The 57,671-nt window shown below is 65.1% G+C and carries 46 protein-coding genes (2 of these 46 only partly in view); 20 read left to right on the top strand and 26 right to left on the bottom strand.

Annotation, left to right across the window (positions count from 1 at the left end):
• Together ACZY1I_RS20355 and ACZY1I_RS20350 are read left to right on the top strand one after the other, a co-directional pair.
• Positions 1-252: the 3' end of a uracil-DNA glycosylase gene (locus ACZY1I_RS20355; RefSeq protein ID WP_463756269.1), read on the top strand. It extends 432 nt beyond the left edge of the window; the window shows 252 of its 684 coding nt (coding positions 433-684); its start codon lies beyond the left edge, outside the window; its stop codon occupies positions 250-252.
• Between the two features lie 59 nt (positions 253-311).
• Complete coding sequence (locus ACZY1I_RS20350) at positions 312-962, top strand: nitroreductase (protein ID WP_463756268.1); 651 nt, start codon at positions 312-314, stop codon at positions 960-962.
• Positions 963-968: 6 nt separating this feature from the next.
• Here the strand turns inward: ACZY1I_RS20350 and ACZY1I_RS20345 are convergent, their stop codons facing one another.
• Genes ACZY1I_RS20345 through ACZY1I_RS20330 form a run of 4 tightly spaced genes read right to left on the bottom strand, consistent with a single transcriptional unit; the run spans position 969 to position 4,692 of the window.
• Positions 969-1,799, bottom strand: a complete 831-nt coding sequence (locus ACZY1I_RS20345; protein WP_463756267.1) for an oxidoreductase — start codon at positions 1,797-1,799, stop codon at positions 969-971.
• A gap of 1 nt (position 1,800) precedes the next feature.
• Entirely contained in the window at positions 1,801-3,045 is a 1,245-nt protein-coding gene (locus ACZY1I_RS20340; protein WP_463756266.1) for a hypothetical protein, read from the bottom strand.
• Positions 3,038-4,237: a sulfotransferase family protein gene (locus ACZY1I_RS20335; RefSeq protein ID WP_463756264.1), complete on the bottom strand. Its 1,200-nt coding sequence runs from the start codon at positions 4,235-4,237 to the stop codon at positions 3,038-3,040. The genes ACZY1I_RS20340 and ACZY1I_RS20335 overlap by 8 nt, the downstream gene beginning before the upstream one ends.
• Before the next feature lie 11 nt (positions 4,238-4,248).
• Positions 4,249-4,692 carry a nuclear transport factor 2 family protein gene (locus tag ACZY1I_RS20330; RefSeq protein WP_463756263.1) on the bottom strand — a complete coding sequence of 148 codons (444 nt, stop codon included), beginning with the start codon at positions 4,690-4,692 and terminating at the stop codon, positions 4,249-4,251.
• Positions 4,693-4,791: 99 nt separating this feature from the next.
• On the opposite strand from ACZY1I_RS20330, the gene ACZY1I_RS20325 reads away from it, so the two are divergent.
• Both ACZY1I_RS20325 and ACZY1I_RS20320 read left to right on the top strand, forming a co-directional pair.
• Entirely contained in the window at positions 4,792-5,691 is a 900-nt protein-coding gene (locus ACZY1I_RS20325; RefSeq protein ID WP_463756262.1) for an SDR family NAD(P)-dependent oxidoreductase, read from the top strand.
• Positions 5,684-6,505: a mycofactocin-coupled SDR family oxidoreductase gene (locus ACZY1I_RS20320; RefSeq protein WP_463756261.1), complete on the top strand. Its 822-nt coding sequence runs from the start codon at positions 5,684-5,686 to the stop codon at positions 6,503-6,505. The genes ACZY1I_RS20325 and ACZY1I_RS20320 overlap by 8 nt, the downstream gene beginning before the upstream one ends.
• Positions 6,506-6,515: 10 nt before the next feature.
• On the opposite strand, the gene ACZY1I_RS20315 is transcribed toward ACZY1I_RS20320, so the two are convergent.
• Together ACZY1I_RS20315 and ACZY1I_RS20310 are read right to left on the bottom strand one after the other, a co-directional pair.
• Positions 6,516-7,172, bottom strand: a complete 657-nt coding sequence (locus ACZY1I_RS20315) for a response regulator (RefSeq protein WP_463756260.1) — start codon at positions 7,170-7,172, stop codon at positions 6,516-6,518.
• Positions 7,169-8,401 (bottom strand): sensor histidine kinase, encoded by a 1,233-nt coding sequence (locus ACZY1I_RS20310; protein ID WP_463756259.1) that lies wholly within the window; start codon positions 8,399-8,401, stop codon positions 7,169-7,171. The genes ACZY1I_RS20315 and ACZY1I_RS20310 overlap by 4 nt, the downstream gene beginning before the upstream one ends.
• Before the next feature lie 133 nt (positions 8,402-8,534).
• On the opposite strand from ACZY1I_RS20310, the gene ACZY1I_RS20305 reads away from it, so the two are divergent.
• Genes ACZY1I_RS20305 through ACZY1I_RS20295 form a run of 3 tightly spaced genes read left to right on the top strand, consistent with a single transcriptional unit; the run spans position 8,535 to position 12,272 of the window.
• Positions 8,535-8,921, top strand: coding sequence for a hypothetical protein (locus ACZY1I_RS20305; RefSeq protein WP_463756258.1), 387 nt, complete (start codon positions 8,535-8,537; stop codon positions 8,919-8,921).
• A gap of 25 nt (positions 8,922-8,946) precedes the next feature.
• Positions 8,947-11,796 (top strand): MMPL/RND family transporter, encoded by a 2,850-nt coding sequence (locus ACZY1I_RS20300; protein WP_463756316.1) that lies wholly within the window; start codon positions 8,947-8,949, stop codon positions 11,794-11,796.
• Positions 11,797-11,813: 17 nt separating this feature from the next.
• A complete protein-coding gene (locus ACZY1I_RS20295) occupies positions 11,814-12,272 on the top strand; it encodes an SRPBCC family protein (protein WP_463756257.1) in 459 nt (152 codons plus the stop codon).
• A gap of 17 nt (positions 12,273-12,289) precedes the next feature.
• Here ACZY1I_RS20295 and ACZY1I_RS20290 read toward each other — a convergent pair whose 3' ends face one another.
• The 6 genes from ACZY1I_RS20290 to rpmB form a co-directional block, all read right to left on the bottom strand.
• On the bottom strand, positions 12,290-15,166 hold the full coding sequence (locus ACZY1I_RS20290) for an MMPL/RND family transporter (RefSeq protein ID WP_463756256.1): 2,877 nt from the start codon (positions 15,164-15,166) through the stop codon (positions 12,290-12,292).
• Positions 15,163-15,597, bottom strand: a complete 435-nt coding sequence (locus tag ACZY1I_RS20285) for an MmpS family transport accessory protein (RefSeq protein ID WP_463756255.1) — start codon at positions 15,595-15,597, stop codon at positions 15,163-15,165. The genes ACZY1I_RS20290 and ACZY1I_RS20285 overlap by 4 nt, the downstream gene beginning before the upstream one ends.
• 26 nt (positions 15,598-15,623) lie before the next feature.
• Positions 15,624-16,247, bottom strand: coding sequence for a TetR/AcrR family transcriptional regulator (locus ACZY1I_RS20280; RefSeq protein ID WP_463756254.1), 624 nt, complete (start codon positions 16,245-16,247; stop codon positions 15,624-15,626).
• 351 nt (positions 16,248-16,598) lie between these two features.
• Positions 16,599-17,426, bottom strand: coding sequence for an alpha/beta hydrolase (locus ACZY1I_RS20275; RefSeq protein WP_463756252.1), 828 nt, complete (start codon positions 17,424-17,426; stop codon positions 16,599-16,601).
• A gap of 107 nt (positions 17,427-17,533) precedes the next feature.
• Positions 17,534-20,230, bottom strand: a complete 2,697-nt coding sequence (locus tag ACZY1I_RS20270; protein WP_463756251.1) for an AAA family ATPase — start codon at positions 20,228-20,230, stop codon at positions 17,534-17,536.
• A gap of 17 nt (positions 20,231-20,247) precedes the next feature.
• Positions 20,248-20,442, bottom strand: a complete 195-nt coding sequence (gene rpmB / locus ACZY1I_RS20265) for a 50S ribosomal protein L28 (protein ID WP_463756250.1) — start codon at positions 20,440-20,442, stop codon at positions 20,248-20,250.
• Positions 20,443-20,699: 257 nt separating this feature from the next.
• Between rpmB and ACZY1I_RS20260 the strand changes: the two genes are divergently transcribed.
• Genes ACZY1I_RS20260 through ACZY1I_RS20250 form a run of 3 tightly spaced genes read left to right on the top strand, consistent with a single transcriptional unit; the run spans position 20,700 to position 25,320 of the window.
• Positions 20,700-22,385 carry a DAK2 domain-containing protein gene (locus ACZY1I_RS20260; RefSeq protein ID WP_463756249.1) on the top strand — a complete coding sequence of 562 codons (1,686 nt, stop codon included), beginning with the start codon at positions 20,700-20,702 and terminating at the stop codon, positions 22,383-22,385.
• A complete protein-coding gene (recG, locus tag ACZY1I_RS20255) occupies positions 22,385-24,610 on the top strand; it encodes an ATP-dependent DNA helicase RecG (protein ID WP_463756248.1) in 2,226 nt (741 codons plus the stop codon). The genes ACZY1I_RS20260 and recG overlap by 1 nt, the downstream gene beginning before the upstream one ends.
• The gene (locus ACZY1I_RS20250; RefSeq protein WP_463756247.1) at positions 24,607-25,320 is read left to right on the top strand and encodes an HNH endonuclease family protein; all 714 of its coding nucleotides are present in this window, start codon (positions 24,607-24,609) and stop codon (positions 25,318-25,320) included. Before recG ends, ACZY1I_RS20250 begins: the two co-directional genes overlap by 4 nt.
• Positions 25,321-25,329: 9 nt before the next feature.
• On the opposite strand, the gene ACZY1I_RS20245 is transcribed toward ACZY1I_RS20250, so the two are convergent.
• The gene (locus ACZY1I_RS20245) at positions 25,330-26,184 is read right to left on the bottom strand and encodes an aldo/keto reductase (protein WP_463756246.1); all 855 of its coding nucleotides are present in this window, start codon (positions 26,182-26,184) and stop codon (positions 25,330-25,332) included.
• Positions 26,185-26,547: 363 nt separating this feature from the next.
• Between ACZY1I_RS20245 and ACZY1I_RS20240 the strand changes: the two genes are divergently transcribed.
• From ACZY1I_RS20240 to coaD, 6 genes are all read left to right on the top strand, one after another.
• The gene (locus tag ACZY1I_RS20240; protein ID WP_463756245.1) at positions 26,548-27,666 is read left to right on the top strand and encodes an alpha/beta hydrolase; all 1,119 of its coding nucleotides are present in this window, start codon (positions 26,548-26,550) and stop codon (positions 27,664-27,666) included.
• A gap of 71 nt (positions 27,667-27,737) precedes the next feature.
• Positions 27,738-28,493: a DsbA family protein gene (locus ACZY1I_RS20235; protein ID WP_463756244.1), complete on the top strand. Its 756-nt coding sequence runs from the start codon at positions 27,738-27,740 to the stop codon at positions 28,491-28,493.
• A 4-nt stretch (positions 28,494-28,497) separates the two neighbouring features.
• Positions 28,498-29,127, top strand: a complete 630-nt coding sequence (locus ACZY1I_RS20230) for a vitamin K epoxide reductase family protein (protein WP_463756243.1) — start codon at positions 28,498-28,500, stop codon at positions 29,125-29,127.
• 15 nt (positions 29,128-29,142) lie between these two features.
• The gene (locus ACZY1I_RS20225) at positions 29,143-32,526 is read left to right on the top strand and encodes a pyruvate carboxylase (RefSeq protein WP_463756242.1); all 3,384 of its coding nucleotides are present in this window, start codon (positions 29,143-29,145) and stop codon (positions 32,524-32,526) included.
• On the top strand, positions 32,523-33,077 hold the full coding sequence (gene rsmD / locus ACZY1I_RS20220; RefSeq protein WP_463756315.1) for a 16S rRNA (guanine(966)-N(2))-methyltransferase RsmD: 555 nt from the start codon (positions 32,523-32,525) through the stop codon (positions 33,075-33,077). Before ACZY1I_RS20225 ends, rsmD begins: the two co-directional genes overlap by 4 nt.
• Before the next feature lie 24 nt (positions 33,078-33,101).
• Positions 33,102-33,584, top strand: a complete 483-nt coding sequence (gene coaD, locus ACZY1I_RS20215) for a pantetheine-phosphate adenylyltransferase (RefSeq protein WP_463756241.1) — start codon at positions 33,102-33,104, stop codon at positions 33,582-33,584.
• On the opposite strand, the gene ACZY1I_RS20210 is transcribed toward coaD, so the two are convergent.
• Together ACZY1I_RS20210 and ACZY1I_RS20205 are read right to left on the bottom strand one after the other, a co-directional pair.
• Complete coding sequence (locus tag ACZY1I_RS20210; protein ID WP_463756240.1) at positions 33,581-34,549, bottom strand: metallophosphoesterase; 969 nt, start codon at positions 34,547-34,549, stop codon at positions 33,581-33,583. The two genes, coaD and ACZY1I_RS20210, sit on opposite strands and share 4 nt — an antisense overlap.
• Positions 34,550-34,695: 146 nt before the next feature.
• Complete coding sequence (locus tag ACZY1I_RS20205) at positions 34,696-34,881, bottom strand: hypothetical protein (protein WP_463756239.1); 186 nt, start codon at positions 34,879-34,881, stop codon at positions 34,696-34,698.
• 108 nt (positions 34,882-34,989) lie between these two features.
• Here ACZY1I_RS20205 and ACZY1I_RS20200 point away from each other — a divergent pair, with 108 nt between their 5' ends.
• Positions 34,990-35,391: a nuclear transport factor 2 family protein gene (locus tag ACZY1I_RS20200; RefSeq protein WP_463756238.1), complete on the top strand. Its 402-nt coding sequence runs from the start codon at positions 34,990-34,992 to the stop codon at positions 35,389-35,391.
• Positions 35,392-35,455: 64 nt separating this feature from the next.
• The gene (locus ACZY1I_RS20195) at positions 35,456-36,514 is read left to right on the top strand and encodes an NAD-dependent epimerase/dehydratase family protein (RefSeq protein ID WP_463756237.1); all 1,059 of its coding nucleotides are present in this window, start codon (positions 35,456-35,458) and stop codon (positions 36,512-36,514) included.
• Positions 36,515-36,517: 3 nt separating this feature from the next.
• On the opposite strand, the gene purU is transcribed toward ACZY1I_RS20195, so the two are convergent.
• From purU to ACZY1I_RS20180, 3 genes are all read right to left on the bottom strand, one after another.
• Positions 36,518-37,453, bottom strand: coding sequence for a formyltetrahydrofolate deformylase (purU, locus tag ACZY1I_RS20190; protein WP_463756314.1), 936 nt, complete (start codon positions 37,451-37,453; stop codon positions 36,518-36,520).
• Between the two features lie 41 nt (positions 37,454-37,494).
• The gene (locus ACZY1I_RS20185) at positions 37,495-38,832 is read right to left on the bottom strand and encodes an HNH endonuclease signature motif containing protein (RefSeq protein WP_463756236.1); all 1,338 of its coding nucleotides are present in this window, start codon (positions 38,830-38,832) and stop codon (positions 37,495-37,497) included.
• Positions 38,833-39,081: 249 nt separating this feature from the next.
• Positions 39,082-40,344, bottom strand: a complete 1,263-nt coding sequence (locus ACZY1I_RS20180) for a permease (protein WP_463756235.1) — start codon at positions 40,342-40,344, stop codon at positions 39,082-39,084.
• A gap of 202 nt (positions 40,345-40,546) precedes the next feature.
• Between ACZY1I_RS20180 and ACZY1I_RS20175 the strand changes: the two genes are divergently transcribed.
• Positions 40,547-41,230: an LppX_LprAFG lipoprotein gene (locus tag ACZY1I_RS20175; protein ID WP_463756234.1), complete on the top strand. Its 684-nt coding sequence runs from the start codon at positions 40,547-40,549 to the stop codon at positions 41,228-41,230.
• On the opposite strand, the gene ACZY1I_RS20170 is transcribed toward ACZY1I_RS20175, so the two are convergent.
• Both ACZY1I_RS20170 and ACZY1I_RS20165 read right to left on the bottom strand, forming a co-directional pair.
• Positions 41,138-43,738 carry an MMPL family transporter gene (locus tag ACZY1I_RS20170; protein ID WP_463756233.1) on the bottom strand — a complete coding sequence of 867 codons (2,601 nt, stop codon included), beginning with the start codon at positions 43,736-43,738 and terminating at the stop codon, positions 41,138-41,140. The genes ACZY1I_RS20175 and ACZY1I_RS20170 overlap by 93 nt on opposite strands.
• A 73-nt stretch (positions 43,739-43,811) precedes the next feature.
• The gene (locus ACZY1I_RS20165) at positions 43,812-45,545 is read right to left on the bottom strand and encodes an AMP-binding protein (RefSeq protein WP_463756232.1); all 1,734 of its coding nucleotides are present in this window, start codon (positions 45,543-45,545) and stop codon (positions 43,812-43,814) included.
• 394 nt (positions 45,546-45,939) lie between these two features.
• Between ACZY1I_RS20165 and pks2 the strand changes: the two genes are divergently transcribed.
• Positions 45,940-52,233, top strand: a complete 6,294-nt coding sequence (gene pks2 / locus ACZY1I_RS20160; protein WP_463756231.1) for a sulfolipid-1 biosynthesis phthioceranic/hydroxyphthioceranic acid synthase — start codon at positions 45,940-45,942, stop codon at positions 52,231-52,233.
• A gap of 14 nt (positions 52,234-52,247) precedes the next feature.
• Here the strand turns inward: pks2 and ACZY1I_RS20155 are convergent, their stop codons facing one another.
• From ACZY1I_RS20155 to ACZY1I_RS20130, 6 genes are all read right to left on the bottom strand, one after another.
• Positions 52,248-52,706 (bottom strand): hypothetical protein, encoded by a 459-nt coding sequence (locus tag ACZY1I_RS20155; protein WP_463756230.1) that lies wholly within the window; start codon positions 52,704-52,706, stop codon positions 52,248-52,250.
• An 83-nt stretch (positions 52,707-52,789) separates the two neighbouring features.
• Entirely contained in the window at positions 52,790-54,043 is a 1,254-nt protein-coding gene (locus ACZY1I_RS20150; RefSeq protein ID WP_463756229.1) for a phthiocerol/phthiodiolone dimycocerosyl transferase, read from the bottom strand.
• A gap of 48 nt (positions 54,044-54,091) precedes the next feature.
• A complete protein-coding gene (locus tag ACZY1I_RS20145) occupies positions 54,092-54,925 on the bottom strand; it encodes an ABC transporter permease (RefSeq protein ID WP_463756228.1) in 834 nt (277 codons plus the stop codon).
• A complete protein-coding gene (locus ACZY1I_RS20140; protein WP_463756227.1) occupies positions 54,922-55,770 on the bottom strand; it encodes an ABC transporter permease in 849 nt (282 codons plus the stop codon). Before ACZY1I_RS20140 ends, ACZY1I_RS20145 begins: the two co-directional genes overlap by 4 nt.
• The gene (locus tag ACZY1I_RS20135) at positions 55,767-56,819 is read right to left on the bottom strand and encodes an ATP-binding cassette domain-containing protein (RefSeq protein WP_463756226.1); all 1,053 of its coding nucleotides are present in this window, start codon (positions 56,817-56,819) and stop codon (positions 55,767-55,769) included. The genes ACZY1I_RS20140 and ACZY1I_RS20135 overlap by 4 nt, the downstream gene beginning before the upstream one ends.
• An 11-nt stretch (positions 56,820-56,830) precedes the next feature.
• A protein-coding gene (locus tag ACZY1I_RS20130; protein ID WP_463756225.1) for a type I polyketide synthase crosses the window boundary here: on the bottom strand, positions 56,831-57,671 show its end. Its footprint extends 3,656 nt past the window's final position; the window shows 841 of its 4,497 coding nt (coding positions 3,657-4,497); its start codon lies off the right edge, out of view; its stop codon occupies positions 56,831-56,833.

Below are 57,671 nucleotides of genomic sequence, written 5' to 3'. Positions count from 1 at the left end.
TGGGAAGCCGTCACCGAGTGCGCGATTCGGGCATTGGTCGCACGTGAGCAGCCGATGGTCGCAATCCTGTGGGGACGCGACGCGTCGACCCTCAAGCCGATGCTGGCCGAAGGTAGCTGTGCCACTATCGAATCGCCACACCCGTCGCCACTGTCGGCGTCGCGCGGGTTCTTCGGATCTCGGCCGTTCAGTCGCGCCAACGAATTGCTCACCGGGTTGGGCGCCGATCCGATCGATTGGCAGTTACCCTAACGGCAAATGCAGTCAAATGACTGAAGCGAACAATTCGCACTCGATGACAGCATCTAGGTATGTATGACCTCGACGAAACCATCCGGCAGCGGCGATCGAGCCGCATGTTCCTGCCCGACCCGGTGCCGCGCCACCTGATCGAGGAGGCACTTGAGCTTGCCGTGCGCGCGCCGTCGAACTCGAATGTGCAGCCATGGCATATCGCGTTCACTTCTGGGGCCGCGCGGGACCGCTTGGTTGCGGCCCTGTTGGAAAAGGCGAATTCGAAGCCGCCGAAGGTCCCGGAATTACCGGCCGCGTTCGCGCACATGCGACGAGACTTGGGCGGGCAGGTCTACGGCTCGATGGGCATCGCCCGCAACGACAGTGAGGCGCGCCGCATCGCCGTGCTACGGAACTGGGAATTCTTCCGGGCGCCGGTTGGGGCTGTGGTGTTCATGCACCAGGACCTGGGTCTGGTCGACAGCATGGGTGTCGGCATGTTCCTGCAGACGTTGCTACTGGCATTGACCGCCCGCGGGCTCGGCACCTGCGTCCAGGTGTCGATCGCCGGATATCCCGAAATCATCCGAGAACAACTCGACATAGCCGCCGAGATGAACGTCCTCTGTGGCCTGGCGATCGGCTATCCCGATCCCGACTTTCCCGGCAACAACCTGCGCACCCGGCGCGATGCCATCGAAGACCACGCGGTGTTCATCGACGAGTGAATGCCGTTACGAGCCTGGGAAATTCACGTCCTTGGTGACGGCCTTCCACTCCTCGATCGAGGCCGACGTGGCGGTGATCTTGTTACGCATCGCATTGAGCACGTCGCGGCCCAGGAGTAACCGCAGTGGCGGTTCGTCGAGTTCGGTGACCATCAGCACCGCCTCGGCAACCTTTCGCGGGTCACCGGGCAGGTGGTCGGCGAACTGCTTGATCAGATCCTTACGCGCAGCCACGTCGGCGTAATCGGCTATCGGGCTTGCTGTTTCCTTCATGGACCGGGAAGCCCAGTCGGTGCGGAAGGCGCCCGGTTCGATGGCGGTCACCTTGATTCCCAGCGGCTTCACCTCGGTGGCGAGCGCTTCGGTGACCGCTTCCAGCGCGAATTTGGTCGACGAGTAATACGCATTGGGTGGGTTGGCGACCAGGCCGGTCATCGAGGAGATGTTGATGATGTGGCCCGAATGCCGGGCGCGCATCGCGGGCAGCACCGCCTTGATCATGTCGACCGCACCGAAATAGTTGACGTCGAACAACTTTCGGACTTCGGCGTCTTCGCCCTCTTCGACCGCGGACAGGTAGCCGTGGCCGGCGTTGTTGACCAGGACGTCGATGCCGCCGAACGCGTCATCGGCCGCCGCCACCGCGGCCGCGATCTGGGTCGTGTCGGTGACATCGAGGGCGACGGCCAGGGCCCGAACGCCGAACTCGTCGACGAAGCCCCGCACCGCCTCCGCCCGTCGTGCCGTCACCACCACGCTGTGGCCGGCTTCCAGTGCGGCGCCGGCGATTTCGCGACCGAAGCCGGTGGAGCAGCCCGTGATCAGCCAGCGTGCCATGTCAGGCCGTACCTTCCGGCAGGCGCCGCAGATACGCCGCTCGGCGGTCGGACAGTTGGGTTTCTCGGGCCTGCTCGGTCACCCGAGGCAAGTACGGGACTTCGGCATCAAGGAGGTCCAACTGGATCACCCGTCCGCGAGCCCCGAGGTCTTCACGCGGACCGTTTTCGCCGAATTCGGCCATGCGCAAGGTGAGGATTCCCTCGCTGAGCCCGTTGGAGTCAATCCAATTCGCCACGCCAGGATCCTGCGGCGCGATCACATAGGTGTAGCTGCCGTCGTCATTGGCCAACGACTGCGCCTTATTGAGACTTCCGGTGTGGTCGATGATGTCGAGCGTGGTGCCCCAGATATTGCTCAGCGGCACCGTGAAGTACTCGGCGCCACCATCGTTGAGGTCGACGACAAAGGCCTCGTCGGGTGCGAGATCGAAACGGCCCATCACGTAGACCTGATTTCGCATGGCGCCGACCTTGTCGGCCGACCACGCCAGGTTGAAGTGGTTAGCCGGCATTTTATAGATGCCGTGACTGAGCTTGCCGGTGAAGTTGGCGAAGTACGCCATCATGGCCGCGGTCGCTTCGGCTTGCTCATCCCGGGTGCGCGCCGCCGCCGCTGGTGAGCCGCCGAGTCGCTCGACCTCGAAATAGTTCGGATCGTCGCGTTCCCAGTCCAGCAGCACATCCCGGATGTAGAACTCGTGTGCCGCGGGGGAGGTCTGCACATGGTTGGGCCGCCCGTTGGCAGGGTCGGCGTCGACGGTGATGGTGAAGCTGCCGTCGGAGTCGACCTGCATGGTGCGGCCGTTGAGCACGTCGATGGTGCCCATATTGGCGTCCCACAGGGTGAAATAGTTCTCGGTCATGCGGTGTTCACCGACCCGGCCACGGATCTCGTAGCGTTCGTCGCCCGAAATGGGAATCACCCGGTACACGCTGTCGGGATTATCGATGCCCCAACGGGATCCGGGAATTCGGCGGCCGTCCACTGGATGGCCCAGCCGGGTGATGCAACTGACCTTGGGCCGCAACTTGTCCTGGTTCGACGACCACACCGCCGCCGAGAACATCACCTCGGCGTAGGCGTCGTCGAACAGCTCACGCATCGCATCCGACGCCTTGGCCCGGCCCAGCCAGGTCTGCGCCACCGCTTCGTAGGCCGCCTTCACGGTCGGGTGCTCGGTCAGCTCGAGGGCGGCCAACTCCTGTTCGCGCTGGGACGCGGTGGAAACCGGATTGTCAAACATCAGCTGCTCTTCCTATGTATTCGCGAAAATGTTTGCTGTACAACATGAATCGTTCATCAACCTGCTCAGGCGTCAGTCCGTAGGTCTCCAGTCCATACGGCGGGCGCGCCCCCTCGCGGGGGCGCTCGAGAAGCCAGCGCCGCATTGCATCCTGCGCCTCGGCGGTCAACGGCAGCCCGACAGCGTCATAGACGCGGGCGACCTGCCCAATCGGATCCGCCACCGCGTCGTCGAAGCCGATGTCAGTGACCGGGGCCGAGTCGCCCCAGCCGGCCCGGATCGCCATCGCCCGATCATTGGTCCAGCCCATCCGTTGCAACCACTGCGCACCCACCCGGGCCACATCCACGTTGTCGGCATGCATGGCGTGCAGAGTCGCGTTGAGGCTGGCCCCGGACGCGATCGTGGTGCGCGGGTCACGATGCATGTGCACGATGTGCACATCCCCGAACTGCGCTTGAAGCAGATCCAGATAGCCGAGGTGCGCCGGTGACTTGAGCACCCAGCGCTGTGCTTTCTCGCACCCGACTTGGCGCTTCTGCCATTGCAGGAACTGCAGCATCCGGTGCAGGTATTCGTATGCCGCAGTGAAGTCCTGCTCGTCGAGCCAGGATCGGTAGGCCGGCAAGTGAGCACCGGATTCGGGAACATGCGACAGGAACGCGTCGGCCAGAAAGACGATCTCCTCCTCGGCTTCTTGCGCATACATGGGATGAATGGCGAACAGTTCCGGCGCCAGTTCACGCGACTTCGCTTCGCGCGCTTCGCTGATTGCGATCCGCGGATCGCCCGCACCCGGGGAGCCGAACTGGTAGTCGAGTCGGGGAGCGACCTCGACAACTTCCCAGCCGTAAGCGCAATTGAACCGAGGGTCGGCAGCCAGCAGGCGCTGCAAAAGCGTTGTGCCGCTGCGCATCATCCCGACGACGACGATAGGCGCCGCGACCTGCTCGTCGAGAATCTCGGGGTGACGCCTTATCCACTCCTGGGTACGCAGTCGCATCCGCAGGCTGTGCACGATGCCCGACCGCAGGATATGGACACCGATCGCGTTGAGGTCGGCCCGCGCATAGTCGGCCAGCAGCACCCGCAACGGGCGCTCGAACTCGCCCGGGCCCCAATCGCTCAGGGACTCTTTTCGCTGCGCATCGCCCAGCACAGTGGCCGGGTCGAAGGCGCTCGAGGGCTCCACCTAACGCCCGGTCAGAACTTCAGGTGGTGGCTGAGGTCGCCGACCTGGTCGATGAACATAGTGCGGCTCTCGAACCACCAGACTCCGTCGAGCCGCTGGAAAATGTCCTTATAGTGCCCGGTCACGATCACCTGCAACGGCAGATCGGGCGTGGCCTGCGTGACGCAGTAGTAGGACGTACTGCGTGCGGTTCCCGCGGCATCGTCGATGTCGAGTTGCACATTGGTGGTGTTGTGATGGGTCTTCGGGGTGCCGTCCTCATAGAGGCGAGTGCTCATCTCATACATCGCCCGTACCCCGGCAGCGCCGTTGAAGACGGTCTCCGGAGGACCGTTCTCCACGCCACAGATGCGGCCCCGGGCGAACAGTGCGGCGACCCCGTCCAGGTCGCCGCCGTCCAGGAGTTGCGCATAGGTATAGATCAGATTGGTGATTGCTATCGCGCTACCGGTCATATCGCATCACCTCGTCCATCCGCCGCTCCGCTGCGCCGCCAGACAATCTTGGCAGAACTGACTTAACGTGCGTTCAGTCGGCCCGTTAATCTGGTTGCCGTGACGTCATCGTGGACGCCGAGTCGACTCGGAGATCTGACTGGCAAGCGAGTCATCGTGACCGGCGCAACGAACGGCGTAGGTCTGGGCACGCTGCGCGGACTCGTGAAGGCCGGCGCCCAGGTGATTCTCGCCGTGCGCAATACCGAGCTCGGCGAGCAGCGAGCAGCGCAGGTGGGTGGCTCGACCAGCGTTGTGAAGGTCGACATGGCCGACTTGTCCTCGGTGCGAGCGTTTCCTGAACTGTTCGACGGTGACGTCGACATCCTGATCAACAACGCCGGGACGCTGACCGAGCGGCGGTCCGATACCGTCGACGGCTTCGAGGCGACGCTCGGCACCAATCTGCTTGGCCCGTTCGCACTGACCAACCTGCTGCTGCACCGGGTGCGTTCGCAGATCATCATCGTCGGCTCCGAAGCGCACAAGTCGGCGAAACTGCGACTCGACGACATGCATCTGCGGCAACACAAGTGGAACCGACTCGGCGCCTACGCAAGCTCGAAGCTCGCGGTCATGCTGTGGGGGCTGGAACTGGACCGTAGATTGCGGGCCGCCGGTTCGCCGATCGTCAGTCAGCTGACGCACCCCGGCTGGGCGGCCTCGAATCTTTCGCAGATCGGCGACTCGAAGTTGATGTCGTTGGGGCACAAGGCGGCTCAAGGTCTGGCGAATCGGCTGGGCAACGACATCGACCAGGGTGCAGCCCCGACCCTCTACTGCATCAGCGAACCGGTGCCACCGGGCAGCTACATCGGTGTCAGCGGAAAGCTCGGCCTCAGTGGTAGCCCCGTCTTCATCGGGCGCTCCGCACTGGCCGGTGACTACGACGTGGCAGCCCGACTCGTCGCTTTCGCCGAACAAGAGACGGGCACCACGTTGACTGTGCGCCATGGGTGAACTTGACGGCACCGTCGCCGTTATCACCGGTGCGGCACGGGGGCAGGGCCGCAGTCATGCCGTCGGACTCGCCAAAGCGGGCGCCGACATCATCGCCGTCGACATCTGCGCCGACATCGACGGAATCCCTTACTCGTTGGGCACCAAGGCCAATCTGGACAAAACCGCGCGACTCGTTGAGGCGGCCGGTCGCAAGGTGACGCCCGTGGTTGCCGACGTCCGCGACCTCGCGCAACTGGAAGCCGGAGTGCAGGCCGGCATCGACGAACTCGGTGATATCGACATCGTCGTCGCCAACGCCGGCGTCGTCGCGATCGGCGATGCGCAGATCCACTCCGAACCGGTGTTCAACGCAATTCTGGACACCAATCTCAAGGGTGTGTGGCACACCATGCTGGCCACGGTGCCGTCGATCATCCGTAAAGGGCGCGGCGGTTCGGTGGTGCTGATCAGTTCGGCGCAGGGCCTGACCGGCCGCGGCGGCGACGGCAGCGCCGGCATGTTCGCCTACGCCGGTGCCAAGCACGGCGTGGTGGGGCTGATGCGATCGGCCGCGAATGCCTACGGGCAGCACAAGATTCGAGTGAACTCACTGCACCCGAGCGGCGTTGCGACGCCGATGATCATCAATGACTTCGTCATCAACCAGATGATGGCGAACCCCCACCCGGCCGTCACCCAGACGTTGTTGCCCGACGTGCCACTGGTCGAGGCGCAGGACGTCACCGAGGCCGTGCTGTGGTTGGTGAGCCCGCGTGCGCGCTACGTCACCGGGGTGTCCATTCCTGTCGACGCCGGCCACGCCGTGATGTGAGGACGCCTCCTCAACGCGGCGCGACGAGTCCGTTGTCGTAGGCGTAGACGATGGCTGCGGCCCGATCGCGCAGGCCCAGCTTTGCGAAGATCCGCCCGATGTGGCTCTTGACCGTGACGCCTGAGATGTAGAGTTCTCCGGCGATCTCGTTGTTGGACAGGCCTTTCCCGATTAAGGTGAGTACGTCGAGTTCGCGGGCGGTCAGTTCGGCGATGTCGTTGCCGCGCGGACCGGACGCGGCCTTGCGGTAGGTATTGAGCACGCGCGATGTGACCGCGGGGTCGAGGTAGCTGTCGCCCCTCGCGACCGCTTGGACAGCGCGGATCAACTCCTCCGCCGAGGAGTCCTTCAGGACGAAACCGGCAGCGCCGGCGCGCAGCGCCCCGGAAAGCAGTTCGTCCTCGTTGAACGTTGTCAGCGCCAGCACCGGCGGCGTGCCACCCAGTCTGCGGGTGGCCTCGATGCCGTCGACCCGGCGCATCCGCAAGTCCATCACCACCACATCGGGTCGGTGCTCGGCGACCGCTGCCGGCACCTCGTCGCCGTCCGCGCATTCGGCGACGATCACGAAACCGTCCTTTCGGCGCAGGATTCGGCGCAACCCGGACCGCACCAGATCCTGGTCGTCGACGAGTAGCACAGCGATCCCGGGTTGGTCGTCGGTCATTGCAGCGGGCACCACCACGGCCGCCATCCGGTGTCGCCGTCGCGCAACGGGATCTCGGCGTTGACTTCCCACCCGTCCTCGGTCGGGCCGGCATCGATTGCCCCGCCGAGCAATTCGACACGCTGCCGCATCCCGCGTAGGCCTCGGCCTTCCGATGGCCTCGTCACGGACCCGACGGCAGCGACGGACGCCGGCAGTTGATCTCTGACCGCGAGTCGTGCCGAACGTGTGGAAATGCGCAGCGATACAGTCGATTTGGAGTTGGGTGCATGCTTGGCGATGTTGGCCAGCGACTCCTGGGTGATGCGATAGAGCGCCAGGCCGACGGCTGGCGATACATCCCGGGCAAGGCCGTCGATACACAGCTCAACGCCCAGTCCGGCCCGCTCGAAATCGTTGACGAGGGTGCTGATGTCGTCGAGTCCGGGCTCCGGAGTCCGCTGCGTGGCCCGTACCGGTGAGCTGTCCAGAAGTCCGACGGTACGGCGGATATCGGCCATCGCCTGGCGACCGAGCTGTTCGGCCTGTTCGAGCGCCTCCACCGCGTCGTCCACGTCGCGATCCTGTTGCAGCGCCCGGCGTGCCCCAGTGACGTGCAAGAGAGTGATCGACAGCGAGTGGGCGATGACGTCGTGCACTTCACGCGCGATGCGGCGGCGTTCGTCGGCGGCGGCGTGTTCGGCTAGTACTTTCTGCGCCTCGATCTGCTGGGCCAGCAACAGCCGTTGGGTGCGCATGAGGTAGCCGATCAGCCAACCGCTCGCGACGAAACCCAGATACAGCACCACCGCGTCCAACCGGTGCAGCATCGACGCGGCCAGCAGCAGCGCAGTCGCCGATACCGCGGCCAGCAGCCCGCCCACTCCGGAGGTCAGCGTCCCGATGACGCCGACCATCAACACCAGCAGCGCCGGCGCGAAATCGGCGTGGACCGGCGTCGACGTGGCGAACAACATCACCGCGGTGGCTATCCACCAGGTAATCCACAGCAGCCGGGGGCTGAACTTCGCATTGAAGAAGAAGAACATCGCCATCGGTGAAATAGCGATCGCCAAAGCGACAAGCGTGACAGGTATGTCGGCGGCGGGTCGCTGCAGGATGGAAATCACCGCGCCGAACACCACTATGGCATCGGTAATTATCACGAATGACCACGTGATACCAACGGGAATCAGCTCGCCCCGTTGACGCAGCCGTTCGCGCACAAAAGCGGTTGCGGTCCGCAACATCGTCTCATCGTAAGAGAGTTCCGAGTGCGGGCACATCGTCCCGTAGCCGGTAGCGGTCTCCTGCCGTGGTAGGAGGCCAAGACAGACCTTCGGCACGACGCGCGCCGCACCCCCGCATTTCTACGTTTGAGCCATGAGTAGAAACGGCTGGAATCTTCTGCACGAGCGCATGGCCTTCATGGCCCAACTGATCGAAGCTGCCGACACAGACCCCCATCTGGCGATCGCCCGCTTGTCCGAGACCGAGGTGTCTCGGCTGTTCGGCGACGAGGATGGCCTGTTCCTGTCCCTGCGGCAGCGCTGGCTGACCATGCTGTCGGCAACTCTGGACGAGGCCGACTATGAGGGCATTGCGGCTGACCAGGCCAGGGCCGACCTGGCGGCTGCCCAGCCCGGATTGCGGGCGCTGCTCGATGTGGCGGCGCGGCAATCCCTGCGGGTAAGGGCGCTTTCCCGAGGCGAAGAGCGCATGGTGGAGTGGTTCGAGGGATCGACCGACGATCGGAAGACCGTTGCGTGACGAGAGCCCGCACCCGTCGAGGTTCGTGCGGCTCGTCACCGGTCGGTCCGCCATCCTCGTGGTCGGCGCCTGGATCGTGGTGGCGGCCCTTGGGAATGTGTTTGTGCCGCAACTGGAACGGGTGATCGACTCACACTCCCGGTCCTTCATGCCCGCCGCTGCGCCGAGCGCGATCGCCGCGCAACGCGCCGCGCAGGTGTTCGCTCAGAAGCCCACCAACAACTTCGTCTACGTTGTGCTGGAACGAGATAAGCCGCTGGCCCGCAACGATCGCCAGTACTACGACGCGCTGACCGCGGCGCTTAGCGCCGACAAGCGTCACGTTTATGCGGTGACCGACCTGTGGTCCGCGCCCGCGACAGCAGCCGGCGCGCAGAGCCCGGACGGATGTGCTGTCAGCGTGATGGTCCGGTTGGCGGGCATGCTCGGCACCTCCGAGGCGCGTGAGTCGGTTGACTCGCTGCGCGGGACCGTCACCAGGTTGTCGCCGCCGGTGGGTCTGCAGGTGCACGTCACCGGTCCCGGCGCCACCATCGTCGACGAGTTCGCCGCCATCGATCGCCAAATGCTCGGCATCACCGCCGCCACTATCGGTCTTATTCTGCTGTTGTTGCTGGTGGTGTACCGATCGCCGATAGCGGCGGCGATCCCGCTGATCTCGGTCGGTCTCGGGTTGGCGGTGGCTCGCCCGATCGTTGCGGCGCTGGGTCTGTCCGGCGCGATCGAGGTCTCGTTGTTCTCGGTGGCGCTGATGGCTGCCATGACGCTGGGTGCGGGCACCGACTACGCCATCTTCCTGATCGGCCGCTACCACGAGGGTCGACGCGATGGCGTTCCGCCGGCCCAGGCGCTGATCGATGCCTATCGCGCCGTCGTGCCGGTGGTCATCGGATCGGCGTTGACGGTGTCGGTGGCCCTGGGGTGTCTGGGATTCGCCGAGGTGGGGATGTTCCGCAGTACCGGAATTCCCTGTGCGATAGGGATTCTCGCAACGATGGTAGCGGCGTTGACACTGACCCCGGCGCTGATGAGCCTGGCGCACATTCGCGGATTGCTGGAGCCGCGGCCGTCGACGACGGCGCGCCGCTGGCGCCGGGTGGGGGCTGCAGTAGTTCGCTGGCCGGCGCCGATCCTGGTCACCGCGGGCGCGGTGACACTGCTGGCCGCACTGCCGTTGGTCAGCGCACAAGTGGGCTGGAACGAACCTGCGGCCACGCCGTCGGACACCGAGTCGAGTCGCGGCTACGCGTCGGCCGACCGGCACTTCGCTGCTAACACGCTGCTGCCCGACGTGGTGACCATCGAGGCGGACCACGACCTGCGCAACCCGGCGGGGCTGATAGCGCTCGAACGAATCACGAAGCAGATCATGGCCATTCCCGGTGTGCGGATGGTTCAGTCGGCAACGCGCCCGGACGGCAAGGTGCCCGACCAGGCAACGCTCAGCTATCAGGCCGGCGAAGTCGGCCGCCAGTTCAACGCAACGGTCGACTCGCTGACCGAACGACTGAACCGGGTCGCGGAACTCGACAGTGTACTGGCGCAGACGCAGGCCGCGGTCGACCGCCTCGGCGGCGGACTGCGCGGTGGCAGCGCCGGGCTGGCTGACATGTCCGCGGCCACAACAGATATGAGCGCCGGCCTGGACGGCATAAACCGTACCGTCACGACCGTCTCGGGCTACCTGGACCCGCTGCGGGATTTCGTCGCCCGCACGCCGGACTGTGCTGCCAACGCATTATGCGACATGGTAAATCGAGTGGTGGAACCCGTCGACGGCCTCGTGGCGACCTCGACCCGCCTCGGTGACGGTGCCGCGAGGCTGACCCGCGGATCGGCCACCGCCGCCAATGCCCTTGCAGGACTTCCGCAATCGATCGCAGCGATGAACAATGCGCTGGCGCAGGCACGTTCGGCTACTCGCGAACTGTCCTCGCTGAGCCAGACGATGGGCCCGCAGCTGCACCAGCTGACCGCCTACCTCACCGAAATCGACGCACAATTCCAGGGCAGCGGTGCCTCAGGCTTCTATCTACCGCAGCGGGCGTTGTCCGACCCACGGTTCATGGAGGTGTTGCGCAATCTGATTTCCGCAGATGGTCGCGCCACCTATCTGTTGGTCTACGGCGACGGCGACGAGTGGGGGAGTGCGGGCGCCGCGCGATCCGAGCAGGTGAGTGCCGCAATCAAAGAAGCCACCAAGGAGGGCACGCTGACTCCGACCAGCGTCGGACTGGCCGGCGTCGGACCCGCGACAGCTGACCTGCGGCGCGCGGTCGGCAGTGATACCAGGCTGCTGGTCGCTGCGGCGCTGGCGCTGATCTTCCTGATCGTCACGACGATGCTGCGCAGTCCGGTGGCCGGCCTGGTCGTGGTCGGGACCGTTGTCGCCTCCTACGCTTCGGCGCTGGGTGCCAGTGTGCTGATCTGGCAGCACCTGCTGCATCAACCGCTGCACTGGGCCGTTGCGCCCATCGCGTTCATTGCCTTGATCGCTGTCGGGGCCGACTACAACCTGCTGTTGGCGCTGCGGGTACGGCACGAGTCCAGGGCGGGACTCAACACCGGAATCATCCGGGCGTTCGGCGGCACCGGCGGCGTGGTCACCACGGCGGGCATCGTCTTCGGCATCACGATGCTGGCGATGCTGGCCAGTAGTGTCCTGAGCATCGCGCAGGTCGGCACCACCATCGCGGCCGGATTGCTGATCGATACCTTGGTGGTGCGGGCTTTCGTCGTTCCGTCGTTGGTCGCACTCCTCGGACGGTGGTTCTGGTGGCCGAACAGCGGCGCCACCCGGGATTCGGCGACCCGGACCGTTGACGCCGAGTCGCACAGGGCTGATGGGGGAGCGGCGGTGCTCGTCGGACGCTGATTAGCTACGTTGAGATAATGCGGGAATCGGTGACAGTCCACATGGCGGCTCCAGCGGATGCGATCTGGGAACTGGTGGCCGACGTCCGGAACACGGGACGGTTCTCACCCGAGACGTTCGACGCCGAATGGCTGGATGGCGCCACCGGTCCCGCTCTGGGGGCGCGTTTTCGCGGCCACGTCAAACGCAACGAGATCGGGCCGGTGTACTGGACGACCTGCCGGGTGACCGCCTGCGAGCCGGGCCGTGAGTTCGGCTTCGAGGTGTTGCTGGGCGGGCGGGCGGTCAACAACTGGCACTACGCATTCGCCCCGACCGAGCAGGGAACCGACGTCACCGAATCGTTCTGGATCGGCTTCGACGACTCGAAAGTGCCGCGCCTGTTCAAGCTGCTCGGTGAGCCGCGCCGGCGGCGCAACATTCGCGACATGACCAAGACCCTCGAGCGAATCAAGGCGGTTGTCGAGGCGGCGTGACCGAACGCGGAAGCCAATCAGCTTGGGATGGTGGCAAGTTCACGCTGCGATTGCGGCTGCGGTGTCGTTGCGGTTCGTAGTGGTCTGGCGCGCACCAGTTGTGGCCACCAAAACCACGGGCCCAGTAGCGTCGCGATCGCCGGGGTCATGAACGACCGCACTACCAGGGTGTCGAACAGCAGGCCCAGTCCGACGGTGGTGCCGAACTGGCCGAGGATGACCAGCGCACTGGCCCCCATCGAGATCATGGTGAACGCGAACACCAGACCGGCCGAGGTGACGACGGCACCCGTTCCGGCCATCGACCTGATGATGCCGGTCTTGATGCCGGCATGGATCTCCTCTTTGAACCGGGACACCAGCAGCAGGTTGTAGTCCGATCCGACCGCCAACAGAATGATCACCGCCATCGACATGATCATCCAGTGCAATTCGAAGCCCAGGACGTACTGCCAGATGAGCACCGAAAGCCCGAATGACGCTCCGAGGGAAAGCAATACCGTGCCGACGATGACTGCCGCGGCGATGACGGCTCGGGTCAGCACCAGCATGACGATGAAGATCAGGATCATCGCTCCGATGGCGGCTATCAACAGGTCGTAGGTCGATCCCTCTTTCATGTCCTTTGCCGTGGCCGCGGTCCCGGCGATGTAGATGCGCGCGCTCTCCAGCGGTGTGCCTTTGATGGCTTCGAAGGCCGCGTTGCGGATCGAGTCGATGTGGGCGATGCCCTCGGGGGTGGCGGGGTCGCCGAGATGAGAGATGATGAAGCGCACCGCTTTTCCATCCGGTGAGATGAACATGTCCATGCCCCGTTTGAAGTCGGGGTTGTCGAACACTTCCGGCGGCAGATAGAACGAGTCGTCGTTCTTGGATGTGTCGAAGGCCTGGCCCATCGGGTTGCCCTTGCTCTGCATCGCGGCGCCCTGGTCCTGAATTCCCGCCATCGTGCTGTGCATGGACAGCATCATGGTGTGCATCGACTTCATCATCGAGATCATCGGTGTGAGCAGTTTCAGCATCTTGGGCAGGATGGCGTCCATCTTGTCCATTTCGGGTATCAATTCGCCGATGGCGTCGGCGAGGATGTCGACGCCATCCAGGGTGTCGAAAATCGACCGCAGCGCCTGGCACACCGGGATGTCGAAGCAGTGCTTCTCCCAGTAGAAGTAGGAGCGGATGGGCCGGAAGAAATCATCGAAATCGGATATGTGGGAGCGTAATTCGTTCATTTCGGCCACCATCGACTTCATCTGACCGACGACGTTGTGCAGGATGCCGGTCATGTCTTTCATGATGTCGACCATGGCTTCCATCGTGCCGACCATGACGTTCATCTGGTCGGCCATGACCACCATCTGGTCCATCTGCGACTGCATGTAATCCCGCGTCAACTGCTGGCTCACACCCTGCATGCTCATCTGATACGGGATGGAGGTGTGGTCGATCGGGGTGCCCAACGGCCGGGTGATGGTCTGGACCCGCCCGATGCCCGGAGTGTGAAAGACATTGCGGGCGATGTGCTCAATCACCAGCATGTTCGCGGGATTGCGCAGATCCTGGTCGGTTTCGACCATCATCACTTCGGGATTCATCCGGGCCTGGGAGAAGTGCCGCTCGGCGGCCTTGAACCCCTGCGTCGCGGGGATGGTGTTCGGCATGTATTTTCGGTCGTTGTAGCTGGTCTTGTAGCCGGGCAGCGCGACCAAACCGACCAGCGCCAGCGCGAGGGTTGCTGCCAGGATCGGCCCCGGCCATCTGACGACGGCAGTGCCGATGCGTCGCCAACCACGCGTTCGCGCAGCCCGTTTCGGATCGAAAAGGCCGAACTTGCTCCCGATCACCAGTACCGCCGGTGCCATGGTCAGGGAGGCAAGGACGGCCACCATGATGCCGATCGCCAGCGGAGTACCCAGTGTCTGGAAGTAGGGCAACCGGGTGAAATGCAGGCAGTAGGCGGCCCCGGCGATCGTCAGGCCCGACCCGAGGATCACGTGCGCGGTGCCGCGATACATTGTGTAGAAAGCGGTTTCACGGTCCTCGCCTGCACCGCGTGCCTCGTGGTAGCGACCCAGTACGAATATCGCGTAGTCGGTACCGGCCGCGATGCCCAACATGGTCAACAGGTTCACCGAGAACGTCGACAGGCCGATCAGGTCGTAGTGACCGAGGGCGGCGACCACGCCGCGGGCCACCGCCACTTCCAGCACCACCATCGCCAGCACCAGCAGAACCGTTGGGATGGAGCGATACACGATGAACAGGCTGACCAAAATGACCAGCATCGTGATGGCCGTGACCAGCTTCAGGCTCTTGTCTCCGACGTTGTGCTGATCGGCGTTGAGTGCAGTGGCGCCGGTGACGAAGATGTGCAGGCCGGCCGGTGGCGGTGCACTGGCGATGATCTTGCGTACCGCGGCGATGGAGTCATTCGCCCGTGCTTCACCTTGGTTGCCGACCAGATTGAGCTGTACGTAAGTTGCCTTGTTATCTCCACTTTGGGCTCCGGCTGCGGTCAGCGGGTCCCCCCAGAAGTCCTGGACGTGCTCGATGTGGGCCTTGTCGGCCTTGAGCTTCTTGATCAGCTCGGCATAGTAGTGGTGGGCCTCATCCCCGAGGGGCTGGTCGCTTTCGAACACGATCATCGCGGATCCGTCGGAGTCGGATTCTTTGAAGACGTGGCCGATGTGCTTCATGGCCTGCATCGAAGGAGCATCTGCTGGGCTCAGCGACACCGAATGTTCCTGGCCCACATCCTCGAGCGAGGGAACGGCCACATTGAGCAGCACGGTGAGCGCCACCCACCCCAGGAGCAAGGGCACCGCTAGCGCATGGATCAACCGGGGGATGGCCGGGCGGGGGCCCTCGGTAACTTCGGGAGCGGGCGCGCTCATGCTGACTTCACCTGGCAGAAGGTGAACGCGTCCACGCCTTCGGCGGTCTTCTCGTCCTTGATCTTGCCGTCGACGGTGATCCGGCAAGCAATGTTTTCGGAGTTGCCCTGCGCCAACAGAATCGGACTGGTTGCCGGCGCGGTGGTGGTCAGGGTCAGTGTCCAGGGCAGCGGAGCCTGCTTGATGCTTTGCGGATTCGCCGACAGATCGAGATAGTTGATCGTCGCGACGGAGCCTGCCGGCCCGAACACCTCGTAGGTGATCCTCTTCGGGTTGAATGGTTTCGCGTCGTTCGCGATTCCCGAGCCCTCGCGGGTGATCTCGTTATCCGACCCGAAGATCCCATGCATCCGGTGCACCACGAACACCCCGATAGCGACGGACACCAGCACCAGCAACACCATCCAGTGGCGTCTGGCTCTTCTCAGCATATGGACTCCTACCGATTCGATTCGAATCACGTTGCGGAAGAAACGTCTTGATGTTCGGTGGTCAGATAGGTGAGGTTCATCCGGCTGGTCTCGCGTGCCCACTGGCGCCAGGTCAGTCCGTCCGGCCATAACGAGGAACTCGCGGCGCGGTGCGCGCCGGCGCCCATCACGCTGCGAAACACGATGTTGAGGGCCATCGCGGGGTCCGGGTGTCTTATCTGGCTCTGGTGCGGTGCTGCGGCGTCGAGAAACCGAGTCTGCAAGCTGTTCGCGACGCGCAGTCCTTCTTCCGGCGGCTGCATGGGTTGCCCACCGGCCAGGATGACGGGAATGACCCGGCCGCTGTCGTTCAGCGTTTCGCTCAGTGCGGTGGTGAAGGCTTCGACGACTCCGCGCAACGACGGCTGCGCGGAGTCCAGGGCTTGCGCGACCGCTTGTTCGAGTCGCTCGGCAAGCGCTTGTTTGATCGCGTAGATGAGTTGTTCTTTGCTGGCGAATCGGCGGTAGACACCGCCGACGGAGACGCCGGCGTGTTCGGCGACGCGGGCGATCGTGAAATCTTCCAGGCCATCGTTGACCAAGACCTCCTCGGCCGCGGCAAGTAACCGTTGCAGGGCAGCGCGGCTGCGCGCCTGCTGCGGCGGGCGCAATCCAGAATTGTCCTGCCCGGCAACCTGATCAGCGTTTGTGCCCGACGGGCGCGCAGTCCGCCGACGGTTGGGGCGGTGCGTCGATCGCTGACCTCTAGTCAGCCCCGACGGTGCGTCCCGCGCCATCGCCGCTCCATGGTCTAGTGACGAATAGCCTTGTAGCGAAACACATTTGACGTGACAGGCCCGGAATTAAGAACACCCGCCCCGCCCCTAACGCGAATGCGAATTTCGGTTCCGAAACTAACACGGGGTGATGGCCATCGCAATAGCTGGCCAGGTTTTGTGCCAGCTGAATACGAATGAACCCGCCCGGCTCCGCAACGGGGCCGGGCGGGTTCATGTTGTTGCTCAACGTCGTTGGTAGGCCTGCTCATCCACCGGGCCGAGCTGCTTGGCGGCCAACCAGCCCAGCACGTCGTCGGCGATCTCGCGCCACCCGCTGTCCACCACCAGGGAGTGGCCACGGTCGACGTACTGCTTGAGGTCGGTCACCGCGGTCGAGTTGCCGTAGAGCTTGAAGGCGGCGCGGGTCACCACATCGGGCACGGTGTGGTCCTGCTGTCCGGAGATCATCAGCAGCGGCCCGCGGGATTCGTTGGCCGTGTCCACCTTGGCCGGCGAGTTCTTGTGGAAGTTCGCGGATGCGGCTTCGAACAGCGGCCGGGCGGGGGAGGGGATGGTGTAGCGGTCGTAGAGCGCGTCGGATTCGGCGGCCTCGACGGCGTTGCCGAAGCCGTAACGGAACTGCTTGGCGGTCAACGACACTGCGCGCTTCTTGTTGGCCGGATTACCGAGAACCGCGAAGCTGGAGCGTAACTGGGCCAGTGGCAGCGGCTTGACGCCCTTGATCTGAGCCGGGTCGATCGCGACGGCGGCGCGGGCGTAGCCCATGGCCAGCAGTTTCTGTGCGATCAGGCCACCGAAGGAGTGGCCGATGACGATCGGCGGCTCCGGCAGCGACGCTGCGATGGCCGCGAAGTGCTCGACGACGGCGTCGATCCCTTGGTTCGCCACCAGTTCGGGGTGCTCACGCGCCTCGGCGACGGTGGCGGGCTCGTTCGGCCAGCCCGGCGCGACGACGTCGTACCCGTGGCGGGCGAACAGGTCTACCCAAGGCTGCCAGGACTCGGCGTGCAACCAGAGACCGTGGATGAAGAGGACCGGGGTGTTGGACATTTCGTGTCTCCTTATGGGGGCCCTGTGTTGGGGCGTTTTTGCGGTACGCCCATATCAACATCGCGGGCACCCCTCCCGGATCTGTCAAATGACTTAACGGGGCGAACTTAGGTATCTAAGTCATCGAGGGCTTGGCGGAGACCGCTGCGCCGGGCGATGCCCAGCTTGGGAAAGATGCGATACAGGTGCGCCCCTACGGTTCGCGGGGACAGATACAGCCGGTCGGCGATCTCCTTGTTGCTCAGCCCCGAAGCGGCGAGATCGGCGATGCGCCGCTCCTGCGAGCTCAACTCCTCGCCCTGTGGGCGGTGCGTGGTGGCGCCCGCCGCTCGCAACTCGGCTGCGGCGCGCTCGGCCCAGGGCAGCGCACCGAGGTGCTGCAGCGCGGATCGCGCGGCTTCCAGGATCGGCGCGGCCTCTCGGTAGCGACGCTGGCGGCGCAGCCACATGCCGTGAGCTAACCGGATCCGCGCATGCTCGAACGGAAATCGTTCTGCGGCAGGGTGTTCCACGGCCTCGGTAAAGAGCCGTTCGGCATCGCCGTCGTCGGCTGTCATCGCCGATGCGCCCGCGCACAGCAATGCCAGGCGTGGCGAGATCCCGGGGAGTCCCAACGTCAGCGCCGCCGCCACGTGCCGGCGAGCGTCGTCGACGCGGTCGACGTGCACGGCCGCTTCGACCAGATCCATCAGGGTGACCAGGGCGTGGTGTGAGTAGTGCGGGAACACGCCGGGTTCGGCGATTTCGACGGCCGCCGCGTAGGCCGCCGGATAGTCGCCGTCGGCCAGCGCGCTGAGTACCACGGCCCGCCGGCAATAGCCCAGCAACAACCCCAGGCCTCGCGGCCGGGCCCATGCCGCCACCGTCGCGACCAGTTCGCGGGCCCGCTCGGATTCGCCCTTACTGCCGGCGAGCACCGCCGAGAACACCCGGAATTGTTGTTCGTAGGTTTCGTGGCGGTGCGTCGCGGTCAGCAGCAAGCCACGACGGGCGGTGTCTTCGGCCTGTTCCCACTGGCCGGTGTCCATCTGGTCGAGCATCAGCATGTGCAGCATCGTCATCGCGTTGGTCACGACGCCCTCGGATTGTTCGCGGTCGACCAGTTCCCTTAGGGCCGAACGGAAATCAGCCAGGATCCCGGCGTAGAACCCGGCCACGGACAACCGCATCACCTCCCACGGGTCCAACTCCGGCAGTCGCAACAACTGGTCGGCCAACCGTTGCCGGACGGTGGCGCCGCGGTAGCCGAAATCGCCCCAGGCGTCGCGGTAGATCAACGACAGCGGGTCCACGCGGTGGGAAACCTGGTCGATGACAGCATCGGTCTCGGTCCAACTGGTCAGGTCGCCCGCGTACTGGGTGATCGCCAGCAGCACATTGACCGCCCGGGTCAGAGTGGCATCGTCGAGCGTGTCGGCGTCGCGCAACGCCGCCACCACTCGGCGATGACCGGCGGCGACGTCGCCTTCGAGATACAGCCCGATGTAGGCCGCCGTCATCGCGCCGTTCACCCGGCCGGCCGCGCCGGACGAGTCCGGCTGCTGCGCTGCCAGTTCGATGGTGACGTCGAGTCGGCCGGCCTGCCCGGCCACGAACGCCGCCTCGGCCATCAGCTCGGCACGACGCGCAGGCCGTTTACTCAATTCGGCAGCCCGGCGTAGCAGGTCGACCGCCGAACGCGCGGCGCCGCGACGAATGGTCAACGTAGCGGCGTGCGCGATCTGATCCGCGACAGCCTGGTCGGGATCGACAGTCGCGGCCGACAGATGCACGGCTTTGCGGATCGGGTCCGCGGTGTGTTGGGCCAGAAATGCATGGTTGGACCGACGTTCGTTCGCCGTGGCCAGCTGGATGACCGCCGACCGGATCAGCGGGTGCCGGAACACGGGCTCGCCGTCCGCACCCACCAGCAGCAGGCCCTGATCAGTTGCGGCCTCGACGCCCTGCATGACGTAGCACCCGGAGCGTGATCCGTCCGCACCCGCCCCGTCGAGCGCCGCCCGCAGCAGCTCCCGGCGGGTATGCAGGTCGAGCGCGCGGATTCTGGCCCCGAAGATCGCCTGCAGCCGGTCGGTCAGCGCGATCGGGGCCGATGAGGCAAGCCCGTCGGGGCGTCGCGCCTGACGAGGAAGCTCTTCGAGAGCGAGCGGATTGCCCAGTGCCTGCCGCAACACCGCCTGCTCGGCCGCCACCGGCAACTCGAACGACAGGGAACGCAGCAACTCGCGCGCCGCGACGTCGTCGAGGGGCTGCACGTCCAGCCGGGGCCAGCCCGCGTTGTTCAATGCCGAGGGGATGTCCGAGCGACACATGGCAACGAGCCGAACCTGCGGCTCGCGCAGTCGCTGCGCCGCGATCGACACCACTGCCACGCTCAGCTCGTCGAGCCAATGCGCGTCGTCCACCACGACCAGAGCGGGGCTGCGACGGCCGGCCAACGTCAGTAACTCGAGCAACGCCGTGCCCATCGCAAGCGGCGAGGGTGGCTTGACGGTGTCACGCCCCAGCGCGGGTGCAAGCGCCGCCGCCGAATCGGTGTCGAGTTCGGCGACCAACTCGCGGTGCGGCAGGACCAGCTGACTCAGACCAGCCAGCGGGATCGACGACTCGAACTGGACTCCGCCGGCCCGGTACACCCGCCAACCAGTATCGGCGGCCGTGTCACAGAGGGCGTCGACCAGCGTGGTCTTTCCCACGCCGGCTTCACCGCACAGCAGCAGGGCGCCGTGGCCGTCGGTCAGAAAGCGCCGAAGCGCAGCGGACTCCTGGTCGCGGCCGAACAGCCGGCGCTGACCGGTTCCCACTTTAGGAAGGGCGCTGGTTAGCCCCGGGTGACCTTGCCGGCCTTGATGCAGGACGTGCACACGTTGATACGCGTCTTGTTGCCACCCGGACGGGTGACGGCGTGCACAGTCTGAACATTGGGGTTCCACCGGCGGCTGGTGCGGCGGTGGGAGTGCGACACCGACTTACCGAAGCCGGGGCCTTTCCCGCAGATATCGCACACAGCGGCCATGGTTCAAACTCCTCAAGTCTGTTGCTGGGGCTCGGCGTCCCTCCCTGGCGGGTGGATTCGGCCGAACTGAGCCGGAATTGCCCAGGCTAGCCCAGGCCGTCCCACAATACCGACAGTGGTGCGCAACTACCAAAACGATGCACTGTCGCCGCCGCTGGTTACCCTCGATTAGCCGGCCCGGCCCAGGGCTACGCTGGCGCGGATCACTGGGCCGCTTTTATGCCTGCATATAAGGAGGTGGGGTCAGGTTGGGGACGATGTCAGAACGTCTGCTGGACGGCTTGGCTCTGCGGGACTGGGCGCACGCGGCCGTGAGCGATCTGATCACGCACATCGACGAGATCAATCAGCTGAATGTGTTTCCGGTCGCAGATTCCGACACGGGCGCCAACATGCTGTTCACCATGCGTTCCGCGCTCGCGGACGCCGATGCACTGCTCGGTGGTGAACCGGCCGAGGCCCCCGGGGTGGCAGAGGTCGCCGCCGCGTTGTCGGCCGGGGCGTTGAACGGAGCGCGCGGCAACTCCGGCGTCATCCTGTCCCAGATCCTGCGCGGCATCGCCGACGTGACGGCCAACAGTGCGACCGAAGCCGGCGGCGTCCTGCCGGCGATCGACGCGGCGACGCTCGGGGCGGCACTGTGGTGCGGTGTCCATTTGGTGGTCACCTCCATGGGTGGCACCGAGGTCGACGGCACCATCGTCTCGGTGCTGCGGGCCGCCGCCGGCGCTGCTGAGCAGTGCGCCGACGCTGGCGGAACGTTGGCCCGTGCTGTGGGGGCCGCAGGCGATGCGGCGGTGGTCGCACTGGAAAAGACCACCGAGCAGCTTGATGTGCTCGCCGATGCCGGCGTGGTGGACGCCGGGGGGCGCGGGCTGCTGGTCATACTGGATTCGCTGTGCGCGACGATCACTGGGCAGCTGCCGGCTCGGGAGGTCTACGAGCCGTCACCGCGGACATCGCTCGTCGGCGCCGCGAGCCGACGTCAGGCCCAGCAGTTCGAGGTGATGTACCTGCTGGCCGGGTGTGACGCGGCCGCGGCGGACATCTTGCGGGAGCGCCTCGGGGAGTTGGGTGACTCGGTGGCGATCGCGGCCGCTTCGTCGGAGAGCTACTCGGTGCATGTGCACACCGACGATGCCGGGGGTGCCGTTGAAGCCGGCCTGTTGGCCGGTCAGTTGAGCCGGATCGTGATCTCGGCGCTGTGCTCCTGCGCCTCCGGACTGCCCTCAGGGAGCTTTACCCGCGAACGCGCCGTGCTGGCCGTCGTCGATGGCGACGGTGCCGCCGAATTGTTCGCCAGCGAGGGTGCCTGCGTGCTTCGACGCGGTCAGGAGCAAGCGGATTCCGGCAGTCCTCCTGTCACTGAGATCAGCGCCCACCAACTGGTTCGGGCGGTGGTGGACACCGGTGCCGCGCAGGTGATGGTGCTGCCCAACGGATACGTCGCCGCCGAGGAGTTGGTGGCGGGCTGCACTGCGGCGATCGGCTGGGGTGTCGACGTGGTGCCAGTGCCGACCGGATCGATGGTGCAGGGCCTTGCGGCGCTGGCCGTGCACGACCCCGAACGCCAAGCCGTCGACGACGGCTACAGCATGGCACGCGCCGCGGGCGCCGCCCGGCATGGATCGGTGCGAATCGCCACCGAGGATGCGTTGACCTGGGCCGGTGCTTGTAAGGCGGGAGACGGGCTGGGCATCGCGGGCGATGAGGTACTGATCGTGGCCGACGATGCCGCCGGGGCGGCGACCGGCCTGCTCGACCTGCTGATGGCCTCCGGCGGCGACTTGATCACGGTATTGATGGGAGCCGACGACGACAGTCACACCGAGGGCATCGAGGGTGCCCTGGAACGACACATGCACGACCGTCATCCAGGCAGCGAGTTAGTGGTCTACCGCACCGATCATCGCGGTGACGTACTGCTGATCGGGGTCGAGTAGTGGCGTCGCTGGGTGATCGGCTCGGCGACGTCCTGGGCGCCAAAGCCGCGAACCTTCTCGAGGGCGTTTTCGGCATCCGGACGGTCGGCGACCTGTTGCGGCATTACCCGCGGAGCTACGTCCAAGGTGCTGCCAGGCGCGGCTCCGGCGACGACGAGCAGCCCGAGTTGGGTCAGCACGTCACCCTCGTCGACGTCATCACCGACACCTCGACGTTCCAGATGAAGACGGGACGTAAAGGGCTCCGGATCACGCTGGGCACCGGACGCACCAGGGTGACCGCCACGTTTTTCAATGCCAACTTCATTGCCAAGACCCTCACCAAGAACACGAAGGTGATGTTGTCCGGCGAGGTCGGCTACTTCAAGGACGTCATGCAGCTCACGCACCCGGCTTTTCTCATTCTCGACTCGCCGGACGGGAAGAATCACGGCACCAAATCGCTGAGAACCATCGCCGATACGTCCGAGGAATTCAGCGGCGAAGCGGCAGTGGATGAGTTGGAGCGTCGCTTCTTCGCAATCTATCCGGCCAGCGCCAAGCTGCAGAGCTGGGACATCTTCCGATGCGTGCGGCAGGTGCTCGCTGTGCTTGACCCGGTGGCTGATCCGTTGCCTGCCGACCTGATCGCTAAGCACGGCTTCATATCCGAGGACGAGGCGCTGCGCGCAATTCACCTGGCCGAAGATGAATTCGAACGCGAGCGGGCCAGGGAGCGGCTGACGTTCGATGAGGCGGTCGGCCTGCAGTGGGCGCTGGTCGGTCGCCGGCATGGCGAGCTGTCGGAGTCCGGTCCCGCGGCGCCGCAGCGGCTAGACGGTTTGGCGGTAGAACTGTTGCAGCGGTTGCCTTTTGAGCTGACCAAGGGACAGCGGGAAGTGCTGGCCGAGTTGTCCGAGGGGCTGGCGGAGACCCGGCCGCTGAACCGCCTGCTGCAGGGCGAGGTCGGGTCGGGTAAGACCATTGTCTCGGTGCTGGCGATGCTGCAGATGGTCGACGCAGGTTATCAGTGCGCTCTGCTCGCTCCCACGGAAGTGCTTGCTGCACAACATCTTCGATCGATAACCAGTGTGCTCGGTCCATTGGCGATGGGCGGTCAGCTGGGCGGTGACGACAAGGCGACCCAGGTGGTGTCGCTCACCGGTTCAATGACGGCGGCGCAGAAGAAAAAGGTGCGGGCCGAGATCGCCGGCGGCCAGGCCGGCATCGTCGTCGGCACCCACGCGCTGCTGCAGGACGCGGTGCAATTCCAGAAGCTGGGCATGGTGGTGGTCGACGAGCAACACCGTTTCGGCGTCGAACAACGAGATCAGTTGCGCGCCAAGGCTCCTGCCGGTATCACCCCACACCTGCTGGTGATGACGGCGACACCGATACCGCGGACCGTCGCACTCACTTTTTACGGCGATCTGGAGACCTCGACGTTGCGCGAGTTGCCACGCGGGCGTCAGCCGATCACCACCAACGTGATCTTCGTCAGCCAGAAGCCGACCTGGTTGGACCGGGCTTGGCAACGCATCCGGGAAGAGGTAGCGGCCGGGCGCCAGGCTTACGTGGTCGCGCCGCGCATCGACGAGAACGACGAACCCGAGAAAGCAGCCAGCGGACAGGCTCCCGCCAGACCCACCGAGACCGCTGAAGGCCTGTTCAAGCGGCTGCAGTCGGCCGAACTCGCCGACGTGCGGGTGGGGCTGATGCACGGGCGGCTGAGCGCCGACGAGAAGGACGACGCGATGGCGGCGTTCCGCGAGGGCAACATCGATGTGCTGGTGTGCACCACCGTCATCGAGGTGGGCGTCGACGTTCCCAACGCCACCGTCATGTTGGTGATGGACGCGGATCGGTTCGGCATCAGTCAGCTGCATCAGCTGCGCGGTCGCATCGGTCGCGGTCAGCATCCGAGCCTGTGCCTGCTGGCCAGTTGGACCTCGGAGGGCTCGACCGCCGGACAGCGGTTGCGGGCCGTCGCCGGGACGATGGACGGATTCGTGCTTGCCGACCTCGATCTCAAGGAACGCAAGGAAGGCGATGTGCTGGGCCGCATCCAGTCCGGCCGAGGGATCACGCTGCGTCTGTTGTCGTTGGCCGACCATCTGGATTACATCGTGGCGGCGCGAGAATTCTGTGTAGCCGCCTACGACAAGAACCCTGTCGACCCCGAATTGACCCAGCTGGCAGGCCGATTCACCGAAGACGAGCGCATCGAATACATGGACAAGTCGTGACACGCAAAGTGTGGCTTTGGCTGGCGGTGATTACGGTGCTGGCCGTGGTGGTCGCGTATCAGACGCTGGGATCGTCGGCAGCCAGGCACGCCGACGACTTCGCCGCGCGCGCGGACGTTCCGACGGTGGTACCGGGGACCGATGTGCTCGCGGGCGTCAACGTCGTGCCGAAGCGCAAGCATCGCTTCGACTATCGGCGCTCGGCGTTCGGCGAGGCGTGGACGGACGACACCGATGCACCGGGTGGGCACAACGGGTGCGATACCCGCGACGACATCCTCAACCGCGATCTGGTGGACGTCACGCATGTGTTCACCAAGAGATGCCCGGACGCCGTGGCCACCGGTACCCTGCACGACCCCTACACCAGCGCCATCATCGCCTTCCAAAGGGGCGCCAAGGTCGGCGAGGCGGTGCAGATCGACCACATCGTCCCGCTTGCCTATGCATGGGACATGGCCGCATACAGCTGGCCGACGCCGCTGATGGTGCGTTTCGCCAACGACCCGGCCAATCTGCTGGCGGTGCAGGGAAAGGCAAACCAGGACAAGGGCGATTCGCCGCCCGCGGAGTGGATGCCGCCCAACGCCGCGTTCGCGTGTCAGTACGCCATGCAGTTCATCGCGGTGATCCGCGGCTATGCGTTGCCGATGGACGAGGCCTCGGGCGAAGTCCTGCGCAAGGCCGCGGGCACCTGCCCGGCGCAATAGCCCCGTGGGTTAGGTACCGCTGTAGGTCAGTGGGTCCGGACGCAACCGGGTGCCGTCATTCAGCCCGGTCAATGCGTCCAGGTGCTCGGCGGCCAACTCGAAGTCGAACACGTCGAGGTTGCTGGCGATGTGCTCGGCATTGCTGGACCGGAACACGACCGCATTGCCCAACTGCAGGTTCCACTTCAGCAGAACCTGCGATGCCGTCTTGCCGTATTCGCCGGCAATCGCGGTGACGGTCGCATTGTCGTTCAACTTGCCCAGCGCCAACGGGGTGTACGCCTGGGTGGCAATCTCGTGCTGCGCGTTCGATGCGCGCACCTCGTCTTGGTTGAGCAGCGGGTGCAGCTCGATCTGGTTGACCGCCGGCGTGACGAAGGTCAGGTCGATGAGCATCTCGATGAACTCTTCGGTGAAATTGGACACTCCGATCGAGCGGGTGTGTCCTTCGCCGCGGGACTGGATCATTCCGCCCCAGGAGTCCACATACTTGCCGAGCTCAGCGGCCGGCCAGTGGATCAGGTACAGGTCCAGGTAGTCGAGGCCGAGCAGTTCCAGGCTGCGAACGCACTGCTCCTGCGCGTTGGTCCAACCCTGGTCCGCGGTGGCCAGCTTGGTGGTGACGAACAATTCCGCGCGGGGGATGCCAGAAGCTGCGATCGCGCGGCCCACCGCGGCCTCGTTGCCATAGGCCGAGGCGGTGTCGATGAGCCGACAGCCGATCTCCAGCGCGGCTGACACCGCGCGTTCGGTCTCGTCCTCTGATAGATCCGCGACACCGAGTCCCAGCACCGGAATCGTGTTCTCGTCGTTAAGGGCCAAGGAGGGTATGGAAGCTCCTGCGGCGCCCGACTCGCCAGTCAACGTCAATCACCTACCTGTTATGAAGTGAATGTTCTCGGATTGGGACCAACTCAGGGTTCACGATATTACCGAGTTGAATAAGCCACCTAATCAACACCTGGACTGATGGCCAAGTTCTTCGGGCAATTTGCGCCCAACCGGGGAGCGGGCGATCCGCCCGGTGCTGACGCCGCGCTTGCGATCGTGACAGCCCGATGGTCACGACCCGCTGCGCCCGGCTTAACGCCGCGCTTGCGATCGTGACAGCCCAATGGTCACGACCCGCTGCGCCCGGCTTACCGCCGCGCTTGCGATCGTGACAGCCCAATGTTGGGCATCGGGTTACCGTCGTTTAGCGTGACTAGGGTTTTCTAGGAGCTGCCCATGACCAAGACTCTGCCGGGTGCTGCGGACCTCCATCCCGGAGCGACGCGTGCACAGATCGGTTTCGTGACTCGCGTTCAGAACACCGTCAGCAATGTCGGCGTCAAAGTCATCCCGGTGATCCCGGGTGCGGTCAAACGCCTGCTGACCCGTGGTCGCTCGGTCATCATCGACGGCAACACGCTCGATCCCACACTGCAGCTGATGCTGACCGGGTTGCGTGCCACCGGCGTCGACGGCCTGATCGTCAACGACGATGCCGATGCCTCCCGGGCGATGATGCGGCAAAACATGGCGGTCATGCCCGGTCCGCAGATACACGTCAACGTGGACACCGTTTCGCTGCCCGGTCCGGCGGGTGAGATCAAGGGTCGGCTTTACAGCCCGCCAAACGCGGCCGCTGCCCCGCTGCTGGTCTATTACCACGGTGGTGGCTGGGCAATCGGTGACCTGGATGTCTACGACGCGTTGTGCCGGTTGACCTGCCGCGACGCGGGTGTGCATGTGCTGTCCATCGAGTACCGGCTGGCGCCCGAGCACCCGGCTCCCGCGGCGATAGAGGATGCCTATGCCGCCTTCCAGTGGGCATACGCCCATGCTGAGGAACTCGGTGCCATTCCCGGTCGGGTTGCGGTCGGCGGCGACAGCGCGGGCGGCAACCTGGCCGCGGTCGTCAGCCAACTGGCGCGGGACAGCGGAGGCCCGGCCCCGGTGTTCCAGTGGCTGCTCTACCCGCGAACCGACTTCACCGCGCAGACCCGCTCATTGAGCCTGTTTGCGCGTGGATTCGTACTGACCAAGCGCGACATCGACTGGTTCACCAGTCAATACCTGCGAAACTCGGGGATCGACCCGACAGATCCGCGGGTGTCGCCGGCGCAGGCGTCGTCGTTGGCCGGTCTGCCGCCGGCCCTGATCGCCGTTGCGGGTTTCGATCCGCTGCGCGACGAGGGCAGGGACTACGCCGAGGCGCTGCGGGCCGCCGGCACCGACGTCGACCTGCGCGACCTGGGTTCGCTGACGCACGGGTTCGCCAACCTGTTCCCGCTCGGTGGCGGCAGTGCGTCCGGCACGGCGGAGCTGATTTCGGCGTTGCGGGCACACCTGAGCCGGTGCTGACCTGCGCTACCGGTGCCGTCGGTACGCTAAGAGGCGCTTAGCAGCCAACACACGTGAGGATCAGCGAAACTGTGGCCGACAAACCCAAGCGCCCCGCGCGACTCGACCTGAAGGCCGGCGACGGTAAGTCCGGCCGACTCATCCAGATCGGCGGGACCGCGATTGTCGTGATCTTCGCCGTCGCGTTGGTTCTCTACATCGTCTCGCTGAACCACAAGAAGAACGCCGCCGGCGCGGAAAGCGCGATCCGGGTGGCGTCGAGCAAGCTGGTCTCCGACAACGGCAAACCCAAGGCCGTGGTGTCCATCTACGAGGACTTTCTGTGCCCGGCCTGCGGCAATTTCGAGCGCGGCTACGGATCGACCGTCTCCAACCTCATCGACATCGGTGCCATCGCCGCCGACTACTCGATGGTGACCATTCTCGACAGCCCGCGGACCCAGAATTACTCGTCGCGCGCGGCCGCCGCGGCCTACTGCGTCGCCGACGAGTCCATGGAGGCCTTCCGCCGCTTCCACAGCGCGCTGTACAGCGAGGGCGTCCAACCGTCGGAGACCGGCACCCAGTTCCCCGACAACGCAAAGCTGATCGAACTCGCCCGCGAAGCGGGTGCGGCGGGCAAGGTGCCGGACTGCATCAACAGCGGCAAGTACATCTCGAAGGTCAATGGATTGGCCGGGGCCAGCAATATCCGGGCGACCCCCACCGTGCGGATCAACGGCGCCGAATACGAATGGACGACGCCCGCAGCGTTCGTCGCCAAGATCAAAGAGATCGTCGGCAACGTCCCCGGCATCGACGAGGCCGCGGCATCGGCGAAGAGCTGACCTCGTGTCAGCTGAATCCACCGAGCAATCCGGGGAGCTGAAACCGGCCGCTACGCACGGCCTGTCGGTCCCCGCGCTCAGCGCGTGGTGGGTGTTGATCGCGGGCGTGATCGGACTGATCGCCTCCGTCACGTTGACGGTGGAAAAGATCGAGTTGCTGCTCAACCCTTCCTACGTGCCGTCCTGCAATATCAACCCGATCGTGTCGTGCGGCTCGGTGATGGTGACGCCGCAGGCTTCGGTGTTCGGCTTCCCCAACTCGCTGCTGGGCATTGCCGGTTTCACCGTGGTGGTCGTCAGCGGAGTGCTGGCGGTGGCGAAAGTGCCTCTGCCCCGGTGGTATTGGGTCGGATTGCTGGTCGGCGAGCTGTTGGGTGGCGTTTTCGTGCACTGGCTGATCTTCCAGAGTCTGTACCGCATCGGGGCGTTGTGCCCGTACTGCATGGTGGTCTGGGTGGTCACCATGACGCTGCTGGTGGTGACGGTCGCCGTGCTGCTGCGTCCGGTAATCGAAGGCCGGACTGCGTTGCGGTTGCTTGTCCAGTGGCGATGGTCAATGCTCACCTTTTGGTTCACTGCGGTGTTTTTGCTGATCATGGTTCGCTTTTGGAACTATTGGTCGACACTCGTCTGAGTTAAGGGGTCGAACATGATCTCCAAAGTGCTTGTCGCCAATCGCGGCGAGATCGCGATCCGGGCGTTCCGTGCTGCCTACGAGTTGGGCGTCGGGACCGTCGCCGTCTACGCCTACGAGGACCGCAATTCGTTGCACCGGACCAAGGCCGACGAGTCCTACCAGATCGGTGAGATCGGGCACCCGGTGCGCGCGTATCTCTCTGTCGACGAGATCGTCGAAACCGCCCAGCGTTGTGGGGCGGATGCGATCTACCCCGGCTACGGATTTCTCTCGGAGAACCCGCAGCTGGCGGCCGCGTGTGCGGCGGCGGATATCACCTTCGTCGGGCCCGGCGCGCAAGTGCTTCAGCTGACGGGGAACAAGTCCCGGGCGATCGCTGCCGCGCGTGAATCGGGACTGCCGGTACTGAAGTCCTCGGCCCCGTCCTCGTCGGTCGAGGAGCTGGTATCGGCCGCCGACGGAATGCGGTTTCCGTTGTTCGTCAAGGCAGTTGCCGGCGGCGGTGGCCGCGGGATGCGCCGGGTCACCGACAGCGCCGCGTTGCCCGAAGCAATCGAGGCAGCCAGTCGAGAAGCCGAATCGGCTTTCGGGGACGCGACGGTGTACCTGGAACAGGCCGTGCTGCGCCCGCGCCACATCGAGGTGCAGATCCTGGCCGACACCCACGGCAACGTGATTCATCTCTTCGAGCGTGACTGCAGTGTGCAGCGCCGGCATCAGAAGGTCATCGAGCTGGCGCCGGCGCCGAACCTGCCCGCGGAGCTGCGCGAGAAGATGTGCGGCGACGCGGTCGCGTTCGCCCGCCACATCGGGTACAGCTGCGCCGGCACCGTTGAATTCCTGCTCGACGAGAGCGGCGAGTACGTCTTCATCGAGATGAACCCGCGAATTCAGGTGGAGCACACCGTCACTGAGGAGATCACCGACGTCGACCTGGTGTCCAGTCAGTTGCGTATCGCTGCCGGGGAAACGCTGGAAGACCTGGGTCTGACGCAAGAGGCGGTCCGCCTGCACGGCGCTGCGCTGCAGTGCCGGATCACCACCGAGGATCCGGCCAACGGATTTCGCCCCGACACCGGCCGAATCAGCGCATTGCGCACTCCGGGTGGGGCCGGCGTCCGACTCGATGGCAGCACCAACCTGGGTGCCGAGATCAGCGCGCACTTCGACTCCATGCTGGTCAAGCTGACCTGTCGCGGACGGGATTTCCAGACGGCGGTGAACCGGGCGCGCCGGTCGATGGCGGAGTTCCGGATTCGCGGTGTTTCGACGAATATTCCGTTCCTGCAAGCGGTTCTGGACGATCCTGATTTTCAGGCCGGCCGAGTCACCACGTCGTTCATCGATGACCGACCGCAGTTGCTGACCGCACGCACGTCGGCCGACCGCGGCACCAAGATCCTCAACTACCTGGCCGAAGTCACGGTCAACAAGCCGCACGGCACCCGGCCTTCGAAGGTGTACCCGCAGGACAAGCTGCCCGAGATCGACCGTGATGTCGCGCCTCCGGCGGGTTCTCGTCAGCGGTTGCTGGAGTTGGGTCCAGAGGGGTTCGCGCGGTGGTTACGGGAATCGAAGGCCGTGGGCGTCACCGACACCACGTTCCGCGATGCGCATCAGTCGCTGCTGGCCACCCGGGTGCGTACCAGCGGATTGTTGATGGTGGCGCCGCATCTGGCCCGCACGATGCCACAGTTGCTGTCGGTGGAGTGCTGGGGTGGGGCGACCTACGATGTCGCACTGCGCTTCCTGAAGGAGGACCCCTGGGAGCGGCTCGCCGCGCTGCGCCAGGCGATCCCGAACCTCTGCCTGCAGATGCTGTTGCGGGGCCGAAACACGGTCGGCTACACGCCGTATCCGGAGATCGTGACAACGGCGTTCATCGAAGAGGCGACTGCCACCGGTATCGACATCTTCCGGATCTTCGACGCGCTGAACAATCTCGACTCGATGCGCCCGGCCATCGACGCGGTACGCGAAACCGGTTCCGCCATAGCCGAAGTCGCGATGTGCTACACCGGCGACCTGTCCGACCCGGGGGAGCGGCTCTACAACCTCGACTACTACCTGCGATTGGCCGAGGGGATCGTCGAGGCCGGCGCGCATGTACTGGCCATCAAGGACATGGCCGGACTGCTGCGGGCGCCGGCGGCGCACACATTGGTGACCGCGCTGCGCAGCCGCTTCGACCTACCCGTGCACGTGCACACGCACGACACGCCAGGGGGCCAGCTGGGCAGCTACATTGCCGCGTGGCAGGCGGGTGCGGACGCGGTCGACGGCGCCGCCGCACCGATGGCGGGGACCACCAGCCAGCCCGCGTTGAGCTCGATCGTGGCTGCCGCCGCGCGCACCGAGTACGACACCGGCTTGTCGCTGTCGGCGGTGTGCGCGTTGGAACCTTACTGGGAAGCGCTGCGAAAAGTTTATGCGCCCTTTGAATCTGGGCTTCCCGGCCCGACCGGGCGGGTGTACCACCATGAGATCCCAGGCGGGCAGTTGTCCAACCTGCGCCAGCAGGCGATCGCGCTGGGACTGGGGGACCGGTTCGAGGAGGTCGAAGAGGCGTATGCGGGTGCCGACCGGGTGCTCGGCCGGTTGATCAAGGTCACTCCGTCGTCCAAGGTGGTCGGCGATCTGGCACTGGCTTTGGTTGGTTCCGGTTTGACTGCCGACGAATTCGCCTCCGACCCAGCTCGATTCGATATCCCCGACTCGGTACTCGGTTTCCTGCGCGGTGAATTGGGCGATCCGGCCGGCGGATGGCCGGAGCCGTTGCGGTCGAGGGCGCTGGACGGTCGTGCGCCGGCCAAGCCGGGCCCGCAACTGACCGCGGATGACGAGAATGCACTGTCGGCGCCCGGACCGAAGCGGCAGGCCGCGTTGAATCGATTGTTATTCCCAGCTCCCACAAAGGAATACGAAGAGCACCGGGACATCTACGGTGACACCTCGCAGCTGTCGGCCAACCAGTTCTTCTACGGCCTACGCCAGGGCGAGGAGCATCGGGTGCGGCTGGAGCGCGGCGTGGAGTTGTTGATCGGCCTGGAGGCCATCTCCGAACCCGACGAACGGGGCATGCGGACGGTGATGTGCATCATCAACGGTCAGCTGCGACCGATTCTGGTGCGTGACAACAGCATTGCCAGCGCGGTTCCGGCCGCCGAGAAGGCCGACCGCGGCAACCCCGGACACATCGCGGCGCCCTTCGCCGGGGTTGTCACCGTCTCGGTGGCCGATGGCGACAAGGTGAGCGCCGGCCAGACCGTCGCCACCATCGAGGCCATGAAGATGGAAGCGCCGATCACCGCGCCCAGCGACGGCACCGTGCAACGGGTGGCGGTATCGAGCACCGCGCAGGTAGAGGGTGGTGACCTGCTGGTGGTGCTGAGCTGACCCGCATCATCGGCGGCGCCGCCCGGGGCCGTCGGCTTGCCGTCCCCCCGCGGGGAACCCGGCCGACCACCGACCGGGTGCGTGAGTCGTTGTTCAACATCCTGACGGCGCGATTCGAGCTGACGGGTATGGCCGTGCTGGACCTCTACGCCGGATCGGGAGCGCTGGGTTTGGAGGCGCTGTCACGCGGTGCGGTGTCGGCGCTGTTCGTGGAGTCCGATCACCGCACCGCGGCGGTGATCACGCGTAACATCGGCGCATCCGGACTGCCGGGTGCGACAGTGCGCCGGGGCGCCGTGTCTGCAGTGTTGGCAGGTGGTGCGGCCGCGTCGGTGGACCTGGTGCTGGCCGACCCGCCCTACGACGTCGACACATCCGAGGTTGAGGCGGTCCTGGGCCTGCTTGGTAAACACGGCTGGATACGCGACGGAACAGTGGCTGTGATCGAACGAGGTACCAGCAGCGCCCCATTGAACTGGCCGGACGGTTGGTCGGGCTGGCCGGAGCGGGTCTACGGCGACACCCGCTTGGAGTTGGCCGAGTTCGGCTGAGGTGTCCTGCTAGCGTCTTGAGCCATGAGCGGCGCAGTTTGCCCGGGGTCCTTCGATCCAGTCACGTTGGGCCATATCGATGTGTTCGAACGCGCCTGTGCCCAGTTCGACGAGGTTGTCGTCGCTATCCTGATCAACCCCGCCAAGAAGGGCATGTTCGATCTCGATGAGCGGACCGCGCTGATCGAAGAGTCGACCACGCACCTGCCCAACCTGCGGGTGGCGGCCGGGAAGGGTCTGGTGGTCGACTTCGTCCGGGCATGCGGTTTGAACGCCATCGTCAAGGGTCTGCGCACCGGCACGGATTTCGAATACGAGCTGCAGATGGCGCAGATGAACAAGCACGTCGCCGGGGTGGACACGTTCTTCGTTGCGACCGCGCCCCGGTATTCGTTCGTGTCGTCGTCGCTGGCCAAGGAGGTCGCGATGCTGGGCGGCGACGTGAGTGAGTTGCTGCCGGAGCCGGTCAATCGCCGGTTGGCTGAAAAGCTTTCTCGCAGAGACTAGTTCGCGTCGAACTGGTGGTAGTGATCGAGCCGGATCGTTGGCTCACCGGACCACCGGTAGGCCGTCAGTTTGCCGCCCTTCACCGCGCTGAAGTCCACACACGCACAGTGGTCGGTCCAATCACGTTGCGGCTGAGGGTCATCACGGCGCCAGTAGTGGCCGTAGAACACCGGCACCGAACCGCTGTACACGTAGGACCGGTCCTCGGCCCCAACCTCGATATCAGGCAGCGGCGGGTATGGATGGCCGTCTTCGGTGGTGTAAGTGTCAGAAATCTCGGCGATCTCACGCAGCGTCGTCGCGCTGTCATCCCACCAACGGATTCGAGCATTTCCGCGGGGATGGCCGTCTTTGTCTTGGTAGGGCTTCTGGCCGTAATCCGTCAGGCTGATCTCTGGCCCCTTCAGCAGGATCTCGACCGCGGTGTACAGGCGGTCGCCCTTCGTCGAGGCCCGTGCGAGCTGATCTACCGAGTCGAATAGATTCGAACCCAGTTGTTCTGCAACGTATTTCATTGATTCTTCATGCCAGCACGCGTGCACGACGCGGATGTCGCCAAGATCGAGCCAGAGCGGAATGGTCTTGAACCACTCCAGGTAGTCCAACCGCTGTTCGTCGGTGAGCTGGTTGAGGAACGCCTGGTGCTGGTTGTAATTCTTCTCGGTGTGTTTGCGGAGGTAATCGCCGCTGCCTGTGGGCGATTCGATGGCATAGCAGACCGCATTGAACTCGTGATTGCCCATGACGATCTGGGCGCTGCCCGCGTCGACCATCCCTTTGACGATTTCAAGCACGCGGAGCTGTTCACCGCCGCGGTCGACCAGATCGCCGACGAAGATCGCCTGGCGCCGGGGATGCCGGTACGTGCCGGTCGGATCGGTGGATGTGTAACCGAGTTCGGCCAGCAGCCCTTCCAGTGCGGTGGCACAACCGTGAATGTCACCGATGATGTCGTAGTACTGCATGACCTGATCTTCGCACCACGGTCTGACATGTTTTTGCGCGAGAAAGCGGGCCCGGTCGGTGTGTGGAGTGGAGACCAAGGCCCGCTTCCTGATTGTTAGGAGCCCCGATGGTCGCGCCTGGCTTCGCCACGCATGCGATCGCGAGGTTAGCTGGGGTCGAAGCAGGTGTAGAAGGTCTGCGTCGCGTAGTCGTAGCAGGTGTAGGTGCCGTATTCGGGCTGGTGGGTCGGGACAGCGTTGGCGGTGCCGATGGAGCCGCCGAAGGCTGCCAGCCCGATCGCTCCGCTGAGCAGTGACATGCCGGCGAGGGCGCGGATCCGGGTGCTGAACATTTGGTACCTCTCTGTGTGTTTTGTGTTGCGGCCGTTTGCCGTTGAAGCAAGATTGACGTCTGCTGCTTCACGAAAGCTTGTGGGATTCTTGGCGCGTAAAGTGCACGCATGGCGGTGACTGAGGACGCGCTGGCAACGGTCCATGCTTTCGTGGCGGCGGTCGCCGAGCAACGGATGGAAGACGCGCGTGGCCTGCTGGACGATGATTTCGTCGCATACGAGGCGGGCGGCCTACCCTACAGCGGCGAATATCGCGGTCCGCAAGGCTTTTTCGAGCTCATGGCGAGAATGGACGACGGCATGGATGTTGTGCCGGGTCCGACGATGCAATTCTTGTTGACGGACAACACAGTCGCGGTGCGTTTTCGACTGACGTTCACTGCGCGGGCCACCGGCAGGAGCGTCGAGATGGGAATGGTCGAGGTGTACACGGTCAGCGACGGATTGATCGTCGAACTCGACGTCTACTTTAAGGACCCGGCAGCGCTCACTGCGTTGCTGAAGGCGTAGCGCTTTCGCGGTTAGTTGGCTAGCTTCCTTGGAGAAAGGGATGTTGGCCGGACCGAGGATGCCCATGTCGCAGACAGTGCTGGTTACCGGCGCCTTCGGTTTGGTCGGGCTTGAGACGGTCAGGCGCTTCGCCGCCGACGGCTGGCAGGTGGTCGCCGCGGCGCATCACAACGCGGGCGCCTCGTTGCCGCCCGGCGTCCAAATCGGCTGGGCGGATTTGACCGATCCCGAACAGGTCCAGCGCTTGCTGTCCGAGACATCGCCCGACGTGATCGTTCATCTTGCCGCGGTGATTCCACCGTTGATCTACCGCGCCCCCCAACTCGCCCGCAAGGTGAACGTAGACGCCACGTCGCTTCTGGTGCACGCTGCCGAAGCCCTACCGAAACCGCCCCGCTTCGTGCATGCGTCGAGTGCGTCGATCTATGGCTCCCGCAATCCCCATCGTCACTCCGAACGAGTCGGTCTGGAAACGCCGCCACGGCCGTGCGAGCTGTACGGAGGCCAGAAACTCGAAGCCGAAGAGATTGTGCGCTCGTCGAACCTGGACTGGGTGGTGCTGCGGCTTGGTGGCGTGTTGAGCGTCGACCCGAAAGCGCAGTCATTGAGCCTCGAAATGGTGCACTTCGGGAATGCGATGCCGGCCGACTGCCGGGTCCATTGTGTCGATTCCCGCGATGTCGCAACGGCATTCGCGGCGGCGGCACGCGCAGATGTCGTCGGCGAGGTGTTGCTGATCGCCGGCGACGACTCGTATCTGCTGCGGCAGGGCGACATCGGACCGGCTCTGGCGGGCGCTCAGGGCTTGGTCGGATTGCCTCGGTTGGGCCGGCCCGGCAACCCGAACGACGACGACTGCTGGTTTCCGAATGATTGGATGGACGTCACCCGGGCCCAGCAACTTCTCAATTTCCAACAACATTCGTGGCCCGACATGCTTGTCGAGATTCGTGCGAACGCCGGATGGAAGCGTTATCCGATGCGGCTTGTCGCGCCGCTGGTCCGCCGGATCATGAAACGTCTAGCGGCGCATGACAACAAATCCGGACCGTACGCGGACGTGTGGGGAGCGCTGGACGCGAGGTTCGGAAGAACGGCGTTGGACACCGCCAAGCCGGGCTAAGCGTCAGAACACGATCGTCTGGTTGTCGTGCACGATCACGCGGTCCTGGCAGTGCCAGAGCACGGCACGGGACAACACCGCGCGTTCCACGTCCGCGCCGACGCGGACCAGATCGTCGACGGTGTCGGTGTGGCTGACGCGCACCACATCTTGTTCGATGATCGGCCCCTCGTCGAGTACCTCGGTGACATAGTGGGCGGTCGCGCCGACCAGTTTGACGCCGCGTTCCCGGGCGCGTTTGTACGGTGCGGCGCCGATGAAGGCAGGGAGGAACGAGTGGTGGATATTGATCAGCGGGCAGCCGACCCCGTTGAGGAAATCCGGCGTGAGTATCTGCATGTAGCGAGCGAGAACCACCAAATCCACGTTGCCGTTGAGCAATTGGAGCTGACGTTGTTCTGCCTCAGCGCGGGTGTCGCGGGTTGCGGGGACGTGGATGAACGGCACTCCGAACGGGCGGACGCGCTCGGCCAGATCAGGATGGTTGGCAATCACCATGGATACCGTCATCTCGATTTCCCCACGGCGATTGCGCCACAACAGATCCAGCAGACAGTGGTCGTCTCTGGAGGCCATGATGGCGACCCGTTTTGGCTTCGCGGCCTCGGTGAACCGGTAGTCGATGCCGAACTCGTCAGCTACTGTGGCCGCGAACTCGCGCTCCAGGCCGTCGATTGCGGCAGTCAGGCCGGGCAAGTGAAAGATCGCGCGCTGCAGGAACGTGCCGTCCTCTGGGGCGGTGGAATGCTGGTCTAGTGAGATGATGTTGGCGCCTGCCTTCGACAGGAAAGCGCTCACCGCCGCGATAATTCCCGGGCGGTCGTGGCAGCGAAGCAACAACCTTCCGATGTCAGCGGGTGGTCGGGCGCCGGCCGGCCGTTGCGGAAAGTTGCCAGTCTGGCTCGATGTCGACACCCACGGTCCCCTCGCCTCGGAAATTTCGGAGGCAAGGATACCGCCGCGACGGCGGGTAACGGCACCTATGGTTCGTCTTCGTCGTCATCATCGGGTGCCAGCATCTTTTCGGGGTGGTGGAACGTGTTGATGCGTGGCTGGCCGTGGTCGAGGTGGGCGGGTGGGATCCATTCGGTCTCGCCGTTGGCGTTGGTGCGGGTGGTCCAGCCGCTTTCCGCGAGTCGATTGTCCGGTCCGCAAGCCAGGGTGAGGTCGTTGATGTCCGTGCTGTGGGTGTTCGTCCACCCGGTGACGTGATGGGCCTGTGTGTGGTAAGCGGGGGCAGCACAGCCAGGCCTGGTGCAGCCACGCTCTTTGGCGTACAACATGATTCGTTGTGCCGGTGAGGCCAGCCGCTTGGTGTGATAGAGCGCCAAGGGCTTGCTCTTGTCGAAGATGGCCAAGTAGTGGTGTGCGCGAGCGGCCCAGCGGATCACATCCGACATCGGCACCCAGGTGCCGCCTCCGGTCACTGCTCTGCCGGCGGCGGCTTCGAGGTCTTTGAGGGTGGTGGTGACCACGATGGTCACGGGCAGCCCATTGTGCTGCCCGAGCGTTTCGGAGCCGAGCAGACCCCGCAAACCGATCAGCAGTCCGTCGTGTTGGCGTTGGGCTTGGCTGCGGCTGTCGCACTGGGCGGGGCTGTCGTCGTAGGGGTTGGCGGCTCCGGGGGCGGCGAGTTTGGCCCAGATCGCTTCGATGGCGGCGCGCAGTTCTGGGGTGATGAGGCCGCTGATGCGCGACATGCCGTCGAATTCCTGGCTGCCGAGAATGATGCCGCGTTTGCGGGCGCGTTCCTCGTCGCTGTAGTCGCCGTCGGGGTGTAGCAGTTTCATGATTTCGCGGGCGTATCCGCCGACTTGGTCGGGCCGGTAGTCGCGGGACTTGTCGGCCAAGTCGGCTTCGGCGGCTTCGCGGGTGCCCAGGTCGACGGCGGCGGGCAGGTGGGCGAAGAAGCCGCGGATGACCCTGATGTGGCAGTCGCCGATGAGGCCGGCGGCTTGGGCGGCGGCGGTCGCGGTGAGCAGCGGCGCCAGGGTTTCCCCGGTCAGGGCGCGGCGCGGGCCGAGGTCGAAGGCTTCGGCGACGCGGCGGCCGGCTTCGGCTTTGGTGATCCGCAGCCGATCGGCCAGCGCGGCGGGCAGGGTGCCGCCGAGTTCTTCCTTGGTGGCCTGGGCGGCGAGTTGGTTGATCAACGCGTGCTGGGGTGTGCGCAGCCGGCGCGCCACTCGTTCGAGACGCTCTATCGCCCGCATCCGCTCGGGGGTGGTGAACGCATCAAAGCTCAACTCGCACAGTGAATCCATGTCGGCATCGAGAGCGTTGAAGACCTCGACGATCTCCTCACGCGTGCTGCACGACATACCTGAATACTACGAAGCGCCACCGACAAAACGGCTGGCAGTAATCGCAGAATATCAAGCTGCACAACATATTTCGCTTGCCGTGAACCGCGGCACCAATGTGGAACCTAAATGCTGCGCGCTGCGTCTAAGGCCTGCGACCGTGCGCCGTCAGGCCGTCCGCGGCCGATCTCTGGCCGAGGGTGAACTGTCCGACGGCTCAGCGGCGTGTTGTGTCGGCGGATTCACACTCGGCGCAGGCCGAAGGGGCTAGTGGTGCTGGTGGTCGTGGTGGCCCTGATGACCGTCGTGCTCGCCATGCCCATGCTCACCATGCTCACCATGCGAGCCTTCGTGACCCCCATGCCCATGGTGATCGTGCTCGGCATCCGGCGAGCCGCCCATCATGCGCAGCATCGGCATCCCGCCCGATGTGAAGAACCGTGCGACGAGCACCGCGGCGAGAATCAGGAAGAGGATGTTCAACCAGGTGGTGTAGTTCCACGAGATGCCGGCCGACATCACCATCGCATTGCGCTGTTGCGGAATGAGATCGGCTGTGCCGAAGATCAATTCGACCAAATACCCGGCGGCAACCATCGACACGTAGAACGTGCCCAACAAGGTCAGCATCATCCTGGTGCCGTAGTACTTACGGTAGATGTTCAGGATCGGCAGGATCAGCAGGTCGGCGAAGATGAACGCGACGACTCCGCCGAAGCTGATGCCGCCGTTCCACAACACTGCGGCAAGCGGCACATTGCCGATCGAGCAGACGAACGACACGATCGCGACGAACGGCCCGACGATCGGCCCCCACACCACCGACCAGGTCGGGTGAGAGGTCAAAAAGAATTCCTGCCAGAAGGTTTCGGGAACCCACGCGGCGATGGCGCCCGCGATGAACAATCCAATAATCAGATCGCGCAGGATCGCCAACCACTCCATGACGAACACGTGCGAGACCGAGGTGAGGCCGGGCCCGGAGAACAGTCGCTGGAAGAACGTGCCGTCGCCCTGAATGGACATGTCCATGGCCGCATGGCCTTCCATCGACCCGGCGACACCCTTGTCGGCCTGCTCACGTGCTGCGTCGATCAGCCGGCCACGCACAAACAACCGGAACAGCAACGCCAACACGATGATCATGATCGGCCCGCCGACGAACTCGGCCGCGGTGAATTGCCACCCCATCAACAGCGCCAGGATGATGCCCAGCTCCACCACCAGGTTGGTCGAGCCTATTTCGAAGGCCATGGCGGCGGTGAAGTTTGCGCCCTTGCGGAACAGGGATCGCGCCAGCGCCACCGCGGCGTACGAGCACGACGACGATGCCGCGCCGAGCCCGGCCGCGACGGCCAGGGTTCGGGGGCGGTCGTCGCCCATCAGCGACACGATCGTCGAACGACGCACCACGGCCTGGACCACCGCCGACAAGGTGAATCCGAGGATCAGCGCCCACAGGATCTCCCAGGTCATCGAGCCTGTCAGTGCCAACGCGTGGCCCAGGGCCGCTAAACCTTCGCCGATCATCGGGGCCTCCGCTCGCTAGCAACTGTCGGGATTATCACCCATGCTCGGGCGACGTGCGCCCATGTCCAGAAGTTATACCCCTGGGGGGTATAAGTCAATGGTGCGAATTGCAGGAAGAACGCCGTCGTGGCGTTCGGCTCAGCCCAAAACACTAAGCTTGGCGGTTCGTGCGATGGGTCACGCGAGCTGAGACGAGGAAACGATGGAATCACGCGTCACTCCTGTTCTGCTTGCAGTAGTCGCCGCTCTGCTGCTGTTGCTGACGGGATGCGAGTCGCCTCCCAAAGATCCGGACGGACCGTCGCCCACCGGCACCACCGCGGATTCACCGCTGATGGCCGACGTGCGGCAGTCGGTGGATGCGACGAAGGCATTGACCAGTGCGCACCTTGCCGTCCGTACCAATGGCCAAGTCGACAGCATGCTGGGTATCACCAACGCCGACGTCGACATCAAGGCCAACCCGCTGACCGCTAAGGGTTCGTGCACCTACAACGGCCAGGCGGACGTACCGTTCCGGATCAAGGACGACAAGATCTCGGTGAAACTGTTCGACGATTGGACCAATCTCGGCTCCGTCGCCGATCTATCGGCCACGCGCTTGCTCGACCCTGCCAGCGGTGTCGCGAAATTGCTCTCGGGTGTCAACAACGTGCAATCGCAGGGAACCGAGGTGATCGACGGGGTGACCACGAACAAGATCACCGGCACCCTGCAGACCGAGACCGTGAAGATCATCGATCCCGGCGCGAGACAGTCGCGGCCCGCGACGGTGTGGATCGCCCAGGACGGGTCACACCGTCTCGTGCGGGCGAGCGTCGACCTGGGTTCCGGGTCCGTTGAGGTGACCCTTTCCAAATGGAACGAACCGGTCAACGTCGACTAGCGCCACCACCAGCGACAGTGCGAGCAGCCCGAAGACGGTGGCGCTGCCAATCTGTCCGAGAGCGCTGACCAATCCGCCTGACGCCAGGATCAAGCCGAGGCCGAGGACGCCGCCGACCGCCGGGAACGGCGCGACGGCGCGCCGCACCGAAATAACCGAACCCTGGTGGGTAACGAGACCGGCCACCAGGAAAGGGAGGCCGCAGGCCGCGACAATGGCAAAGGACGCCGGCAAGACTGCCGCGTCCACCAGTCGGAACGCCGCGTGCTCACACAGCGCTACGGTGATGCCGAGGCCGGCCGACCACGAGCCCGCCAGCCCGAGTCCGACCGTGAAGCCACCGGCCGCGCCGCGCCACACACCCACGAGCAGCGCTACGGCAAGCACCGTGCCGGCCAACAGGATTGCGTCATGGGTAACCGTCGCGCGTACGGCCGCGGCCAGCTGAGCGCCGCCGGTAACGGTGACCTCGCTGTCGACCAGACTTCCGTACTTGCTCGCGTTGCCGACGGCGGTCGCGATCTGCTGCGCGCGGGCCGCGTCAGCCAGATCCAGCGCGGTTTCATCGGAGTACACGAATAATCGGGTCGCGGTGCCGTCCGAGGAGAACATCGTCTGCCGCACGTGCTGATAGGACGGGTCCGCCAACGCCTTACGCGGCAGATAGAACCCGCCCTCGCCGGTGTTGGCGAAATCGGTGCTGAGGTTCTTCAAGAACGCGGACAACTGGACGACTTGGGGGATGGTGCTCTCGATCGTGGTCTCCAGGCTCGGCACAAATGACCGCAACTGGCTGAGTGCCGACCGCATTTGGGCCACCGCGCGCGGAGTCGAGGTCAGAGCACCGGCGGCGGTAGTCGAACCGGCCGCGATCCGATCGGCGCCGGCCGAAAGTACGTTGATATCGGCGATGACGCGGTCGACGGGATCGACGGCCTTGCGCGCGGTCCGGCACAGGATATCGGCGGTGCAGTCCGGGACGCCGTCGATCCAGCCGCGCACCGGGTCTAGATATCCCGATACCTCGGTAGCGGTGTCCTTGATGTTCCGTGTACCGGACACCACCATGTTGATCGCTTGCTGCATCTGGTTCAGTCCGCCGACACCGGTGGTCAGCGTCAACTCCAATTCATCTACCGAGCCCGACACCTGGTCGAGCACCGCAGCCAACGTTTTGATCGAGGTCACCTGCGGCACGAACGTTGCGGCCTGCCGGTCCAGTTGCTCGCTGAGTCTGCCGGCTGCCGAACTGAGTGAGGCGTCCGACCAGGGGACACCACCGGGCCATGCCGCGGACTGCACCTTGCGGACGCCGGGAATCTCCATCAGCCGGCGGCTTACCGCGTCGATGCCGATGAGACCCCCGGGGTCTCGAAGGTCGTGGTCGGACTTGATCAGCACCACGTCGGGCAGCCGATTGCTCGGCAAAAAGCGCGCGTTGCTGGTGCGGACCGATCCGGTGGAGTTGCCGGAGATGCCCCAGTGGGTCCCGATGACGGGAAGAGCGCAGATCGCCAAGACCACGGCGACGACGAGGGCAGGGCGCGCCACCGGGAGTGAGCGTTTCCATGACGGACCGCGCAACGACTGTTGTGCCTCGACTTTGGCCGCCCTGGCGAGCCCGAGTAGCGCGGGCAGCAATGTCAACGAAGCCGCAAGTGCCGCAACAACTCCCGGTGTCGCGAGGCCGACACTGCGCACCGCCGGCGTCTGGGCGAACAGCAGCGGGCCGGTGAGAAGCAGGGCGGCCGCCCCGGGCAGGCCGAGCGCCGGCAGCAGGGCCCGATAGCCACGCCCCGGCTGCCGCGCAATGAGCAGCGTGGACGTCGTGATCAGCCCGATCGCCAGCACCGCGGCCAGCGCCCAAGAAAACAACGACGAAACGCACGTCAGCGGCCATGCGACCGCAATCGACAGCGCGCCCGTCAACGCCACGGCCACCACCGATCTCGCGGACAGCCCGGCGCGCAGCACCAGCAGCACCGCGATCAGCGCCGCCGCGGCCACGATTCCTGCTGCCTGCCATACCGTCAGCCGCAGGGGAGTGGCGCCCGTGGTGGCCGGGGCCGTGATGCGTGCGCGCAACCCCGGGCTCGCGGGAAGTTTGCGCAGCACTGATCTGGCCCCATCGAGTGACTCCCGGGCCTTATTGGTGCCCGCCTCACCGCGCAACCACAGCACGGCGATCCCGGAGCGTCCGTCGGGGCTGGTTCCCAGCGGCGCGGTGAGTGGATCCGACCACCAGTCGAGCACGGATCCCACGTGCGTGCTGTCGGCCCGCAGGGCACTGATGGCGGACTCGTAGTACTGCTGGTCCGCCGGCCCCATCTGGTCTCGGCCGTCCAGCACCAGATAGGCGATGGCGTCGGTGCCGGTTCCTGGGAATGCTTGTGCGACATGGGAGTTCGACGCAGCGGGCGGCAACGTCGATCCGGAGCCGGGCGCCTTCGCGGGTGTCACGGCGAAGAAGATGTTGGCGGCCAACGCCAGCGCGACCCAGGCAGCCACGACAAGGAGGCCTGCGAGCCGGGATGGGCCGAGGCGCCTTGGCTCTACACTGCCGTCGGCTGACACGATGCGGCTAAACGTCCAGGCGAGCGAATTGATCTTGCCGATACTGCTCGACACACGCGCGTCGTCTCACCTTGCCGCTGGTGGTGATCGGAATCGAGCCGGGCGGTACCAGAACCAGATCCGCAACAGACAGGCCGTGTGAACTCGACAATGCCGAGGTGACTTCGCGCTTGATGGTCACAAGTCGATCGGTCTCGTCATCCGGCCGCTTCTTGAATTCGATAATTGCTACCAGCTTTTCGCTGCTGCGGTCACCGGGAACGGCTATCGCCGCGCAGCGTCCGCGGGTGATCTCCTGGATCGTCGCCTCGATGTCATCGGGAGAGTGGTTTCGTCCGTACACGATCAACAGGTCCTTGAGCCGGCCGAGGATGAACCACTCGCCGTCGATCGTGAAGCCCTGGTCTCCCGTTCTCAGCCACGGGCCTTCCGGTGTGCCTGGGGAGGGGGCCACAATCGTCGCGCCAAAGGTTTGCGCGCTCTCCTCGGGGCGCTTCCAATAGCCGGAAGCGACGTTTTCGCCATGAACCCAGATCTCGCCGACCGTTCCGTCCGGACACTCGGCGCAGGTATCGGCGTCGACGATCCGCATGATCGGTGAGGTCGGCAACACATAGGTGATCAACGCGGTGCCGGCACCGACAGCGCACCTCTTCGCCCGGCCGTCGGCCAATGCCTCCGGGTCGAATTCGGTGAGTTTCGGTGGTGTGTGCGGCTTGCTGTTCGCCACGTACAACGTCGCTTCGGCGAGCCCGTAAGCAGGCCGGACTGCCTTGGGCTGGAGGCCGGCCCGGACAAAGCGGTCGGTGAAGCGCTTGATGGTCGCGGGCTGCACCCGCTCGGCACCGCTGACGACGGTGTTCAGCCTGCCGAGGTCCAACCCGGCCATATCCTCGTCTGAGGTCTTCTTGGCCGCCAGGTCGAAGGCGAAGTTCGGCGCCGCCGAGAACACGGACGGATTGTCGGCCATCATCTGCATCCACCGCGCGGGACGTTGCAGGAAGGATGCCGGGCTGGTCAGGACTGTCGGGAAGCCGCCGATTATCGGCGCGCAGATCCCCATCATCAGGCCCATGTCATGGAAGAACGGCAGCCACGAGACAAGCGTCATGTCGGCGGGTCCGATCCCATCGGTGGGCGCGAAGTAGCCGCCCATCAGCTGCCCGAGGTTGATCCGCAGGTTCTCGTGGGACATCACCACTCCGGCCGGCGTCCGCGTCGATCCGGATGTGTATTGCAAGTACGCGGTGGGCTGGATTCTTTCGTCTCCGCCACTGGAACGGACTTTCGAATCCAGATCCAGGCGGTCGACCTCGATGATGGCGGGAGTCGATTGTCCTTGCGGCGCTGTGACATGTCGGACGACATCGTCAATCACCGCTGATGTAGTGAGGACCACCGTGGGTGTCGCGTCGCGGAGAACCGAGTCGACACGCTCGTCCAGAATGCCGCCCTGCGGAACCGAGAGCGGAACCGCTATCAGCCCCGCCTGCAACGCGCCGAGAAAAGCGACGATGTAGTCCAATCCCTGTGGGGCCAGAATCACCGCGCGATCACCGGGCGAACCGTGCTGACTGAACTCTTTTGCCGCGTTCAGCATCCGCCGATGCATTTGCGCCCAGGTCAGAGTCAGCGCGACGCCATTCCAGTCCTGCTCGAAGTCGAGAAACGTGAACGCCGTGTCATTGGGTTCCAGCTGAGCGCATCTACGCAGCAAGGAGGGAATGGAACGCACACTCATGGGCAAGACGTTACCGGCGTCCCAACGTGGTCAGGCGCCAAATCGCGCCGATGGCGTGTGGCCGGCTCGGCACACCGACACGGCACGCGACGTCGGGTGGGACCTGCTGACGCCACCGCATCGCCGCTGGTCAATGGGGCGAACCCGGCATTAACCTGGCGATTCACCATTTTTGGCTCGGGTTCCCGCGGCTGCGTCTAAGCTCGGTTGCCGAGACCCCTATAGTGCCGCGATCCGGGTTCGCGCGTGGCCGGCGCGACGGGAGCTCGCACGGGGGTGCAAAAGGGCGTGGATAGGCATAGTTCACAGTGGCGTTGCGTTGGTCCATGGCCCTTGACAATTCAGTGATGCGGTCGACTACCGCCGCTGGGGCTGAGACGAGGTTGATAGGTCGATGGAAACACGTGTGACTCCCATTGCGGTGATTGGAATGGGGTGCCGGCTTCCTGGCGGAATCGACTCACCCGACAAGCTCTGGGAATCCGTGTTGCGGGGCGATGACCTGGTTACCGAGGTGCCACGGGACCGCTGGGACGCCGACGCCTACTACGACCCGGAACCCGGCGTACCCGGGCGGACGGTGTCGCGCTGGGGCGGGTTCGTCGACAACCCCGCAGGTTTCGACGCCGAGTTCTTCGGCATCACCGAGCGCGAGGCGGTCTCGATCGATCCTCAGCACCGACTGCTGCTCGAGACTGCGTGGGAGGCGATCGAGCATGCCGGCATGGATCCGCGGTCGGTGGCCGGAACCAAGACGGGCGTGTTCGCCGGCCTCACCCACGAGGACTACCTGCTGCTCACCAAGGGCGCGGGCGGTCTGGCTGGCGCCTATGCGGTGACCGGGCTGAACAACAGCGTGGCGTCCGGTCGGATCGCCTTCCTGCTGGGGCTGCACGGCCCCGCTTTGACGACGGACACCGCTTGCTCCTCGGGTCTGATGGCGGTACACCTGGCCTGCCGCAGCCTGCACCAGGGTGAGAGCGACATGGCTTTGGCGGGCGGCTGTGCAGTGCTGCTGGAGCCGCACGGCAGCGTGGCGTGCTCCGCGCAGGGCATGCTCTCACCCACCGGCCGCTGCCACAGCTTCGACGCCGCGGCGGACGGATTCGTCCGGTCCGAGGGCTGCGCGGTAGTGCTGCTCAAGCGACTGCCGGATGCGATCGCCGATGGCAACCAGATCCTCGCCGTGATCCGCGGCACCGCCAGCAACCATGACGGTCGCTCGGAAACGATCACGATGCCGTCGGAGAAGGCGCAGGTCGCGGTCTACCGCGCGGCGTTGGCGGCCTCCGGTGTAGACCCCGCGACCGTCGGCGCGGTCGAGGCGCACGGCACCGGTACCCCGGTCGGTGACCCCATCGAATTTCGGGGCCTGGCCCAGGTTTACGGCCTCGACGGCAACCGCTGTGCGCTCGGATCGGTCAAGAGCAACATGGGGCACAGCGAATCCGCCGCCGGGGCGGTAGGACTGGTCAAAGCGATTCTGTCATTGCGGCATGGCGTGGTGCCGCCAGTTGTGGGTTTCACGGCGCTGCCCGATGAACTTGCCGCTATTGACACGGGACTGGTTGTGCCGCAAGAAGTTACGCCTTGGCCGACGAATGTGGAAGGCCAGCAGTTGCGGCGGATGGCGGTGTCCTCGTTCGGTATGTCGGGCACCAACGTGCACGCGCTTCTCGAAGAGGCGCCACTGCCCGCGCCCGCGCAAGCTGCCCACGAGTCCGCTGCGAACCCCCGGGCCGAGCACATCTTTGCGCTGTCATCCAGCTCTGCGGACGGGTTGCGGGACACGGCCCGTCGACTCGCGGAATGGGTGGAAGCCCGCCCGGAGTCGTTGGTGCTGGGCGATCTTGCCTACACGCTGTCGCGTCGACGGGGACATCGGCCGGTGCGCACCATGGTGGTGGCGCAAAGCCCGGCCGAGCTTGCCGAGAATTTGCGTGAAGTCGCCGCCGGAGACGCGCTCTATGAAGAAGCGGTAGGTCACGACGACCGAGGGCCGGTATGGGTGTTCTCCGGTCAAGGCTCCCAGTGGGCCGCGATGGGCACCGACCTGCTGGCCAAGGAACCGGCTTTCGCCGCGAAGATCGCCGAACTCGAACCGGTGATCGCCGCCGAATCGGGATTCTCGGTGACCGAGGCAATGACCGACTCGCAGACGGTGACCGGCATCGATCGAGTGCAGCCGACGATATTCGCCATCCAGGTCGCACTGGCAGCCGTCATGGAGCAGAGCTACGGGGTGCTGCCGGGTGCGGTGGTCGGGCACTCGATGGGCGAGACCGCCGCAGCCGTTGTGGCCGGGGCGCTTTCGCTGCAAGACGGGGCCCGGGTCATCTGCCGGCGCTCGAAGTTGATGGCGCACATCGCCGGCTCCGGTGCCATGGCATCGGTGGAATTGCCTGCCAAGCAAGTGAATTCGGAACTGATGTCCCGCGGCATCGATGACGTCACCGTCGCGGTGATGGCGTCGCCGCAGTCCACCGTGATCGGCGGAGCCGCCGATCAGGTGCGTGAGCTCGTCGCGCGTTGGGAGAAACGGGATGTGATGGCGCGTGAGGTTGCCGTCGATGTAGCCTCCCACTCACCCCAGGTCGACCCCATTCTCGACGAGTTGGCCGCTGCCCTCGCCGATCTCGAACCGATGGCACCTAAGGTCCCGTACTACTCCGCGACCATGTTCGACCCGCGCGAGCGGCCGGTCTGCGATGCGGACTACTGGGTGGACAACCTGCGCAACACCGTGCAGTTCGCCGGGGCGATCCAGGCGGCGTTGGACGACGGCTTCCGGGTGTTCGCCGAACTCTCGCCGCACCCACTGCTGACGCATGCGGTTGATCAGAACGCGCGCAGCCTCGACATGACGGTGACTGCGCTGGCCGCTGTCCGGCGCGAGCAACCGTTGCCGCACGGCCTGCGCGGTTTCCTGACCGATCTGCACGGCGCGGGCGCAGCGGTCGATTTCTCAGTGCTCTACCCCGTCGGCCAGTTGGTGGATGCGCCACTACCGGCGTGGAGCCATCAGTACCTGTTCATCGACACCGAGGGAAACAGCGGCGAGGGCGAAGGTGCTTGCACCATCACGGTGCACCCGCTGCTGGGCTCGCACGTGCGACTGCTCGAGGAACCGCAACGCCACGTCTGGCAAGCGGACATCGGAACCGCGGCGCTGGCCTGGCTCGGCGACCACCAAGTGCACAACGTGGCCGCCCTGCCCGGCGCCGCGTACTGCGAGATGGCGTTGGCGGCCGCCGCGGAAATCTTCGGCGACGCTGCTGGGTCTTCCTGGGAAGCGCGCGACATCGTGTTCGAAGAGATGTTGCTGCTCGACGACGAGACCCCGGTCGAAGCGGTCGCGTCGCTGCAGGCGCGCGGGACGGCCGACTTCGTGGTCGAGTCGCAGATAGACGGTGAGACCACGCGCCATGCCACCGCATCGCTGTCTGGGGCCGAGGACGATTCGGTGCCGCCTGCCCACGACATCGCGGCCCTGCTTGCGGCACATCCGCACAGTGTGAAGGGGTCCGAGCTACGGGAGACGTTCGTCGAGCGTGGTGTGCATCATGGCGCGGCTTTCAGCGGTCTGGCCGCCGCGCACACCGGGGAGTCGGGAGGCAACACGGTGTTGGCCGAAGTTGCGTTGCCGGCATCGATCCGTTTCCAGCACGCCGCCTACCACGTGCACCCAGCTTTGCTGGATGCGTGTTTCCAGTCCGTCACCGCAGCCGTCGACGGCACCGGCAGTGGTGGTCTGCTGCTGCCGCTGGGAGTCGGCCGGATACGTGTTTACGGCCCGTTGCGCAACGCCCATTACTGCTATGGGCGGGTTACCCGGGCCGATACGACCGGCGGCGAGGCCGACTTCGATGTGCTCGACGAGCACGGCGCTGTCCTGCTGGCGGTGCGCGGGCTGCGGATGGGAACGGGAACCACCGAGAGCGGCGAGCGCGACCGACTGCTGCGCGAGCGTCTCCTGACGTGCGAGTGGCAGCAACGAACGCTCCCTGAGATCGATGGCGACGAGGCGGGCTCATGGCTGCTGATCGACGGATCCGACGCGACCGAGATGTTGGTCAATTCGCTGAACGACGCATTGAAATCCCAAGGCGCAGAATGCTTCAACCTGAGCCTGTCCGGCGGGGCGGATGTAGAGCCGCTGCGGGTACAGCTGCGCACCCGCGCTTTCAAGGGGATCGTGATCTTCTGCGGTCCCAGGGTGAGCGACTCCGACGAGGAAGCGCTCACGCAGGGGCGTGAGCAGGTTCGCCATCTCGTCAAGCTCACCCGGGAACTGGCTCAACTGGAGGGCGAGCTACCCCGGTTGTTCGTCGTGACCCGGCAAGCCCTGATGGTTCGCTCAGAAGACCAGCTGAACCTCGACCAGATCGGGCTACGCGGGATGCTGCGGGTGATCGGCAGCGAAGTGCACCTGATGCAACCGACCCAGATCGACGTCGACGAATACACGCAGGCCGAGCAGGTGACACAGCAATTGCTCAGTGGCTCACCGGAAGACGAGACCGCCTGGCGCAATGGCGACTGGTACTCCGCGCGGCTGTGCCCGACCCCGCTGGCTCCCGACGAGCGGCACACCACCGTCGTCGACCATGAGACCGAGGGCATGCGGGTCGATGTTCGCTCACCGGGAGATCTGCAGTCGCTGGAACTCGTTGCATGTGAGCGTGTTTCGCCAGGGCCCGGTCAGATCGAAGTCGCGGTCACGATGTCCACCATCAACTTCGCCGACGTGCTCATCGCATTCGGTAAGTTCCCCGTCGTCGACGACCGGGAACCGCAACCGGGCATGGACTTCGTCGGTGTGGTGACCACGGTGGGGGAGGGCGTGGTCGATCACCGGGTCGGTGACCGGGTGGCCGGCTTCGCCGAGGGCGCCTGGCGCACCTTCATCACCTGCAATGCGGACCTCGCGATCACGCTGCCGTCGAATCTCACTGACGAGCAAGCGGTCTCGTCGGCAACCGCGAACGCCACCGCGTGGTACGGGCTGCACGATCTGGCGGGTATCAAGGCCGGCGACAAGGTTCTGATTCATTCCGCGACCGGCGGGGTGGGACAGGCTGCGCTGTCGATCGCCCGGCACGCCGGGGCCGAGATCTACGCGACCGCTGGTAATCCTGCCAAGCGACAGATGTTGCGCGACATGGGAATTGAGCATGTCTACGACTCGCGCAACGTGGAGTTCGCCGAGCAGATCCGTGGTGACACCGACGGCTACGGCGTGGATATCGTGCTGAATTCGCTCACCGGCGCGGCGCAGCGAGCCGGCTTGGAGCTGTTGGCTTTTGGTGGGCGGTTCGTTGAGATCGGCAAGGCCGACGTGTACGGCAACACCCGACTGGGGCTGTTTCCGTTCCGCCGTGGCCTGACGTTCTACTACCTGGACTTGGCGTTGATGTCGGTGTTGCAGCCCGGACGCGTCCGGGAGTTGCTGCAGAAGGTATTCCAGCTCACCGCGGATGGTGCACTGGTCGCGCCGCAAGCCACGCACTACCCGTTGGCCGAGGCGGCGAACGCGGTGCGTGCGATGAGTAACGCCGAGCACACCGGCAAGCTGCTGCTCGACATGCCGCGCACCGGGCGCAGCAGCGTGGTGGTCCCGCCCGAGCAGGTGCCGGTCTTCCGCGGCGACGGCGCCTACATCATCACCGGCGGCGTGGGTGGGCTGGGCTTGTTCTTCGCCTCGAAGATGGCCGCCGCCGGTTGCGGTCGACTGGTGCTGACTGCGCGTTCGGCGCCAAACCCCAAGGCCCGTCAGACGATCGAGCGCCTCCGCAAGGCCGGCACCGATATCGTGGTCGAACTCGGGAGCATCGCCGAAGCCGAGACCGCGACCCGCCTGGTGAGTGCGGCGACCGCCACCGGACTCCCGCTGCGCGGTGTGGTGCACTCGGCGGCCGTGGTCGAGGACGCCACGCTGCTCAACATCACCGACGAGATCATCGACCGTGACTGGGCACCAAAGGCTTTCGGATCCTACAACCTGCATCGGGCATCGATCGGGCAGCCGCTCGACTGGTTCTGCGTGTTTTCCTCCGGAGCGTCGCTGCTGGGTTCGCCGGGCCAGGGTGCCTACGCTGCCGCGAGCAGTTGGGTCGATGCGTTCGCCCACTGGCGTCGCGCGCAGGGCCTGCCGGTCACCACGCTCGCCTGGGGTGCCTGGGCCGAGGTCGGCCGGGCCACCTGGTTGGCCGAAACCGGCAGCCAACTGATGATCATGCCCGACGAAGGCGCCGATGCGTTCGAGACGATCCTGCGCTACAACCGCGCCTACACCGGTTACATCCCGATCATCGGCGCACCCTGGTTGGACGACATCGTGCGGCGCAGCCCGTTCGGCGAGCTGTTCCAGTCCAGCGGGCAGAGCACAAGGGGCCCAAGCAAATTCCGCACTGAGTTGATGACGGTGGCGCGCGACGAGTGGCCGGCGCGGCTGCGACGGTTGATTACCGAGCAGGTCGGAGTGATCCTGCGCCGTACCATCGACGCCGACCGTCCGTTCGTGGAATACGGCATGGACTCGCTGGGCATGCTCGAGATGCGCACCCACATCGAGACCGAGACCGGAATGCGATTGAGCCCGAAGGTGATCGCAACCCACAACACGGCGCGTGCCCTGGCCGAGCACCTGGCCGAAGCCTTGACAGAGGAATCTCCCGCCCCCGCTTAGGCCTCTGTCAGCGCTCAGAGATCGCTGTGCACAGTCCGCGCCGCGGCGACCGACATCTGCGCGAGTTCGTCGATGAGGTCTTCTCGGGAGACGGTGAGCGTTCCGTCGAGCCAGTTGGTGACGGCTTGCGCGCTGCCCGGTACGATCACCAGCGCGGCGAGCTGCAGCCGATCACGTTGGCGTGGCGTGACTTCGCGTCCGGCGAGCAATAGTTCGCTGAGCAGCTGGGCGATTCTGTGCTCCGCGCCGCCGACCGTGTCCTTGAGCACTTCGCTGCCGATCACGTCGGTGAAAAGCCGAGCGTTGCGCGGATCGTCGGTCAGCAGGGTGATGACCCGCCCGAAGCCCTCGCGGGTTAGGGGCGGCGGTGTCGGATGTGCTTGTAGCGCAACATAATTCGGCGTCGGCAAGACCAGCGAGCCGAATGGGAAGACACCCTGCTGAGGTTTGTGCTTGCGAGTCGGCGCGGCCATGAGTTGAAGCCGGACCTTTCCCGAAAACGACCGTGCCTGAAGGCGAACAGCCGCGACACAGGTGTGGCCAGAACCAGCCTTGGCTACTCCACGTCCCAGCCGTAGTCCGACGGCGCGGAGCACAACATTTCGCGGATGGCCTGCAAAGCGTCAATGCGATGTGGTGAGTGTCCATGGTTTTCGACCACCAAATTCTGTCCCGACATTCCGCAGCCGTAGAAGTCCAGGGGAATGGTAATCGAGCAATAGAACTGTCCTTTGAAGCTTTCTAATTCGATACCGGTGGGCATGCGCACACTCGGCAGCGCGCTCACGTCGGTGCAGAAGACCAGCGATGGCAACCCGGCCGGCGTTCCTTCGAAGGCCACGCCGAAGTTGAGTCCGGACTGCTGGATGACCCCGGCGGCCAGGTCGGCCCGGAAGGTGGCGCCGATGTCGGTTGCCAGATCGACGATGTCGGTATCCGGCCCGAGTTCGGCGAGATACGTGGCCACCCCCACCAGGTTGGTGGCCTCGGTCGGGGCCACCGGCGGACTGACGAAGTACCGCAGATCGACGGGATACACGTAGGGGATGGGGATGTGTGGCGTCTCCCGCAGCCGCCATTCGGTCATCAGGATCGCTGCGGCCACGACGGTGTTGACGCTGACCGCGTTCTCCCGCGCGAACTCCGCCAGATCGGCCGTCTCCTGCTCGGTGAGCAGGACCCGGGTGATTGGAACAAGTTTGGGGCGACCAGGAGTCGCGACGATGGTGGGCTTCACCACGGGAGGTATGTCGTAGGCGAACATCACCGGCATGAAACGTTCGATGCCGGTCATGCCCAGTTTCTTCACGCCTCGCTGTTCCAGCACGACCTCGAGCGGTTGCGGTGCGGGTTGCGGGACTACCGGACCCGGGTCACCGGTCGTGACCACATCGGTGTACCGGGAGAACAACTCGTCGAACAGGCCGGCTCCGTGGTGGCCGTCGGCGATGCTGTGATGGAGGAAGACCGTCAGGTCGGAGGAGTCCTCCAACAGAACCAGTTCCAGATACAGCAGGCACTCGCCCTGATCGAGCCGGATCTCGTAGTTCTGCGACGCGCCGGCGCGATCGGTCACCCAGATGCCCGGGTGCATCATGTCGTCGGTGACGAGTTGCCAACCGCCCTCGGGGATTTGCTCCAGGTGGCTGGCCACGATCGGATGGGCGTCAACAAGTGCGTCAAAGGCCTCTGACAGAGCATCGGCGTCGATCCGGCCGTGCAGGTGCACCGTAACGGCGGTATACACCTCATACTGCGCGAAGACTTCCTCGCTGCGTGACAGCTTTCGGATCACCGACCCGGGAAACACGTTTAGAATTCCGCCTTTTCGCCGCTTGTTTGTCTGTAACCACTCAACTTAGTGCGTGCTGGCCCGTTTGTACCCGATCGCCATCGGTACCGCGCACGCGGCAGCGATGCCGGCACTCCACAGCAGGGTGGCAATCATCGGTGCCAGCACGGGTCCGCCCATCGACAAGCCACGCATCGCCGCAATCGCGTAGCTCACCGGTTGGTGCGCGACGAACGGCTGAACCCAACCGGGATACTGATTGACCGGGAGCAGGCCGGTTGAGAAGAAGACCAACTGCAGTTGCCACAGCTCAACCGCTTCCACCACAAGCGTTTTCGACACGAACAGCGCGACGGTGGTGGTGAGGGCGGCGAAGGCCATGCCGAGGATCACCGGGACCCCGAGCCACATCAGCGTCGCGAGCGCCCCGCCACGGAATCGGAAACCCAACAGCACCCCGGCGCCCAGCATCACGCCGGTGGTAACCAGGATCCGGATCGCCTCAGCGATGATCCGGGCCAGCGGGCCGGACGCCCGGTGTACCGGCATTACCCACAATCGAGTCAGCAGGCCGCTTGTCTGCTCGCGCATCAGGTCGAGTACGACGAACGCCGATCCGCTGACCGCGCCGCCCAGTGCCAGCAGCGGAACGATGCTGTACAAGGCGCTGTCATGCGTCATCGCGTAGATGAGGTTCCCCAGCACGATGTAGAGCACCAGCATGAACGCGGCCGGTATCACCAGGGCCTCCGAGACGGTGACAAGATCTCGGCCCCACCTGGTCAGAATTCGCTGGGTCTGCACCCAAGTCTGTGGAATCAGCAGCCGTATCGAGTTCTCCGGGTACTGGTTGCGTAACGGCGCGAACCCGGCTTCGGGCCCCTGTGTCGCCGCGGTCATGGGCGTCGGCCCAAGACGAGGATGGACATCGGAACCAGAAAGATTGCGATACCGGCCAGCCACAACAGGGACGGTGTCATGACCGCCCACGTCACAGGTACCGGCGACTTGATGGTGTCGCCGGCGAATGCGCGCAACGCCAACACGAACTGCGAGATGGGTTGGTTGCGCACGAGGGGCTGGATCCAGTGCGGAAACATCTTGAGCGGCTCGAGGCCGACGGACAGCAACCCGAAGATCAGAATCGGCATGGTCAGCAACGGCAGCATTGCGTCCGGATTGCGCGTCGCGGTGCCGATCAGGTCGGCGCCGAAGGACAGCAGCACCCCGATCGTGATTACCAGCACGCAAAAGCCCGCAATGTACAGCGCGCCCCGATGGAAGCGGAACCCGATCACGTGGGCGGAGATCAGCGACACCGCCAAGCCAACGCAGCACCGGTAGACGCTGGCCGTCACCCGGGCGAGTACCGGGGTCACAGGAGCGATTGGCATGGAGCGAAACCGCCGATTGACCCCTTGCAGCGAATCGGTTGCGGCCCGAAACGCTGACGAGATCGCGGCGAATGCAATCGCCTGCAACGTGACCAACGGCGTGATGTATTGCCCGAGATTGCTGGCGACGCCGCTGCTGGCGTTGCCGACGTAGTGGTTCCATGGGATGGAGAAGGGAACGTAGAACCCGATCGCGAATGACACCGACGCGCCGATCGCCGTGATCAGTTCACCGTTGCGCAGCGTCGGTGCGATGAAGCGGATGGTGAGCACCCACCACTGCCGAAGTGTCGAGGGCGCAGGCCTCGCCACGCTGGAGCCCGCGGGCGCGCTGAGGGCGGGTGCGCTCACCGCGCTGCCTCCGAGGTGAGGTGGCTGAGCGCACGGGCCTCGCTGGGATCGGCTGTCATGGACAGGAATACGTCATCGAGCGAGGGACGCCGCAGCGCGATGTCCGCCGGCTCGATGTCGGCGGCGTGCAGCAGTCGTACCGCTTCGATGAGCGTGCTGGTGCCGTCCGGTGCGGGCATGGTGATCCGGTCGGATTCGGGAGTCAGCATCGCCCGTTGCTGTTCGGGCAGCAGCGCGCCGAGGGCGGCAACCATCGCCGGCAGATCTTTGACGTCCCGCGGCACTATTTCGCAGAATGTGCCGCCGGCTCGGTGCTTGAGTTCGTCGGCGGTGCCCTCGGCGATGATCGTGCCGCGATCGATCAGGATGATGCGGTCGGCGAGTGCATCGGCCTCCTCCAGATACTGGGTGGTCAACAACGTGGCGATGCCCAACTTCTTGAAGTTGCCGACCAGATCCCAAATCGCTTGTCTACTGCGTGGATCCAGCCCGGTGGTGGGTTCGTCAAGAAACGCAACCTGGGGTTGGACTACCAGTCCGCACGCGATGTCGATGCGTCGGCGCATGCCGCCCGAGTAGGTGCTGACCCGGCGGGTCGCTGCCTCCACGAGGTCGAACTGTTCGAGCAGCGCGGCCGCACGGGCGCGGGCAGTCTGTTTGCTCAGCCCGTACAGGCGGCCGAACATGACCAGATTCTGTTCGCCGGAGAGCATGTCGTCGAGCGCGACCTGCTGGCCGGTGACCATGATGGAGGCGCGCACGCCGGCGGGGTCGGAAACGACGTCGTGTCCGGCGACCGTCGCCGAACCGCTGGTCGGGCGGGTCAGCGTGGACAGGATGTCCACCATGGTTGTCTTACCGGCGCCGTTAGGGCCGAGCAGACCGATCACTTCGCCGCGGCCCACCTCGAAACTGACGTCTTCCAGGGCCATGACCTCGCCGGACGTCAAGCCGAACCGTCCGGACCGGGTGCTGAACACCTTGCTGATCCCGCGAACCGCCACGGCGAGTTCGGCGGGTTTTGCGGGTTCGGCGGGTATGTCGGGCATGCAGATTCTCCTCAGTCGAGACTCGACAGGTCCACCAGGGCGCCCGCCTCGTGGACTCCGGCCAATTCGCTTTGCACCGTGGCCAGGCCTTCCTGGCCTTCCTGGATCAGCTCGCTCAGCGCATGCGGGAAGGTCTGGGCGAGTGCTTCCATGGTTGCCGCCGGAACCCGCCGCTTGTCATACCACCAATCGAGCTGAGTTGAGCCGGCGAACCGGTAGACGCGGACCTCGATCGCGTGCCCGAGGCCGGGGATCGTCTCGCGTATCGGCATCGTGACATCGGAGTCGAACGCAACCGGCGCATTCACCGGCGGGAGTTCGGGAATGGCTCCGGCATAACGGAAATGAATATCGGGTGTGCGCTGCGCGTTGAATGCGCGACCGGTGGGCGCGTAGACGTACCGGAGCAGTCCGTAGCCAATTCCATAGTGCGGAACGGAGTTCAGAGTGTCATTTACTGCGTCCAGTTGACGGACGACGGCGGTGCCTTCGCCGGCGGCGCACTCCAGCGCCATCGGGTAGTACGTCGTGCACCAGCCGACCGTGCGGCGCAGGTCGACGTCAGGGCGCAGTACCGAGCGACCGTCGCCTTCGAGTTCGACCGCGACCACGCCGTCGCCGACCACCTGGGCGATGGTGCGGCCCAGCGCGGCAAGCAGGATCGATTGAATCGGGCGACGGAACCGGCGCCGCGCGTCGTCGAGTTCCGAGGTCTGCTCGTAGTCGAGACTGCAGGACAACTTGGCCAGGTCGTCGGCGGTGGGCGAAGGCGTGCCATCCGGTTCGGTCAGCCAACGGGTCACCCTGGCGGCGTTCTCGGTCCAGAAGGTGCGGGTGTCAAGCGCTGCCGGG

Source organism: Mycobacterium sp. IDUB_37 (assembly GCF_055419245.1).
This window is presented reverse-complemented; position numbering and strand designations above follow the sequence as displayed.

What these genes read in the sequence shown, in the direction of transcription:
- ACZY1I_RS20350 (WP_463756268.1), top strand. Translation starts at nt 312, where the DNA reads ATGTATGACCTCGACGAAACCATCCGGCAGCGGCGATCGAGCCGCATG.
- ACZY1I_RS20345 (WP_463756267.1), bottom strand. Translation starts at nt 1,799, where the DNA reads ATGGCACGCTGGCTGATCACGGGCTGCTCCACCGGCTTCGGTCGCGAA.
- ACZY1I_RS20340 (WP_463756266.1), bottom strand. Translation starts at nt 3,045, where the DNA reads ATGTTTGACAATCCGGTTTCCACCGCGTCCCAGCGCGAACAGGAGTTG.
- ACZY1I_RS20330 (WP_463756263.1), bottom strand. Translation starts at nt 4,692, where the DNA reads ATGACCGGTAGCGCGATAGCAATCACCAATCTGATCTATACCTATGCG.
- ACZY1I_RS20320 (WP_463756261.1), top strand. Translation starts at nt 5,684, where the DNA reads ATGGGTGAACTTGACGGCACCGTCGCCGTTATCACCGGTGCGGCACGG.
- ACZY1I_RS20315 (WP_463756260.1), bottom strand. Translation starts at nt 7,172, where the DNA reads ATGACCGACGACCAACCCGGGATCGCTGTGCTACTCGTCGACGACCAG.
- ACZY1I_RS20310 (WP_463756259.1), bottom strand. Translation starts at nt 8,401, where the DNA reads ATGTTGCGGACCGCAACCGCTTTTGTGCGCGAACGGCTGCGTCAACGG.
- ACZY1I_RS20305 (WP_463756258.1), top strand. Translation starts at nt 8,535, where the DNA reads ATGAGTAGAAACGGCTGGAATCTTCTGCACGAGCGCATGGCCTTCATG.
- ACZY1I_RS20295 (WP_463756257.1), top strand. Translation starts at nt 11,814, where the DNA reads ATGCGGGAATCGGTGACAGTCCACATGGCGGCTCCAGCGGATGCGATC.
- ACZY1I_RS20290 (WP_463756256.1), bottom strand. Translation starts at nt 15,166, where the DNA reads ATGAGCGCGCCCGCTCCCGAAGTTACCGAGGGCCCCCGCCCGGCCATC.
- ACZY1I_RS20285 (WP_463756255.1), bottom strand. Translation starts at nt 15,597, where the DNA reads ATGCTGAGAAGAGCCAGACGCCACTGGATGGTGTTGCTGGTGCTGGTG.
- ACZY1I_RS20275 (WP_463756252.1), bottom strand. Translation starts at nt 17,426, where the DNA reads ATGTCCAACACCCCGGTCCTCTTCATCCACGGTCTCTGGTTGCACGCC.
- rpmB (WP_463756250.1), bottom strand. Translation starts at nt 20,442, where the DNA reads ATGGCCGCTGTGTGCGATATCTGCGGGAAAGGCCCCGGCTTCGGTAAG.
- ACZY1I_RS20260 (WP_463756249.1), top strand. Translation starts at nt 20,700, where the DNA reads ATGTCAGAACGTCTGCTGGACGGCTTGGCTCTGCGGGACTGGGCGCAC.
- ACZY1I_RS20240 (WP_463756245.1), top strand. Translation starts at nt 26,548, where the DNA reads ATGACCAAGACTCTGCCGGGTGCTGCGGACCTCCATCCCGGAGCGACG.
- ACZY1I_RS20225 (WP_463756242.1), top strand. Translation starts at nt 29,143, where the DNA reads ATGATCTCCAAAGTGCTTGTCGCCAATCGCGGCGAGATCGCGATCCGG.
- coaD (WP_463756241.1), top strand. Translation starts at nt 33,102, where the DNA reads ATGAGCGGCGCAGTTTGCCCGGGGTCCTTCGATCCAGTCACGTTGGGC.
- ACZY1I_RS20210 (WP_463756240.1), bottom strand. Translation starts at nt 34,549, where the DNA reads ATGCAGTACTACGACATCATCGGTGACATTCACGGTTGTGCCACCGCA.
- ACZY1I_RS20205 (WP_463756239.1), bottom strand. Translation starts at nt 34,881, where the DNA reads ATGTTCAGCACCCGGATCCGCGCCCTCGCCGGCATGTCACTGCTCAGC.
- ACZY1I_RS20200 (WP_463756238.1), top strand. Translation starts at nt 34,990, where the DNA reads ATGGCGGTGACTGAGGACGCGCTGGCAACGGTCCATGCTTTCGTGGCG.
- ACZY1I_RS20195 (WP_463756237.1), top strand. Translation starts at nt 35,456, where the DNA reads ATGTCGCAGACAGTGCTGGTTACCGGCGCCTTCGGTTTGGTCGGGCTT.
- ACZY1I_RS20185 (WP_463756236.1), bottom strand. Translation starts at nt 38,832, where the DNA reads ATGTCGTGCAGCACGCGTGAGGAGATCGTCGAGGTCTTCAACGCTCTC.
- ACZY1I_RS20180 (WP_463756235.1), bottom strand. Translation starts at nt 40,344, where the DNA reads ATGATCGGCGAAGGTTTAGCGGCCCTGGGCCACGCGTTGGCACTGACA.
- ACZY1I_RS20175 (WP_463756234.1), top strand. Translation starts at nt 40,547, where the DNA reads ATGGAATCACGCGTCACTCCTGTTCTGCTTGCAGTAGTCGCCGCTCTG.
- ACZY1I_RS20165 (WP_463756232.1), bottom strand. Translation starts at nt 45,545, where the DNA reads ATGAGTGTGCGTTCCATTCCCTCCTTGCTGCGTAGATGCGCTCAGCTG.
- pks2 (WP_463756231.1), top strand. Translation starts at nt 45,940, where the DNA reads ATGGAAACACGTGTGACTCCCATTGCGGTGATTGGAATGGGGTGCCGG.
- ACZY1I_RS20155 (WP_463756230.1), bottom strand. Translation starts at nt 52,706, where the DNA reads ATGGCCGCGCCGACTCGCAAGCACAAACCTCAGCAGGGTGTCTTCCCA.
- ACZY1I_RS20145 (WP_463756228.1), bottom strand. Translation starts at nt 54,925, where the DNA reads ATGACCGCGGCGACACAGGGGCCCGAAGCCGGGTTCGCGCCGTTACGC.
- ACZY1I_RS20135 (WP_463756226.1), bottom strand. Translation starts at nt 56,819, where the DNA reads ATGCCCGACATACCCGCCGAACCCGCAAAACCCGCCGAACTCGCCGTG.